Origin of the sequence: Bacillus sp. FSL E2-8868, assembly GCF_038005505.1 — a bacterium.
Taxonomy (GTDB): Bacteria; Bacillota; Bacilli; order Bacillales; family Bacillaceae_G; genus Bacillus_A; species Bacillus_A mycoides.
Map to the genome: position 1 here is coordinate 633,485 of NZ_JBBOTI010000003.1, position 57,671 is coordinate 691,155.

Genomic DNA, 57,671 nt, shown 5'->3' on the forward strand with positions numbered 1-57,671 from the left:
CTCCATATATGGGTTACTTGGAGTTTGGAGATTTTCAAATTGTTAGTGCTTCGCCTGAATTGCTAATTAAAAAGCAAGGAAAAGAAGTGAGTACAAGACCGATTGCTGGTACGCGCTCTCGAGGAGCAAGTGAGCAAGAGGATGAAGAATTAGCGAAAGAATTAATTGAAAATGAAAAGGAAAGAGCAGAGCATGTAATGCTTGTGGATTTAGAACGAAATGACTTGGGCCGGGTTTGTAAATATGGCACTGTTGAAGTAGATGAATTTATGGTAATTGAAAAATACTCACACGTTATGCATATTGTTTCTAATGTGCGTGGTGAGGTGGAAGCAGATAAAGATGCTTTCGATTTGGTGAAGGCTGTATTTCCTGGTGGGACAATTACCGGTGCCCCGAAAATACGTACGATGGAAATCATTGAGGAATTAGAACCTGTTCGCCGAGGAATTTATACGGGTTCAATTGGTTGGATTGGTTATTCTGGAGATACGGAATTGAATATTGTAATCCGAACACTACTTGCTAAAGATGGACAAGCGCATGTGCAAGCTGGAGCGGGTATTGTAATTGATTCAAATCCAAAAGATGAATATAAAGAGTCGTTAAAAAAAGCAATCGCTTTATGGCGTGCAAAAGAAAGTAGCGAAGAAACGGTTAGGTGAGAGAAATGATATTAATGATTGATAATTATGATTCTTTTACATTTAATTTAGTGCAATTTCTTGGAGAACTTGGACAAGAGCTTGTTGTTAAGCGTAATGATGAAGTGACTATTTCGGATATTGAGAATATGAAACCAGATTTTTTAATGATTTCGCCAGGTCCATGTAGTCCTAATGAGGCGGGAATCAGTATGGATGTTATTAAATATTTTGCAGGTAAGCTTCCGATTTTTGGGGTCTGTCTTGGACATCAATCAATTGCGCAAGTATTTGGAGGGGATGTTGTCAGGGCAGAGCGTTTGATGCATGGAAAAACATCTTTAATGCATCATGATGGGCAGACGATTTTTTCTGATATCCCAAATCCATTTACCGCGACACGTTATCACTCTCTTATCGTTAAAAAAGAGACGTTACCGAATTGTTTAGAGATAACATCTTGGACTGAAGAAGGTGAAATTATGGCGCTTCGTCATAAAACGTTGCCGATTGAAGGGGTACAATTCCATCCGGAATCTATTATGACTTCTCACGGGAAAGAATTGCTACAGAATTTCATTCGCAAATATAGCCCAAGTGTGACATCGTGTTAATTTACGTAAATGGCGCGTATGTAGAAGCGAGTGAAGCGAAAATTTCTCCTTATGACCACGGTTACCTATATGGACTTGGGGTTTTTGAGACATTTCGTATTTATAATGGTCATCTCTTTTTATTGGATGATCATTATGAACGCTTAATGGATGCGCTCGATATATTGCAAATCAAATGGACAATGACAAAAGATGAAGTGATGCTTATTTTAAAGAATCTACTTGTTAAGAATGGGTTAAAGCATGCATATGTGCGCTTAAATGTATCGGCGGGTATAGATGAAATAGGATTACAAACGGAAGTATATGAAGAACCGTCTGTTATTGTTTTTATAAAACCTTTAGCAGCTCCAGGGAATGTAGTGGAAAAAGAAGGAGTTATTTTAAAGCAAGTGAGAAATACACCAGAGGGTGCATTTCGCTTGAAGTCCCATCATTATTTAAATAATATTTTAGGGAAACGCGAAATTGGAAATGTTGTGAATAAGGAAGGTATTTTTCTTACCGAAACAGGTTATGTTGCAGAGGGTATTGTTTCGAATCTCTTTTTTGTTAAAGGAGATATTTTATATACTCCTTCATTAGAAACAGGGATTTTAAACGGAATCACTCGTGCGTTTATTATAAAGGCTGCTGAAGAGCTAGATATAGAAGTAAAGGAAGGTTTCTTTACAAAAGATGAATTGCTTTCAGCGGATGAAGTGTTCGTAACGAACTCTATTCAAGAGATTGTCCCCCTTTATCGTATAGAGGAGAAAGATTTCCCGGGTAAAGTGGGAGTGGTTACAAAAAGACTTATGGATCTTTATGGAGTGCAGAGAGAGAAATCGTGGAGCAGAAATGAATTGCGAAGAGGAGATGTGTAGTTTGAAGTGGGATTATGATTTGCGCTGCGGCGAATATACATTGAACTTAAATGAAAAGACATTAATTATGGGGATTTTAAATGTAACGCCAGATTCATTTTCTGATGGTGGGAGTTACAACGAAGTAGATGCTGCGGTGCGACATGCGAAAGAAATGAAAAGTGAAGGTGTCCATATTATTGATATTGGCGGCGAATCTACCCGTCCGGGTTTTGCTAAAGTTTCAGTAGAAGAGGAAATAAAGCGAGTTGTTCCAATGATTCAGGCAGTGTCAAAAGAAGTAAAGCTACCTATTTCTATTGATACGTATAAAGCTGAGGTTGCGAAACAAGCGATTGAAGCTGGTGCTCATATTATTAATGATATTTGGGGAGCGAAGGCGGAACCGAGGATTGCTGAAGTTGCAGCCTATTATGATGTGCCTATTATCTTAATGCATAACCGAGATAATATGAATTACCGCAATTTAATGGCCGATATGATTGCTGATTTGTATGAAAGTATTAAAATTGCTAAAGATGCTGGTGTGCGAGATGAGAATATTATTTTAGACCCAGGTATCGGTTTTGCGAAAACACCTGAGCAAAATTTAGAAGCGATGCGCAATTTAGAACAGTTAAATGTACTGGGTTACCCAGTTCTCTTAGGTACTTCAAGAAAGTCCTTTATTGGCCATGTGTTAGATTTACCAGTGGAGGAACGTCTTGAAGGAACGGGAGCTACCGTTTGTCTTGGTATTGAAAAGGGCTGTGAGTTTATCCGTGTTCATGATGTGAAAGAAATGGCGCGTATGGCTAAGATGATGGACGCGATGATTGGTAAGGGGGTAAAGTAATTGGATAAAATTTATATCCATGATATGGAGTTTTACGGTTATCATGGTGTATTCCCAGAAGAGAATAAATTAGGTCAGAGATTTAAAGTAGATTTAACGGTGGAGTTGGATTTAAAACGCGCAGGAGAAAGTGACGACTTAGAGCATTCTGTCAATTACGGGGAACTTTTTGAGCTGTGTAGAAAAGTTGTTGAAGATAGAACGTATAAGCTTGTAGAGAGTATCGCTGAAAATATCGCTACAGATATATTGAAACAATATGAGAGTATTTCACGGTGTACAATTAAGGTAATTAAACCGGATCCGCCGATACCAGGACATTATCGTGCTGTAGCGGTAGAAATTACGAGAGAGCGTCCATGAATAATATAGCGTACATTGCATTAGGTTCCAATATTGGGGAGCGTTATACTTATTTAACTGAAGCAATTCAGTTTTTAAATAAAAACCAGCATATCCAAGTTGATGATGTTTCGTCTGTATATGAAACTGATCCGGTTGGCTATACTGACCAAAATTGCTTTTTAAATTTAGTTATAAAAATTTCTACCAATTTATCACCGCAAGAATTATTGAAAGTAACACAAAGGGTAGAGAATGACCTAGGAAGAAAAAGGGAAATTAGATGGGGCCCGAGGACCATCGACCTTGACATTTTACTATATAATCAAGAAAATATTGAAGCAGAGAATCTTATTGTTCCGCATCCGCGGATGTTCGAAAGAGCTTTTGTTATCGTTCCGTTGTTAGAAATCAATCAAGATATAAAACAAGACATTTCACGTTCACAAGTAGAAGAAATGAAAAGGCGAGAGGGAGTAACGGTATGGAAGCAGAAAAATGGGGAAGACGCATTCGTGCTTTTCGAAAGCTAAAAGGCTATACGCAAGAAGGTTTTGCGAAAGAATTAGGGGTATCTGTATCGGTTTTAGGTGAAGTTGAGAGGGGCAATAGATCACCTTCCCAAGATTTTGTAGTAGAAGTCGCTAAAACATTAAACGTTTCAATAGACGAATTGATGCCAAAGTGACCGTAAAGGAAGGAGTAAGTCGGGTGTTAAAGATTGCAAATATTGAGATGAAAAATCCAGTTGTACTAGCACCGATGGCGGGAGTGTGTAACTCTGCATTCCGTTTGACGGTAAAAGAATTTGGTGCAGGTTTAGTTTGTGCTGAAATGGTAAGTGATAAGGCAATATTACTTAATAACAAAAGAACATTAGATATGTTATATATCGATGAGAGAGAAAAGCCATTAAGTTTACAAATTTTTGGTGGAGAGAAAGAAACTCTTGTAGATGCTGCGAAATACGTAGATAAATATACGACAGCAGACATTATTGATATTAATATGGGGTGCCCAGTACCGAAAATCACTAAGTGTGATGCAGGAGCAAAGTGGCTTTTAGACCCAAATAAAATATATGAGATGGTAGCGGCGGTTGTAGATGCTGTTGAAAAGCCAGTTACAGTTAAAATGCGTATTGGTTGGGATGAAGAACATATTTTCGCAATAGAAAATGCTAGAGCTGTTGAGCGTGCTGGTGGACAAGCGATAGCTGTTCATGGGCGTACACGAGTGCAAATGTATGAAGGTAAAGCGGATTGGAATATTATTAAACAAGTAAAGCAGGCTGTAAATATTCCGGTTATCGGAAATGGTGATGTCGAAACACCACAAGATGCAAAGCGTATGCTTGATGAAATTGGTGTAGATGGTGTTATGATTGGTCGCGCTGCTCTTGGAGATCCGTGGATGATTTATCGTACGGTAAAGTATTTAGAGACAGGTGAGTTAATGCCGGAACCAACAGTGCGTGAGAAAATTGATGTATGTATGTTGCATCTAGATCGTCTTATCGATTTAAAGAACGAAAATGTTGCCGTAAGAGAGATGAGAAAGCATGCAGCTTGGTATTTAAAAGGTGTTCGTGGTAATGCGAGTGTGCGTAATGGTATCAATACTTGCGACACACGTGAAGACCTTGCGAATGTATTAGGTGCATTTGTAGAAGAAGTAGAAGCGAAACAACAAACAATTTATGTTGGTTAATAAGGGGGCATAGGAGATTGACATTCTTCTATACACTTCCTATAATTACGTGAAAGAAAGAAGAACTGCCAGTTAGTTGCTGGCAGTTTTTCTAGTTGAGTAGAAAATGCTATACTGTATATATTGTAAAAATTAATAGAGCTGGAGTGATATTAATATCATGGATAACATGAACCACGAAGAATTAAACGACCAATTGCTTGTTCGTCGTGAAAAGCTACATAATTTACGTGAGCAAGGAATCGATCCGTTCGGTAAACGATTTGAACGCACAAATTCAACAACTGACTTAGTAAGTCTATATGGAGAATTCTCTAAAGAGGAATTAGAAGAGAAAGAAATCACTGTTTCTATCGCTGGTCGTATTATGACAAAACGCGGTAAAGGAAAAGCGGGATTTGCGCATATTCAAGATTTACAGGGGCAAGTTCAAATTTATGTTCGTAAAGATACTGTTGGAGATGAAGAGTACGAGTTATTTACGACAGCAGATTTAGGTGACTTAGTAGGTATTGAAGGTAAAGTGTTCAAAACAAACGTTGGAGAACTTTCAGTAAAAGCAATAGGATTTACACTTTTAACGAAATCCCTTCGTCCATTACCGGATAAATACCATGGATTAAAAGATGTTGAACAACGCTATCGTCAACGTTACTTGGACTTAATTACAAGTATGGAAAGCCGTGAAACGTTCGTTACCCGTAGTAAAATCATTCGTGAAATGAGAAGATATTTAGATGACAACGGTTATCTTGAAGTGGAAACGCCTATGATGCACGCGATTGCAGGTGGAGCGTCTGCTCGTCCTTTCACTACACACCATAATGCGTTAGATATGGAATTATATATGCGTATCGCAATTGAACTTCATTTAAAACGTCTTATTGTGGGTGGATTAGAAAAGGTTTATGAGATCGGCCGTGTATTCCGTAATGAGGGTGTATCAACTCGTCATAACCCTGAGTTTACGATGATTGAATTATATGAAGCGTACGCTGATTATAATGATATTATGAAACTAACAGAAAATATGGTTGCTCATATCGCGAAAAAAGTATTGGGTACAACAACAATCCAATATGGTGATTATGAAATTAATCTAGAGCCAGAATGGACACGTCTTCATATGGTAGATGCAATTAAGCAACACTCTGGAGCAGATTTCTGGAATCCAATGAGTGTAGAAGAAGCGCGTGAACTTGCAAAAGAACATAATGTGGAAATTAAGAATACAATGGAAGTTGGTCATATTATTAATGAGTTCTTCGAACAAAAAGTAGAAGATAAATTAATCCAACCAACATTTATTTACGGTCATCCGGTAGAAATTTCGCCACTTGCGAAAAAGAATGACGAAGATCCACGATTCACAGATCGTTTCGAGTTATTTATCGTTGCGCGTGAACATGCAAATGCATTCACTGAGTTAAATGATCCAATCGATCAAAAAGAACGTTTTGAAGCTCAACTAAAAGAGCGCGAGCAAGGTAATGACGAAGCTCACATGATGGATGATGATTATATCGAAGCTCTTGAGTACGGTATGCCTCCTACGGGTGGGTTAGGAATCGGTATTGATCGTCTTGTTATGTTATTAACAAACGCACCATCTATTCGTGACGTACTATTATTCCCAGCTATGCGCCATAAACAAGACTAAGCTTTGGAGATTTCTCCAAAGCTTTTTTTATTTCTTTATTTGAGGGGAGAGAAACCTTCTATTAAAAGGAAAGCGAGATTATTGCTCGTTAAGTGGATGCAAGATTAAAAAACTATACTTATATAGAAGAAAGTTGCTGTTTTTATGCTTTTTTACTAAGTTAAAAATTTTATTAGAAAAACTATTGCATTTCATTTTTCTACATGATATATTAATAACCGTCGCTGATGCGGAAACGCAGAAAACGAAAAAAAAGAAATTGAAAAACTTAGTTGACATCGAAAAATGAAGATGTTAACATAAGGAAGTCGCAAATGAGCGACTAAGTAGTTCTTTGAAAACTGAACGAAACAAACAACGTAAACGTGTCAATTTTTATTTTTAGATGCTAGACAAACTAACTTTATTGGAGAGTTTGATCCTGGCTCAGATGAATGCTGGCGGCGTGCCTAATACATGCAAGTCGAGCGAATGGATTAAGAGCTTGCTCTTATGAAGCTAGCGGCGGACGGGTGAGTAACACGTGGGTAACCTACCCATAAGACTGGGATAACTCGGGGAAACCGGGGCTAATACCGGATAATATTTGGAACTGCATAGTTCGAAATTGAAAGGCGGCTTCGGCTGTCACTTATGGATGGACTCATGTCGCATTAGCTAGTTGGTGAGGTAACGGCTCAAGGCGACGATGTGTAGCCGACCTGGAGAGGGTGGATTTCCACACACTGACTGAGACACTTACCAGACTCCTACGGAGGCAGCAGTAGGGAATCTTCCGCAATGGACGCGAAAGTCTGACGGAGCAACGCCGCGTGAGTGATGAAGGCTTTCGGGGTCGTAAAACTCGTTGTTAGGGAAGAACAAGTGCTAGTTGAATGTTGGCACCTGACGGTACCTAACCAGAAAGCCACGGCTAACCACGTGCCAGCAGCCGCGGTAATACGTAGGTGGCAAGCGTTATCCGGAAATTATTGGGCGTAAAGCGCGCGCAGGTGGTTTCAAGTCCGATGTGAAAGCCCACGGCTCAACCGTGGAGGGTCATTGGAAACTGGGAGACTTGAGTGCAGAAGAGGAAAGTGGAATTCCTGGGCGTAGCGGTGAAATGCGTAGAGATATGGAGGAACACCAGTGGCGAAGGCGACTTTCTGGTCTGTAACTGACACTGAGGCGCGAAAGCGTGGGGAGCAAACAGGATTAGATACTCCTGGTAGTCCACGCCGTAAACGATGAGTGCTAAGTGTTAGAGGGCTCGCCCCTAGTGCTGAAGTTAACGCATTAAGCACTGCCTGGGGAGTACGGCCGCAAGGCTGAAACTCAAAGGAATTGACGGGGGCCCGCACAAGCGTGGAGCATGTGGTTTAATTCGAAGCAACGCGAAGAACCTTACCAGGTCTTGACATCCTCTGAAAACTCTAGAGATAGAGCTTCTCCTTCGGGAGCAGAGGACAGGTGGTGCATGGTTGTCGTCAGCTCGTGTCGTGAGATGTTGGGTTAAGTCCCGCAACGAGCGCAACCCTTGATCTTAGTTGCCATCATTAAGTTGGGCACTCTAAGGTGACTGCCGGGTGACAAACCGGAGGAAGGTGGGGATGACGTCAAATCATCATGCCCCTTATGACCTGGGCTACTAATGTGCTACAATGGACGGTACAAAGAGCTGCAAGACCGCGAGGTGGAGCTAATCTCATAAAACCGTTCTCAGTTCGGATTGTAGGCTGCAACTCGCCTACATGAAGCTGGAATCGCTAGTAATCGCGGATCAGCATGCCGCGGTGAATACGTTCCCGGCCTTGTACACACCGCCCGTCACACCACGAGAGTTTGTAACACCTGAAGTCGGTGGGCAACTCTTTATGGAGCCAGCCAACCTAAGGTGGGACAGATGATTGGGGTGAAGTCGTAACAAGGTAGCCGTATCGGAAGGTGCGGGAAGCGATCACCTCCTTTGTTGAGAATTGATGAACGCAGTTCATCAATAAACGTTGACTTGTTTTGTTTCGTTCAGTTTTGAGAGAACTATCTCTCAAGTTTAAATGTATGTTCTTGAAAACTAGATAACAGTGTAGCTCTATTTTTTTAATTTTAGTTTGGTTAAGTTAGAAAGGGCGCACGGTGGATGCCTTGACACTAGGAGTCGATGAAGGACGGGACTAACGCCGATATGCTTCGGGGAGCCGTAAGCAAGCTTGATCCGAAGATTTCCGAATGGGGAAACCCACTATACGTAATGGTATGGTATCCTTACTCGAATACATAGGGTATGGAAGACAGACCCAGGGAACTGAAACATCTAAGTACCTGGAGGAAGAGAAAGCAAATGCGATTTCCTGAGAAGCGGCGAGCGAAACGGAATCTAGCCCAAACCAAGAGGCTTGCCTCTTGGGGTTGTAGACATTCTATACGGAGTTACAAAGGAACGAGGTAGACGAAGCGACCTTGAAAGGTCCGTCACAGAGGGTAATAACCCCCGTGTAGTCGAAACTTCGTTCTCTCTTGAATGTATCCTGAGTACGGCGGAACACGCGAAATTCCGTCGGAATCTGGGAGGACCATCTCCCAAGGCTAAATACTCCCTAGTGATCGATAGTGAACCAGTACCGTGAGGGAAAGGTGAAAAGCACCCCGGAAGGAGTGAAAGAGATCCTGAAACCGTGTGCCTACAAATAGTCAGAGCCCGTTAATGGGTGATGGCGTGCCTTTGTAGAATGAACCGGCGAGTTACGATCCCGTGCGAGGTTAAGCTGAAGAGGCGTGAGCCGCAGCGAAAGCGAGTCTGAATAGGGCGTTTAGGTACGTGGTCGTAGACCTGAAACCAGGTGATCTACCCATGTCCAGGGTGAAGTTCAGGTAACACTGAATGGAGTACGAACCCACGCACGTTGAAAAGTGCGGGGATGAGGTGTGGGTAGCGGAGAAATTCCAATCGAACCTGGAGATAGCTGGTTCTCCCCGAAATAGCTTGTGGGGCTAGCCTTAAGTGTAAGAGTCTTGAGGTAGAGCACTGATTGAACTAGGGGTCCTCATCGGATTACTGAATTCAGTCAAACTCCGAATGCCAATGACTTATCCTTAGAGCCAGACTGCGAGTGATAAGATCCTAGAAGAAGAGGGAAACAGCCCAGATCGCCAGCTAAGGTCCCAAAGTGTGTATTAAGTGGAAAAGGATGCGGAGTTGCTTAGACAACTAGGATGCTGGCTCAGAAGCAGCCACCATTTAAAGAGTGCGTAATAGCTCTCACTAGTCGAGTGACTTCGCGCCGAAAATGTACCGGGGCTAAATACACCACCGAAGTTGCGAATTGATACCAATGGTATCAGTGGTAGGGGAGCGTTCTATGGCAGTGAAGTCAGACCGGAAGGACTGGTGGAGCGCTTAGAAGTGAGAATGCCGGTATGAGTAGCGAAAGACGGGTGAGAATCCCGTCCACCGAATGCCTAAGGTTTCCGAGGAAGGCTCGTCCGCTCAGGGTTAGTCAGGACCTAAGCCGATACGACAGGCGTAGGCGATGGACAACAGGTTGATATTCCTGTACCACCTCTTTATCGTTTGAGCAATGGAGGGACGCAGAAGGATAGAAGAAGCGTGCGATTGGTTGTGCACGTCCAAGCAGTTAGGCCGCTGATAAGTAGGCAAATCCGCTTATCGTGAAGGCTGAGTTTGTGATGGGGGAAGTTCCTTATGGAGCGAAGTCTTTGATTCCCCGCTGCCAAGAAAAGCTTCTTAGCGAGATAAAGTGTGCCTGTACCGCAAACCGACACAGGTAGGCGAGGAGAGAATCCTAAGGTGTGCGAGAGAACTCTGGTTAAGGAACTCGGCAAAATGACCCCGTAACTTCGGGGAGAAGGGGTGCTTTCTTAACGGAAAGCCGCGAATAGCCTAAGCGACTGTTTAGCAAAAACACAGGCTCCTGCGAAGCCGTGGCGCGAAGTATAGCTGACACCTGCCCGGTGCTGGAAGGTTAAGGAGAGGGGTTAGCGTAAGCGAAGCTCTGAACTGAAGCCCCAGTAAACGGCGGCCGTAACTATAACGGTCCTAAGGTAGCGAAATTGTCGGGTAAGTTCCGACCCGCACGAAAGGTGTAACGATTTGGGTACTGTCTCAACCAGAGACTCGGTGAAATTATAGTACCTGTGAAGATGCAGGTTACCCGCGACAGGACGGAAAGACCCCGTGGAGCTTTACTGTAGCCTGATATTGAATTTTGCACAGTTTGCGTTATGATAGGCGGGAGCTATTGAAACCGGAGCGCTAGCTTCGGTGGAGGCGCTGGTGGGATACCGCCCTGACTGTATTGAAATTCCTAACCTACGGGTCTTATCGACCCGGGAGACAGTGTCAGGTGGGCAGTTTGACTGCGGTCGCCTCCTAAAGTGTAACGGAGGCGCCCAAAGGTTCCCTCAGAATGGTTGAAATCATTCGTAGAGTGCAAAGGCATAAGGGAGCTTGACTGCGAGACCTACAAGTCGAGTAGACGAAAGTCGGGCTTAGTGATCCGGTGGTTCCGCATGGAAGTGGCCCATCGCTCAACGGATAAAAGCTACCCCGGGGATAACAGGCTTATCTCCCCCAAGAGTCCACATCGACGGGGAGGTCGGCACCTCGATGTCGGCTCATCGCATCCTGGGGCTTACAGTCGGTCCCAAGGGCCGGGCTGTTCGCCCATTAAAGCGGTACGCGAGCTGGGTTCAGAACGTCGTGAGACAGTTCGGTCCCTATCCGTCGTGGGCGCAGGAAATTTGAGAGGAGCTGTCCTTGCGTACGAGGACCGGGATGGACGCACCGCTGGTGTACCAGTTGTTCTGCCAAGGGCATAGCTGGGCAGCTATGCGGAAGGGATAAGTGCTGAAAGCATCTAAGCATGAAGCCCCCCTCAAGATGAGATTTTGCCAGCGTAAGCTAGCAAGATCCCTGAAAGATGATCAGGTTGATAGGTTCGAGGTGGAAGCATGGTGACATGTGGAGCTGACGAATACTAATAGATCGAGGACTTAACCATATAATATGAAGCGCTGTTATCTAGTTTTGAAAGAATATAAAAAACTTATTGACTTTCAAAAGTAAATAAGTTATAATAATTCTTGTCTTAAATGAATACAGTCTGGTAATGATGGCAGAGATACCACACCTGTTCCCATACCGAACACGGAAGTTAAGCCTTTCAGCGCCGATGGTAGTTGGGACCTTGTCCCTGTGAGAGTAGGACGTTGCCAGGCAATTCGGAGGATTAGCTCAGTTGGGAGAGCACCTGCCTTACAAGCCAGGGGTCGGCGCGGTTCGATCCCGTTATCCTCCACTCATTTAGCCGACTTAGCTCAATTGGTAGAGCAACTGACTTGCAATCAGTAGGTTGGGGGGTTCAAGTCCTCTAGTCGGCACCAGTTTTTATTGCAAGAGCCATTAGCTCAGTTGGTAGAGCATCTGACTTTTAATCAGAGGGTCGAAGGTTCGAATCCTTCATGGCTCACCATTTTAATGAAATATGTGTGGCGGAATTGGCAGACGCACTAGACTTAGGATCTAGCGCCTTTGGCGTGGGGGTTCGATCCCCTCTCACCCGCACTTTTAATAAAATAACTCAAACATGTCTTGCGGAAGTAGTTCGGTAGAATACAACCTGCCAAGGTTGGGGTCGCGGGTTCGAATCCCGTCTTCCGCTCCAATTTTTAGTATGACATGCCGGGGTGGCGGAACAGGCAGACGCACAGGACTTAAAATCCTGCGGTGGGTGACCACCGTGCGTCTGACCCCCGCTCGGCACCATATGCGCCCGTAGCTCAATTGGATAGAGCGTTTGACTACGGATCAAGAGGTTAGGGGTCTGACTCCTCTCGGGCGCGTTTTCGGGAAGTGGCTCAGCTTGGTAGAGCACCTGGTTTGGGGACCAGGGGGTCGCAGGTTCAAATCCTGTCTTCCTTGATACTTGTTTGCATTTTTAGCTCAGCTGGGAGAGCGCCTGCCTTGCACGCAGGAGGTCAGCGGTTCGATCCCGCTAGGCTCCACCAAAAAAGTTCTTTGAAACTGAACGAAACAAACAACGTAAACGTCAATTTTTATTTTTAGATGCTAGACAAACTAACTTTATTGGAGAGTTTGATCCTGGCTCAGGATGAACGCTGGCGGCGTGCCTAATACATGCAAGTCGAGCGAATGGATTAAGAGCTTGCTCTATGAAGTTAGCGGCGGACGGGTAAGTGAGTAACACGGGTAACCTACCCATAAGACTGGGATAACTCCGGGAAACCGGGGCTAATACCGGATAATATTTTGAACTGCATAGTTCGAAATTGAAAGGCGGTGTTTCATTGCTACTGGCGGATGGGACCCGCGTCGCATTAGCCAGTTGGTGAGGTAACGGCTCACCAAGGCGACGATGCGTAGCCGACCTGAGAGGGTGATCGGCCACACTGGGACTGGAGCAGATACCACTTGTGACTTTACGGGAGGCAGCAGTAGGGAATCTTCCGCAATGGACGAAAGTCTGACGGAGCAACGCCGCGTGAGTGATGAAGGCTTTCGGGTCGTAAAACCTGTTGTTAGGGAAGAACAAGTGCTAGTTGAATAAGCTGGCACCTTGACGGTACTCAACCAGAAAGCCACGGCTAACTACGCCAGCAGCCGCGGTAATACGTAGGTGGCAAGCGTTATCCGGAATTATTGGGCGTAAAGCGCGCGCAGGTGGTTTCTTAAGTCTGATGTGAAAGCCTGACGGCTCAACCGTGGAGGGTCATTGAAACGGGAGACTTGAGTGCAGAAGAGGAAAGTGGAATCTCCATGTGTAGCGGTGAAATGCGTAGAGATATGGAGGAACACCAGTGGCGAAGGCGACTTTCTGGTCTGTAACTGACACTGAGGCGCGAAAGCGTGGGGAGCAAACAGGATTAGATACCCTGGTAGTCCACGCCGTAAACGATGAGTGCTAAGTGTTAGAGGGTTTCCGCCTTAGTGCTGAAGTTAACGCATTAAGCACTCCGCCTGGGGAGTACTTACCGCAAGGCCGAAACTCAAAGGAATTGACGGGTGGCCCGCACAAGCGGTGGAGCATGTGGTTTAATTCGAAGCAACGCGAAGAACTCACCAGGTCTTGACATCCTCTGAAAACTCTAGAGATAGAGCTCCTTCGGGAGCAGAGTGACAGGTGGTGCATGGTTGTCGTCAGCTCGTGTCGTGAGATGTTGGGTTAAGTCCCGCAACGAGCGCAACCCTTGATCTTAGTTGCCATCATTAAGTTGGGCACTCTAAGGTGACTGCCGGTGACAAACCGGAGGAAGGTGGGGATGACGTCAAATCATCATGCCCCTTATGACCTGGGCTACACACGTGCTACAATGGACGGTACAAAGAGCTGCAAGACCGCGAGGTGGAGCTAATCTCATAAAACCGTTCTCAGTTGCCCGGATTGCAGGCTGTAACTCGCCTACATGAAGCTGGAATCGCCAGTAATCGCGGATCAGCATGCCGCGGTGAATACGTTCCTTACTCTGTACACACCGCCCGTCACACCAATGAGTTTGTAACACCCGAAGTCGGTGGGGTAACTCTTATGGAGCCAGCCGCCTAAGGTGGGACAGATGATTGGGGTGAAGTCGTAACAAGGTAGCCGTATCGAAGGTGCGGCTGGATCACCTCCTTTCTATGGAGAATTGATGAACGCAGTTCATCAATAAACGTTGACTTGTTTTGTTTCGTCTAGTTTTGAGAGAACTATCTCTCAAGTTTAAATGTATGTTCTTTGAAAAACTAGATAACAGTGTAGCTCATATTTTTTTAATTTTAGTTTGGTTAAGTTAGAAAGGGCGCACGGTGGATGCCTTGACACTAGGAGTCGATGAAGACGGGACTAACGCCGATATGCTCGTGAGCCGTAAGCAAGCTTTGATCCGAAGATTTCCGAATGGGGAAACCCACTATACGTAATGGTATGGTATCCTTACCTGAATACATAGGGTATGGAAGACAGACCCAGGAACTGAAACATCTAAGTACTTGGAGGAAGAGAAAGCAAATGCGATTTCTATAGCGGCGAGCGAAACGGAATCTAGCTCAAACCAAGAGGCAACTTGCCTCTTGGGGTTGTAGGACATTCTATACGGAGTTACAAAGGAACGAGGTAGACGAAGCGACCTGGAAAGGTCCGTCACAGAGGGTAATAACTCCGTAGTCGAAACTTCGTTCTCTCTTGAATGTATCCTGAGTACGGCGGAACACGTGAAATTCCGTCGGAATCTGGGAGGGACTATCACCCAAGGCTAAATACTCCCTAGTGATCGATAGTGAATCAGTACTGTGAGGGAAAGGTGAAAAGCACCCCGGAAGGGGAGGAAAGAGATCCTGAAACCGTGCCTACAAATAGTCAGAGCCCGTTAATGGGTGATGGCGTGCCTTTGCAGAGAATGAACCGGCGAGTTACGATCCCGTGCGAGGTTAAGCTGAAGAGGCGGAGCTGCAGCGAAAGCGAGTCTGAATAGGGCGTTTAGTACGTGGTCGTAGACCCGAAACCAGGTGATCTACCCATGTCCAGGGTGAAGTTCAGGTAACACTGAATGGAGGCTGAACCCACGCACGTTGAAAAGTGCGGGGATGAGGTGTAGTGAGAAATTCCAATCGAACCTGAGATAGCTGGTTCTCCCCTGAAATAGCTTTAGGGCTAGCCTTAAGTGTAAGAGTCTTGGAGGTGTAGAGCACTGATTGAACTAGGGGTCCTCATCGGATTACTGAATTCAGTCAAACTCCGAATGCCAATGACTTATCCTTAGAGCTTCGGGGATCATGAGTGATAAGATCCGTAGTCAAGAGGGAAACAGCCCAGATCGCCAGCTAAGGTCCCAAAGTGTGTATTAAGTGGGAAAGGATGTGGAGTTGCTTAGACAACTAGGATGTTGGCTCAGAAGCAGCCACCATTTAAAGAGTGCGTAATAGCTCACTAGTCGAGTGACTTCATGCCGAAAATGTACCGGGGCTAAATACACCACCGAAGCTGCGAATTGATACCACCGGTATCAGTGGTAGGGGAGCGTTCTAAGTGCAGTGAAGTCAGACCGGAAGGACTGGTGGAGCGCTTAGAAGTGAGAATGCCGGTATGAGTAGCGAAAGACGGGCAGGAATCCCGTCCACCGAATGCCTAAGGTTTCCTGAGGAAGGCTCGTCCGCTCAGGGTTAGTCAGACCCAAGCCGAGCGCTCGACAGGCGTAGGCGATGGACAACAGGTTGATATTCCTGCATCAATTCTTTATCGTTTGAGCAATGGAGGGACGCAGAAGGATAGAAGAAGCGTGCGAGATGGTTGTGCACGTCCAAGCAGTTAGGCTGATAAGTAGGCAAATCCGCTTATCGTGAAGGCTGAGCTGTGATGGGGAAGCTCCTTATGGAGCGAAGCCTTTTGATTCCCCGCTGCCAAGAAAAGCTTCTAGCGAGATAAAAGGTGCCTGTACCGCAAACCGACACAGGTAGGCGAGGAGAGAATCCTAAGGTGTGCGAGAGAACCGCATAAGGAACTCGGCAAAATGAATCTCGTAACTTCGGGAGAAGGGGTGCTTTCTTAACGGAAAGCCGCAGCGAATAAGGGCCTCAAGCGACTGTTTAGCAAAAACACAGGTCTTCATGAAGCCGTAAGGCGAAGTATAGGGGCCTGACACCTGCCCAGTGCTGGAAGGTTAAGGAGAGGGGGTTAGCGTAAGCGAAGCTCTGAACTGAAGCCCCAGTAAACGGTTACCGTAACTATAACGGTCCTAAGGTAGCGAAATTCCTTGTCGGGTAAGTTCCGACCCGCAAATGAAAGGTGTAACGATTTGGGTAATTCGTCTCAACCAGAGACTCGGTGAAATTATAGTACCTGTGAAGATGCAGGTTACCCGCGACAGGACGGAAAAGACCCTCGCATTTTTACTGTAGCCTGATATTGAATTTTGGTACAGTTTGTACAGGATAGGCGGGAGCCATTGAAACCGGAGCGCTAGCTTCGGTGGAGGCGCTGGTGGGATACCGCCCCGACTGTATTGAAATTCTAACCTACGGGCGTCTTATCGACCCGGAGACAGTGTCAGGTGGGCAGTTTGACTGGGGCGGTCGCCTCCTTAAAGTGTAACGGAGGCGCCCAAAGGTTCCCTCAGAATGGTTGGAAATCATTCGTAGAGTGCAAAGGCATAAGGGAGCTTGACTGCGGACCTACAAGTCGAGCATAGGACGAAAGTCGGGCTTAGTGATCCGGTGGTTCCGCATGGAAGGTACCATCGCTCAACGGATAAAAGCTACCCCGGGGATAACAGGCTTATCTCCCCCAAGAGTCCACATCGACGGGGAGGTTTGGCACCTCGATGTCGGCTCATCGCATCCTGGGGCTGTAGTCGGTCCCAAGGGTTGGGCTGTTCGCCCATTAAAGCGGTACGCGAGCTGGGTTCAGAACGTCGTGAGACAGTTCGGTCCCTATCCGTCGGGCGCAGGAATTGAGAGGAGCTGTCCTTTAGTACGAGAGGACCGGATGGACGCACCGCTGGTACCACAGTTGTTCTGCCAAGGGCATAGCTGGGTAGCTATGTGCGGAAGGGATAAGTGCTGAAAGCATCTAAGCATGAAGCCCCTCAAGATGAGATTTTAAGAAGCGCAAGCTAGCAAGATCCCTGAAAGATGATCAGGTTGATAGGTTCGAGGTGGAAGCATGGTGACATGGAGCTGACGAATACTAATAGATCGAGGACTTAACCATATAATATGAAGCAATGTTATCTAGTTTTGAAGGAATATACCTTCATCAGTTTGGTGATGATGGCAGAGAGGTCACACCCGTTCCCATACCGAACACGGAAGTTAAGCTCTCTAGCGCCGATGGTAGTTGGGACCTTGTCCCTGTGAGAGTAGGACGTCGCCAAGCAAAATAAAAACACAAGTCTTTTGACTTGTGTTTTTTCGTGTTTCTTTTTACAATTCATAGTAATTTAAAAAATCTTTACTTAAAGAATCGTCCTTTTGATTAAAGACAGGGAAATGTGGCTAGGATAGTGAATAAGCAAAAGAGTTGCAAATTTTTTTAATACGTATATAATTAAAGTCAAAGATAGTCAAAGTCAATAAAGGTGGCGGATAAATGAGAAATATATCTGATATCATTGAGAAATATCTAAAGCAAGTTATTGACTTAAGCAATAATAATGCGATTGAAATCAAGAGGAATGAGGTCGCTGATCGATTCGATTGTGTGCCGTCTCAAATCAACTATGTAATCAATACCCGTTTTACGTTAGAAAGAGGATTCGTAGTAGAAAGTAAACGAGGTGGAGGAGGTTACATTCGCATTATAAAAGTCAAACTGCATGATGATATAGACATTATTGATCAAATGCTTCATATGATTGATCATAGCGTTGCACAAGGAAATGCAGAAAGCATGATTATACGTTTAATAGAAGAGGGTATTATAACAAATCGTGAAGCTAAACTTATGTTAAGCGTACTAGATCGTTCTGTATTATTAATGGATGTTCCTTCTCGAGATGAACTTAGGGCTCGAATATTATGCGCAATGTTAAGAACACTGAAATATAAATAAATATAACTTTTGTTAAGAATGATAGCTAAGATAATGCAGTTTAATATTGTAGGGATTTTGAAAGATGACATGTGCTTTTACTAAATGGATTAAGGAAAGAGAACAATCTAGTAATGTATGAAAAGTATCATGAGATAGATCGTTCCTGTTGTAAAGGTGGGGGATAGCGATGACTTGTCAAAACTGTAATATAAGACCAGCAACTTTACATTATACAAAAGTAATCAACGGAAAAAAGGCGGAAGTTCATCTTTGCGAGCAATGTGCAGAACAAAGTGGCTATACGTCTTTCTTTCAATCACCGCAGTCTAATTTTTCATTCCATGACCTATTAGCCGGATTATTGCATAGTGAACCGGCAATGTTTGAAGAAGGGCAAGATGCATTTTCAAATACAAATATATCAAGATGTCCGAATTGTAAGATGACATATGAACAATTTACAAAAGTGGGACGCTTTGGATGTGCTTCTTGTTACGATACATTTAAGGGGCACTTAAAACCATTGTTAAAACGTCTTCACGGTGGGCATACGGATCATTGTGGAAAAATTCCTGAACGTATAGAAGGAAATATCTACTTAAAGAAAGAATTAGATGAACTAAAACTCAATCTGAAACAATATGTACAGAAAGAGGAATTTGAGAAAGCGGCTGAAGTACGAGATAAAATTCGAGGTCTTGTAAATCAGCTTAGTGAGCATAGAGAGGGGGAATAGTTCTATGTCACTGGACAGAATCATGAATGAAGCGATTAGTCCATGGATGAAGGGAGATGGCCCTGATTCTGATATTGTTTTAAGTAGTCGAATTCGTTTGGCTCGTAATTTTAAAAAATATCAATTCTCTACTATGCAAAACGAGGAAGAAGCTAAGCAGATTCATGAGTTATTTAAGAAGAAGTTTATAAAAAAACCTGTAGAACCTTTTGGGGAGTTTGAACTATTAAAAATGAATGAATTAAATCCTCTTCAAAGGAGAGTTTTAGTTGAGAAGCATTTAATTAGTCCAAATCTTGCAGGAACAGAATACGGAGCATGCCTACTATCAGAAAGTGAACATATAAGTATCATGCTTAATGAAGAGGATCATGTTAGGATTCAGTGCCTATTTTCAGGTTTACAGTTATCAGAGGCGCTTCAAAGTGCCAATCAAATAGATAATTGGATCGAGGAGCAGGTTGAATATGCTTTTGATGAATCGCTTGGATATATTACGAGTTGCCCCACTAACGTCGGTACAGGATTAAGGGCTTCGGTAATGATTCATTTGCCGGGACTGGTTTTAACGAAAAGAATTAACCGTATTATACAAGTAATTCAAAAATTAGGGTTAGTAGTAAGAGGAATATACGGTGAAGGTAGCGAAGCGTTAGGTAATATATTTCAAGTGTCAAATCAAATGACACTAGGGAAATCAGAAGAAGATATTATTGCAGATTTAAAGAGTGTCATTCAACAAATCATCCATCAAGAAAAAACGGCTAGAGAATTAATTGTACAAAATTCAAGCATTGAGCTTGAAGATAAAGTATATCGTTCTTACGGAATACTAGCTAACAGTCGTTTAATTCAATCTGCAGAAGCAGCCACTTGCTTATCAGATGTACGGCTTGGTATTGACTTAGGATATATACAAGGTATATCGAGAAATATTTTAACTGAGTTAATGGTTCTTACTCAGCCAGGCATTTTGCAACAATATGCAGGAGGACCTTTAGGACCAGAAGAAAGAGATTATCGAAGAGCAACCTTAATCCGTGAGCGATTACGAATTGAACAAAATTAAGCGCAAGTAGGAGGCGATTTCTATGATGTTTGGAAGATTTACAGAACGAGCACAGAAAGTATTAGCTTTATCTCAAGAGGAAGCAATTCGCATTGGGCATAATAATATTGGAACAGAACATATTTTACTTGGGCTTGTACGCGAAGGTGAAGGAATTGCAGCAAAAGCGTTAATTGCTCTTGGATTAAGTCCAGAGAAAGTTCAAAAAGAGGTAGAAGCATTAATTGGACGTGGAACAGAAGCTTCTCAAACAGTACATTACACACCTCGTGCTAAAAAAGTTATTGAGTTGTCTATGGACGAAGCTCGTAAGCTAGGCCATTCCTACGTTGGAACAGAACATATTTTACTTGGTTTAATCCGTGAAGGTGAAGGTGTAGCAGCACGCGTTTTAAATAATTTAGGTGTAAGCCTAAATAAAGCAAGACAACAAGTGTTGCAACTCCTTGGAAGTAATGAAGCTAGTTCAGGTCACCAGGGTGGTTCATCAACAAATGCGAATACACCTACACTTGACAGTCTAGCACGTGATTTAACAGTTGTTGCACGTGAAAATCGTTTAGATCCTGTTATTGGACGTAGTAAAGAAATTCAACGTGTAATTGAAGTGTTAAGCCGTAGAACAAAAAACAATCCAGTATTAATTGGAGAACCTGGTGTAGGTAAGACAGCAATTGCGGAAGGATTAGCACAGCAAATTGTAAATAATGAAGTTCCTGAAACTTTAAGAGATAAGCGTGTTATGACATTAGATATGGGTACAGTTGTTGCTGGAACAAAATATCGTGGTGAATTTGAGGATCGTTTAAAGAAAGTGATGGATGAGATTCGCCAAGCTGGTAACATCATTCTATTTATTGATGAGCTTCATACGTTAATTGGTGCAGGCGGGGCGGAAGGTGCAATTGATGCATCGAATATTTTAAAACCATCTTTAGCACGTGGTGAATTACAATGTATTGGTGCAACAACTTTAGACGAATATCGTAAATATATTGAAAAGGATGCGGCATTAGAAAGACGTTTCCAACCAATTCATGTTGATGAACCAAACTTAGAAGAATCAGTTCAAATTTTAAAAGGTTTACGTGACCGTTATGAGGCGCATCACCGCGTATCTATTACAGATGATGCAATCGATGCGGCTGTAAAACTTTCAGATCGTTACATTACAGACCGTTTTTTACCTGATAAAGCAATCGATTTAATTGATGAGGCTGCATCAAAAGTGCGCTTACGTTCTTATACAACACCGCCAAACTTAAAAGAGCTTGAAGTGAAGCTTGAGGAAATTAGAAAAGAAAAAGATGCAGCTGTACAAAGCCAAGAATTTGAAAAAGCTGCTTCCTTACGTGATATGGAACAACGTTTACGTGAAAAGTTAGAAGATACAAAGCGTCAGTGGAAAGAGAAACAAGGACAAGAAAACTCAGAAGTAACAGTAGAAGATATTGCAAATGTCGTTTCCACATGGACACGTATTCCAGTTTCTAAACTTGCACAAACAGAGACAGATAAATTATTAAACTTGGAATCAATTTTACATGATCGTTTAATTGGGCAGGATGAAGCAGTTGTAGCTGTGGCAAAAGCTGTTCGTCGTGCGAGAGCGGGATTAAAAGATCCGAAACGTCCAATTGGCTCATTTATTTTCCTAGGACCTACTGGTGTAGGTAAAACAGAACTAGCAAGGGCATTAGCAGAATCTATGTTCGGTGATGAGGATGCAATGATCCGCATCGATATGTCTGAGTACATGGAAAAGCATTCTACTTCTCGTTTAGTTGGATCTCCTCCAGGATATGTTGGATATGAAGAAGGTGGACAATTAACAGAGAAAGTTCGTCGTAAGCCATATTCAGTTGTCTTATTAGATGAAGTAGAGAAAGCTCATCCTGATGTGTTTAATATTTTACTACAAGTATTAGAAGATGGCCGTTTAACAGATTCTAAAGGACGTACAGTTGATTTCCGTAATACAATTGTTATTATGACGTCTAATGTTGGTGCAGACGCATTAAAACGTAATAAACATCTTGGATTTAACGTACAAGATGAGAGCCGCGATTATTCAGATATGAAAGGTAAAGTAATGGATGAATTGAAAAAAGCATTTCGTCCAGAATTCTTAAACCGTATTGATGAAATTATCGTGTTCCATATGCTTGAGAAAAAACATATTCAAGAAATTGTAACTCTTATGGTGAATCAGTTAGTGAAACGCTTAAAAGAACAAGAGATTGAATTGCACTTAACAGAAGGAGCAATTTCAGCAATTGCTGATAAAGGATTTGATCGAGAGTACGGTGCTCGTCCGCTTCGTAGAGCAATTCAAAAACATGTAGAAGATAGACTATCAGAAGAACTGTTAAAAGGTGCTATTGAGAAAGGACAAAAAGTTATCTTTGATATAGAAGGAGAATCATTTGTCATTCATAGTGCGGAAAAGGTAAAATAAGTATAGACAAACAAAGAGGGCTACGCGATAGCCCTCTTTCTTGTACGAGAAGGATAAACGTTTGTAGATGAAAGTGAAGTGAACTATAAAAGATATGGCTAAAAAGAAAACAAAATTTACATGTCAAGAATGTGGTTATCAGTCGCCAAAATATATGGGGAAATGTCCTGGATGTGGTCAATGGAATACGCTTGTTGAAGAGATGGAACCAGTTGTATCATCAAGACGCCTTAATTATGCCAATGCAATTCAATCAGAAGTAACAAAACCAAGACGCTTAACAGAGGTAGAAACAAAGTCTGAGGCGCGTATTGAAACGAAATTTCAAGAGTTTAACCGTGTACTTGGTGGCGGGATTGTAGATGGATCTTTAGTACTTATTGGTGGAGACCCTGGGATTGGGAAATCAACATTGTTATTACAAATTTCATCGCAATTAGCAGATTCTTTATATGATGTACTATACATATCAGGTGAGGAGTCAGCAAAGCAGATCAAACTTCGTGCAGATCGTTTGCATGTAAAGGGTAGTAATCTATTTGTTGTAGCAGAGACTGATTTACAGAGAATTGCAGCGCACATTGAAGAGATGAATCCAGCTTTTGTTGTTATTGACTCCATCCAGACGATACATTTACCTGAAGTGACGTCAGCCCCAGGGAGTGTAACACAAGTACGTGAATGTACAGCGGAATTAATGAAACTTGCAAAGACGAAAGGGATTCCTATTTTTATCGTCGGACATGTGACAAAAGAAGGGGCAATTGCAGGACCACGTATGCTAGAACATATGGTTGATGCAGTTCTTTACTTTGAAGGAGATCGTCACCATACATATCGTATTTTGCGAGCTGTGAAGAACCGTTTTGGTTCCACAAATGAAATGGGTATCTTTGAAATGAAGGAACTAGGCCTTGCAGAAGTACTAAATCCTTCTGAAATTTTCCTTGAGGAACGTCCAGTTGGAGTTGCAGGATCCACAGTGGTTGCTTCAATGGAAGGAACAAGACCGGTTTTAGTAGAAATACAAGCATTAATCTCCCCTACTAGTTTTGGAAATCCTCGAAGAATGGCGACGGGAATTGATCATAACCGCGTTTCACTTATTATGGCAGTGCTAGAAAAAAGAACAGGTTTATTGTTGCAAAATCAAGACGCATATTTAAAAGTTGCGGGTGGCTTGAAATTAGATGAACCAGCAATCGATTTAGCTGTCGCCTTAAGTATTGCTTCAAGTTTCAGAGATAAAGCTACTGCACCAGCCGATGCGGTAATAGGAGAAGTAGGCCTAACTGGAGAAATAAGAAGAGTATCAAGAATTGAACAACGTGTACAAGAAGCAGCGAAATTAGGATTTCAACGTGCTATTATTCCTAGAAAAAATTTGGGAGGATGGACAATTCCAGATGGGATTGAGGTAGTAGGTGTTTCTAATTTAGGAGAAGCGCTTCGTTTGACATTAGGAGGCTAGGCTATGGAGGAAAACAAGCAACGTGTCAAAAGTATGATTAATATTCTACAGCTTGTTGCCCCAGGAACACCACTACGCGAAGGGATAGATAACGTACTTCGTGCGCAAACTGGAGGGCTAATTGTTCTTGGGTATAATGAGCAGATTAAAAGTATTGTTGATGGAGGATTTCACATTAATTGTGCATTCTCACCGGCTAGTTTATATGAATTAGCAAAAATGGATGGGGCACTTATTTTAAATGAAACTGGGAGCAAAATTTTAATTGCAAATGCACAATTAGTTCCAGATCCATCCATTGATTCTATTGAAACAGGTATGCGTCACCGAACGGCAGAGCGTGTAGCAAAGCAGACGGCTAGCCTTGTTGTGGCTATTTCACAAAGACGTAACGTAATTACACTATATCAAGGGAACTTACGTTATACACTAAAAGATATAGGTGTAATTTTAACAAAGGCAAACCAAGCTATTCAAACGTTAGAAAAATATAAAGCTGTATGGAATGATGGGATTACGAATTTGGGCATTCTAGAATTTGAAGAGGTCGTTACAATGTCCGAGGTAGTTCACGTTTTACATAGTGTTGAAATGGTACTGCGTATTAAAAATGAAATAGTGAGCTACATTCATGAGTTAGGAACGGAAGGAAGGTTAATTCGTTTACAACTTACAGAATTACTAGCCGACTTAGAAGCAGAGGCAGCGTTATTAATTAAGGATTATTATCAAGAAAAAACGCAGGATCACCATCAAATTTTGAAAAAGTTACAAGATCTTGCAAATACACAGCTTTTAGAGGATAGCGATTTAGTTAAATTGCTCGGCTATCCAGGGCAAATGAGCTTAGAAGAAAGTGTGACACCGAGGGGATACCGAATCGCAAGCAAAATTTCTCGTGTTCCACCACTTATCATTGAAAATTTAATTAATCGATTTAAAACATTGCAAGGTGTTTGTCGTGCAACTATTAATGAATTGGATGATGTGGAAGGAATTGGGGAAGTTAGGGCGAAGAAAATACGAGAGGGCCTAAAAAGAATTCAAGAGCATCTCTATATGAGTAGACACAATTAAGAATATTACATTGATTCCATAATATAACGACACTAGAACATTTTTGTTATATGATATGGTATATTGGTAAATAAAACTATTTACAAAAAAACACGTCCGCTTTTGCATTCGGCGTTTTGATTAGCAAAACAATGGTTAATAATGAGTAGGAGGTGGTTGGATGTTAAAAAGGATCGTACAGCTCTTCTTTTTAGTGATCGGGGGAGCGTTAGGGATTTTTCTAATCCCAAAAGTTATTAATGTATTGGACGTTGGTGCTGTTCCTTTGCTTGAGGGATCGTACGTTCGTGCAATTATTGGTGCAATTATTTTATTTTTAACAACATTTTGGCTTGTGGATTATATTGTTCAACTTATTAAACATATCGAAGAAGCCCTTGTAAAGGCACCGGTAGCGGATGTTTTATTTGGTACATTAGGGTTGATCTCTGGTCTTATTGTTGCATATTTAATTTTGATACCAATTCGTGAATTCACGATTCCAGTCATTAGTACAGTATTACAAGTGTTCTTTACTCTTTTACTTGGTTATTTAGGATTCCAAGTAGGATTTAAAAAGAGAAATGAATTGCTAGGATTATTTACATTACCCCAGCGTGGAGGTAAGAAGAAAAACAATAGCGAGAACGAAGAGGTAGAGGTAGAAAAATCTACAACTCATTGGAAAATTCTCGATACAAGTGTAATTATTGATGGACGTATTGCGGATATTTGCCAAACGAAGTTTTTAGAAGGAACAATTGTGATTCCACAATTCGTATTAGAAGAGCTTCAGCATATTGCCGATTCTTCTGATGCTTTAAAGCGTAATCGTGGTCGCAGAGGATTAGACATTTTAAATCGTATTCAAAAAGAGCTACCAATTCCGGTGGAAATTTATGAAGGCGATTTTGAGGATATCCAAGAGGTGGATAGCAAGCTTGTAAAGTTAGCTAAAATCACTGGTGGAACTGTTGTAACAAATGATTTCAACTTAAACAAAGTTTCTGAATTACAAGGAGTAACAGTATTAAACATTAACGATTTAGCAAATGCAATTAAACCAGTCGTACTCCCTGGCGAAGAATTAAGTGTTTATGTTGTGAAAGATGGTAAAGAACAAAATCAAGGTGTGGCATATTTAGATGATGGCACGATGATTGTAGTAGAAGACGGTAGAGAATATGTCGGTTCGCAACTTAATGTACTAGTTACAAGTGTGTTGCAAACATCGGCTGGTCGTATGATTTTCGCAAAACGTAAATTATTAGAAAAAGCATTATAAGTAGAGGATTATTAATATGTATACGTTAATTATTCCAGCAGCGGGTCAAGGGAAACGGATGGGTGCTGGCAAAAACAAGTTGTTCTTACTTATAAATGGAGTACCTATCATTGTGCATACATTACGTGCTTTTGAAAAAGATAAAGCATGTAAACGTATTATCATGGCAATTAACGAAGAGGAACGCCCTTATTTTGAGGAGTTAATGCAGAAGTACCCGGTTGAAAAGCAGGTGCAATTTATTCAAGGCGGGGCCGAAAGACAAGATAGTGTGTATAATGCGCTTCAGTATGTGAGTGGTGTTGAATATGTTCTCGTACACGATGGTGCGCGCCCGTTCGTAACGAATAAGATGATGCAAGATGTATTAACTGCAGCAGAGAAATATGGTGCTTCCATTTGTGCGGTGCCAGTGAAGGATACCATTAAGAAAGTAGAACAGGGTGTTGTTGTTGAAACGGTAGAACGTTCTCAGCTTAAAGCGGTTCAAACACCGCAAGGATTTTCTGTTCCTCTTTTATTAGAAGCTCATAGAAGTGCAAAGCAAAGTTGTTTTCTTGGTACAGATGACGCAAGTCTCGTAGAACGTGTAGGGAAGAGAGTAGGCGTAGTAGAGGGGAGTTACTATAATATTAAAGTGACGACTCCAGAGGATTTACTAATTGCTGAAAGTTTCCTTCATGTTCAGAAGAAATAGAAGTGATGGTATTATAGTAAAGAAAAGCTCGGCAGTTGCCGGGCTTTTCTTTATAGAGATAGCAATATAATATAGAATTCATAAAGTAGTTTAGATTGAGGAGGATGTAAAGAATGTTTCGAATTGGACAAGGTTTTGATGTACATGAATTTGCGGAAGGTAGACCGTTAATTATCGGTGGAATTACAATTCCTCATGAAAAAGGATTAATCGGTCACTCGGATGCAGATGTATTGTTACATACGATTGCTGACGCATGTCTAGGAGCAATTGCAGCAGGAGATATTGGAAAACATTTTCCCGATACAGATCCTGCCTTCAAAGATGTTGATTCAGCTGTATTGTTACAAAAGGTTTGGGGATTTGTGCGTGAACAAGGTTATGAGCTAGGGAACCTAGATTGTACAATTATTGCCCAAAAGCCAAAAATGGCACCGCATATTGAAAGCATGCGTAAACGCATTAGTGAACTATTAGAAACGTCTATTGATAATATTAATGTAAAGGCAACAACAACAGAAAAATTAGGATTTACAGGTAGAGAAGAAGGGATTGCTTCTCAAGCGGTTGTTTTATTACAGAAAAAATAGTGGTTTTTAATTCGTAAGATGGATAATCACGTTTTTTTGGTGTACAATTATAGAATGTGTTGACATTAAGATTGGAAGGTGTACCAACTATGGAAAAGCAAGTGAGAGTGCGCTATGCGCCAAGTCCAACAGGACACTTACATATCGGAAATGCGCGTACGGCATTATTTAATTATTTATTTGCTCGTCATCAAGATGGTAAGTTTATTATTCGTATTGAAGATACTGATGTGAAACGTAATGTTGCTGGTGGAGAAGAAAGCCAATTAAAATACTTGAAATGGCTCGGTATGGACTGGGATGAAGGTGTTGATGTTGGTGGTGAATTTGGACCATATCGTCAAACAGAGCGTTTAGATATTTATAAAAAATTATATAAAGATTTATTAGAGCGTGATTTAGCTTACAAATGTTATATGACAGAAGAAGAGCTAGAAGCAGAGCGTGAAGGTCAAATCGCTCGTGGTGAAACACCGCGTTATGCAGGAAACCACCGTGATTTAACTGAGGAGCAAATTAAAGGATTTGAGGCTGAAGGCCGTATTCCAAGTATTCGCTTCCGTGTGCCGGCTGATAGCGACTACACGTTTAAAGATCTCGTAAAAGATGAAGTTGCATTCCATTCAAATGATTTTGGTGATTTCGTTATCGTGAAAAAAGATGGAATTCCAACTTATAACTTTGCGGTAGCGGTAGATGATCACTTAATGGAGATTACACACGTACTTCGTGGTGATGATCATATTTCAAACACGCCAAAACAAATGATGATTTATGAAGCTTTCGGTTGGGATATCCCGAAGTTCGGTCATATGACTTTAATTGTAAACGAAAGCCGTAAAAAGCTAAGTAAGCGTGACGAATCTATTATTCAATTTATTGAGCAATATAAAGAGCTTGGATATCTTCCAGAAGCAATCTTTAACTTTATTGCATTACTAGGTTGGTCACCAGTAGGTGAAGAAGAAGTCTTCTCTCAAGATGAGTTTATCAAAATGTTTGATGCAGCTCGTTTATCAAAATCACCTGCATTATTTGATTCTCAAAAACTAAAATGGATGAACAACCAATATATGAAAAAACAAGATTTAGATACGGTTGTTGAACTAAGCTTACCGCATTTAGTGAAAGCGGGTCGCGTAGGTGAAAACTTAAGCGAACAAGAACAAGCGTGGGTTCGTGATGTAATTGCTTTATATCATGACCAAATGAGCTTTGGAGCTGAAATTGTAGAGCTTTCTGAAATGTTCTTTAAAGATCATGTTGATCATGAAGAAGAGGGACAAGAAGTATTGAAAGGTGAACAAGTACCTGAAGTACTTCGTGCATTTGCCGATCAATTAGAAGCTTTAGAAGCAATGGAGCCAGCGGCAGTTAAGGCGGCTATTAAAGCAGTTCAAAAAGAAACAGGACATAAAGGTAAAAACCTATTTATGCCAATCCGTGTTGCTACTACTGGACAAACACATGGTCCAGAGCTTCCTAACGCTATTGCTCTTCTTGGAAAAGAAAAAGTTTTAAATCGTATTCAAAAAGTAATTGGTTAACATTTTCTAGGTTTAGCAATATAATAAGTATATCTAAAATCTAATAAGGAAAAGCGACGAGAAGGAGAAGTAGAAAATCAGGCTTTTTACAGAGAGAACCACCCTTAGGCTGGAAGTGGTTTATAAGCGGATTTTTGAAATGCCCCTTCGAGTCTTCTGTTGAACAGCGAAGTATTTCGCGGAACGTCTTAGGGCGCAAAGTAAACAGAAGCGGTGTAAACCGTTATCATGGATGAGTTTGAGGCTTCTTTAGCCTAAACAGAGTGGAACCGCGCTTAAAAGGCGTCTCTGTCTATATGACAGAGGCGTCTTTTTTTTATACCATGTAAATGGTGTGAGTATAAGTTTTATCCCCTTGTATAAAGATTTAGGGGGAAGTGGGGAGTTAGTTCACTCGAAAAAAGCAGCCCATAAAGGGGAGGGAACATCGATGTTTAAGAGGCTTCGGGAAGATATTGAAGTCGTTTTTGAACAGGATCCAGCGGCAAGAAGTTATTTCGAAGTCATTTTAACTTACTCTGGATTACATGCAGTTTGGGCCCATCGAATTGCACATGCTTTTTATAAAAGGAATTTTTTCTTTATGGCACGTTGGATTTCGCAAGTTAGTCGTTTTTTTACTGGCATTGAGATTCATCCAGGAGCAACTATTGGTCGTCGTTTTTTCATTGATCATGGAATGGGGGTTGTGATTGGAGAAACGTGTGAAATTGGCGAAAACGTAACAATTTATCAAGGTGTCACATTAGGTGGTACAGGTAAAGAAAAAGGAAAGAGGCACCCTACAATTCAGGATAATGTATTAATTGCAACAGGTGCTAAAGTACTAGGTTCTATTACTATTGGAGAGAATTCTAAAATTGGAGCAGGATCTGTCGTGTTAAAGGAAGTTCCTGCGCATTCTACAGTTGTAGGTATACCTGGCCGAGTCGTTATTCAAAATGGAGTAAAAATTGGTCAAGAATTAAACCATTCTGATCTTCCGGATCCGATTTTTGATAAATTAAAGGTTATGGAAGTAGAACTTGATAAATTGAGAAAGCAACTCGAAGTAAAGGTAGGAAGGAAGGATAAAAATGACTATTCACATTTATAATACGTTAACGCGTCAAAAAGAAGAGTTTATGCCATTAGAAGAAAATAAGGTGAAGATGTATGTGTGCGGACCTACAGTGTATAACTACATTCACATTGGGAATGCAAGACCACCTATGGTGTTTGATACAGTACGCCGTTACTTAGAATATAAAGGATATGATGTGCAGTATGTATCTAACTTTACTGACGTGGATGATAAATTAATTAAGGCGGCAAACGAATTAGGTGAAGATGTGCCAACAATTGCAGATCGTTTTGTTGAAGCTTACTTTGAAGATGTAACGGCACTAGGTTGCAAACATGCAACGGTTCATCCACGTGTAACGGAAAATATGGATATCATTATTGAATTTATTCAAGAACTTGTGAATAAAGGGTATGCATATGAATCAGAAGGTGATGTGTACTTTAAAACGAAAGAATTCGAAGGTTACGGTAAATTATCACATCAACCGATTGCAGACTTACGTCACGGTGCACGTATTGAAGTAGGAGAAAAGAAACAAGACCCTCTTGATTTTGCTTTATGGAAAGCTGCGAAAGAAGGAGAAATCTTCTGGGAAAGCCCTTGGGGGAAAGGACGCCCAGGGTGGCATATTGAATGTTCAGCAATGGCGCGTAAATATTTAGGGGATACAATTGATATTCATGCTGGTGGTCAAGATTTAGCATTTCCTCATCATGAAAATGAAATTGCGCAGTCTGAGGCGTTGACAGGAAAAACATTTGCACGTTATTGGATGCATAACGGATATATTAATATTAATAACGAGAAGATGTCTAAGTCGCTTGGAAACTTCATTTTAGTTCACGATATCATTAAACAATATGATCCACAGTTAATCAGGTTCTTTATGCTATCGGTACATTACCGTCACCCAATTAACTTTAGCGAGGATTTATTGCAAAGTACTAATAATGGACTAGAAAGAATTAAAACAGCTTACGGTAACTTAAAGCATCGTATGGAAAGTAGTACAGATTTAACGGACCATAATGAAAAATGGTTAGCTGAAATGGAAAAGTTCCAGGTTGCATTCGAAGAAGCGATGGATGATGATTTCAATACGGCTAATGCGATTACTGAATTATATAACGTAGCAAATCACGCAAATCAATATTTGTTAGAAGAACATACTTCTAAAGTTGTAATTGAAGCGTATGTAAAACAACTTGAAACATTATTTAGTATTTTAGGATTAGAATTAGCACAAGAAGAGTTGCTTGATGAAGAAATTGAAGCACTAATCCAAAAGCGTATTGAAGCTCGTCAAAATCGTGACTTCGCACTATCTGATCAAATTCGCGATGATTTAAAAGGACGTAATATTATTTTAGAAGATACCGCTCAAGGTACAAGATGGAAAAGAGGATAAGAATGATTGATGCAAAGCAATTGAACAGCTTAGCTTTAGCATATATGGGTGATGCGGTATATGAGCAATATATCCGCTATCACCTCCTTCAAAAGGGGACAGTTCGCCCTAATCAATTACATCGCTTAGGGACGGGCTTTGTTTCGGCAAAAGCACAGGCGAAAGTTGTTTATCATTTATTAGAAACGGCATTTTTGACAGAAGAGGAAGAGGCGGTATTAAGAAGAGGGCGTAATGCGAATTCGGGTACTGTTCCAAAAAATACAGATGTACAAACATATCGACACAGTACAGCCTTTGAAGCGCTAATCGGTTATCATCACTTGTTGAATAATCGTGAAAGATTGGACGAGATTGTATATAAGGCGATTGACGTTTTGGAAGAAAAGGAAGGGAGCACATCATCATGAGTAGTGAATATATTATCGGACGTAACCCTGTAATTGAAGCTTTAAGAGCGGGGAGAGATATTAATAAAATTTTGGTAGCGGAAGGTGCTGCCAAAGGACAAGTGCAAATTGTACTAGCATTAGCAAAAGAGAATAAGGTTATTTTGCAACACGCACCAAAGAAGAAATTAGATCAATTGGTTGAGGGTAATCATCAAGGTGTAATTGCTCAAGTAGCTGCATATCAATATGCTGAGTTAGAGGATTTGTTTAAATTAGCAGAAAAACGCAATGAAGATCCGTTCTTCTTAATTTTAGATGAAATTGAAGACCCACATAACTTAGGCTCTATTATGCGTACTGCGGATGCAACAGGGGCTCATGGGGTTATTATTCCAAAAAGAAGAGCGGTGGGGCTTACAGCGTCAGTTGCGAAAGCGTCGACTGGGGCAATTGAATATATTCCTGTTGCACGTGTAACAAATTTATCGCGTACAATTGATGAATTAAAAGAACGTGGACTTTGGATTGCTGGTACAGATGCCAAAGGGAAAACAGATTACCGTAATTTAGATGGTAATATGCCAATCGGACTAGTAATTGGTAGTGAAGGAAAAGGTATGAGTCGTATTATTGGTGAAAAGTGTGATTTCCTAATTACTTTACCGATGGTCGGTAAAGTTACATCCTTAAATGCTTCAGTAGCCGCAAGTTTGTTAATGTATGAGGTATATCGTAAACGTCACGAAATTGGTAAATAAAAAATGAACGATATTTTAATCGTTGACGGTTACAACATTATCGGGGCTTGGGGAGACTTGAAGAAACTGCGGGATGTAGATTTACAGTCATCAAGAGACGCACTTATTGATAAGATGGCGGATTATCAAGGCTATACAGGCACAAAGGTAATGATTGTCTTTGATGCCTATACAGTCTATGGTATTGAAAAAAAGATGAAACAATCACGGGTGGAAGTAATATTCACGAGAAAAAATCAAACTGCAGATGAAAAGATAGAACAACTTGCGATTGAGCTTAGAAATATAAATACACAAATATACGTTGCAACTTCGGATTATACGGAGCAATGGATTATATTTGCGCAAGGTGCACTTCGAAAATCTGCGCGTGAATTAGAGTTAGAAGTGCAAGCGATGGAACGACAAGTAAGAAGGTGTACAAAAGACACGAAAGAAAAGCAACCCGCCATGCGAAAGATATTTAGTGAAGATATTACAGAAAAATTAGAAAAATTAAGAAGAGGAGAGCGTTGAAGCATTGACGCTCTTTATCTTTTTACTGTATAATATTGCTAAATATATAGCGGTCGGAGGGATCAGGGTGGAAGCAGGCTTCGTAAGTGTAGGCGACGTTACATTTCGTGATTTAGAGGATGAGGCAATCGTTGAGTTAGTTCGAAAAGGTAATACTGACGCTCTAGAATATTTAATTCACAAATATAAGAACTTTGTTCGCGCGAAATCAAGATCTTATTTCTTGGTGGGTGCCGATCGAGAAGATATTGTTCAAGAAGGCATGATTGGATTGTTTAAAGCTATTCGTGATTATAAAGGGGACAAGCTGTCTTCGTTCAAAGCATTTGCTGAACTGTGTATCACTCGACAAATTATTACCGCTATTAAAACAGCAACAAGGCAAAAACATATTCCGTTAAATTCGTATGTGTCTTTAGATAAGCCAATTTACGATGAGGAATCTGATCGAACATTATTAGATGTTATTTCGGAATCGAAAGTAACTGATCCAGAAGAGATGATTATAAGTCAGGAAGAATATACAGACATAGAGTCTAAAATATCTGAATTATTAAGCGATTTAGAAAGAAAAGTGCTCTCTTTATACTTAGATGGTCGTTCCTATCAAGAAATTTCAGAACAGTTAAACAGGCACGTGAAATCTATTGATAACGCATTGCAGCGTGTAAAAAGGAAATTAGAAAGATATATGGAGATGAGAGAGAGCACAACTTTAAATTCATAGCAAGTGCCGCAGGTGTAAAATAATTCACCTGTTTTCTTTTTGTTAAGAGAGTGAAAGTCATGACATTGACATTGTCTTTTGTTGTATGATACATTTTTAGGGACAATGTTACAAGGTTGGTGTAACTAATGAGGAAAAAAGTTGTACTCTCATGTGAAGAGTGTAAAAATCGAAACTACTCTACGATGAAAGATACGAGCTCAGTAGAGCGACTTGAGATAAAGAAGTTTTGTAAAACATGCAATAAGCATACAGTTCACAAAGAAACAAAATAAATAATTGAAATAATAAACTGGAGGTCCCGTAGATGCGTTTAACGAACTTTTTCGGCGATGTAGGTCGCGAAATGAAAAAAGTAAGTTGGCCTAAAAAAGATGAATTACTCCGATCAACAACGACTGTTATCGCGACAGTTGTGTTCTTTGCGATTTTCTTCGCAGTGGTTGATATGGGCATTTCTTCTTTAATTCGGTTAATTCTTGGTTAATTCTTGAATAAGAAGCACTTATCCATGATATAATGTTATTTATAAGAACTGTGTAAAAGCCCGGTGAACGGGTTTTTTCATTTGCGCAAAAAAATGTACGTCAGGGAGGGAAGGACGCTCGTCCTAAATGAATGGAAAAAAGTTGGTATGTTGTCCATACTTATTCTGGATATGAAAATAAAGTAAAAGCAAACCTAGAGAAACGTGTAGAATCAATGGGTATGCAAGATAAAATTTTCCGTGTTGTTGTCCCGGAAGAAGTAGAAGTAGAAATGAAAAATGGTAAAGAAAAAATAACGAAAAGAAAAGTGTTCCCAGGTTACGTATTAGTAGAACTAATCATGACTGATGATTCTTGGTATGTTGTTCGTAATACGCCAGGTGTAACAGGCTTTGTCGGTTCTTCTGGTTCAGGATCTAAACCATCGCCTCTATTAGAAGAGGAAGTTGTTACCATCATGAAGCATATGGGAATGGACAATGAAGTGGTTGATTTCGAATTTGAACTTCATGAAACAGTGCGTGTAAATGAGGGGCCATTCGCGGATTATACAGGTGCGATTGAAGAAATTGATGTGGAAAAGAAAAAAGTTAGCGTGCTTGTAGACATGTTCGGTCGCGAGACTCCGGTTGAACTTGATTTCCATCAAATTGAAAAATTATAAAATGAAACTTGAAATGAATTGTAAAAAGTGATAATATCTTTTAAGTCAGTACGTCTTCGGTAACGGAGACGTTTTTTGAAAAAGATTTTATCATTATGATAAAATATGAAGTGGGAGGGCAAATCACTGCCCAATTGACCACATCACGGACTTAAGGAGGTGTGTCTCGTGGCTAAAAAGGTAATTAAAATGGTAAAACTTCAGATTCCTGCAGGTAAAGCTAATCCAGCTCCGCCGGTTGGTCCAGCATTAGGACAAGCAGGTGTTAACATCATGGGCTTCTGTAAAGAGTTTAACGCTCGTACAGCTGATCAAGCTGGTCTTATCATCCCTGTTGAAATTACGGTATTTGAGGACCGTTCATTCACTTTCATTACTAAAACTCCTCCTGCTGCTGTTCTTCTTAAGAAAGTAGCTGGTATTGAGTCTGGTTCTGGTGAACCAAACCGTAATAAAGTGGCAACTGTTAAGCGTGATAAAGTACGCGAAATCGCTGAAACTAAAATGCCTGACCTAAACGCTGCTAGCGTAGAAGCTGCAATGCGTATGGTTGAAGGTACTGCGCGCAGTATGGGCATCGTTATCGAAGACTAATTCGATTTGTTTTTTGTAAAAAAGGTTGCGGGTCTGGAATTCCAATTCGCAACCTTTATTATCGTAAATGATCATCATTTTTAAATAAATGGATGGGCGCACATCCTCGGGGGTTCCCGGAATGAAGGCGTAAACGTGGGAGGTTATTCCGCTAAAACCACATTCAAGGAGGAAACAAACATGGCTAAAAGAGGTAAAAAGTACGTTGAAGCTGCGAAGCTTGTTGATCGTGCATCTGCTTACTCTGCAACAGAAGCAGTAGAATTAGTAAAGAAAACAAACACAGCTAAATTTGATGCAACTGTAGAAGCTGCATTCCGTTTAGGTGTTGACCCTAAGAAAGCTGACCAACAAATTCGTGGTGCAGTTGTTCTTCCACACGGTACTGGTAAAGTACAACGTGTATTAGTATTCGCTAAAGGCGAAAAAGCAAAAGAAGCTGAAGCTGCTGGCGCTGAATTCGTAGGCGATGCTGATTACATCGGTAAAATCCAAAAAGGTTGGTTTGATTTCGATGTAGTAGTAGCAACTCCTGACATGATGGGTGAAGTTGGTAAACTTGGTCGTGTATTAGGACCTAAAGGTTTAATGCCAAACCCTAAAACTGGAACAGTTACTTTCGATGTAACTAAAGCTGTTAACGAAATCAAAGCTGGTAAAGTTGAATACCGCGTTGATAAAGCTGGTAACATCCACGTTCCAATCGGTAAAGTATCTTTCGAAGATGCTAAATTAGTAGAAAACTTCAAAACAATTGCTGACACGCTACAAAAAGCTAAGCCAGCTGCTGCAAAAGGTACTTACATGAAGAACGCAACTGTTGCTTCTACAATGGGACCTGGCGTACGCGTAGACGTTTCTACACTTGCGTAAAAATTGGAAGTTGACTTCATAAAGAAGTTTTAATATAATCATTTATGTTGTGAATTTTAATAGTGTACCGTAGACAGTAGGAGTCGATTCGACTTAATTTCCTACCTAGGTGTTAATATACGAAGCGGAATCTTTTTTCTGTGACTATATGCCTCCATGTCTACAAGTTGGGCATGGAGGTTTTTAGTGCACTTTCGGTACATCTTCTATATAATCTACAGGAGGTGTAATAACATGAGCAAAGTAATCGAAACTAAACAACAAGTTGTAACTGAAATCGCTGAAAAACTTCGCGCGAGTAAATCTACAATTGTTGTTGACTACCGTGGTTTAACAGTTTCTGAAGCAACAGAATTACGTAAAAACTTACGTGAAGCTGGCGTTGAGTTCAAAGTTTACAAAAACTCTTTAACTCGTCGTGCTGCAGAGTCTGCTGAAATGGCTGAGTTAAACGAATTCTTAACAGGACCAAACGCAATCGCGTTCAGTAACGAGGATGTAGTTGCTCCTGCGAAAGTATTAAACGACTTCGCTAAAAATCATGAAGCTTTAGAAATTAAAGCGGGCGTAATCGAAGGTAAACTTGTAACACTTGATGAGGTTAAAGCTATCGCTACTCTTCCATCACGTGAAGGCTTACTTTCTATGCTTCTTAGCGTTCTTCAAGCTCCAATCCGTAACCTTGCACTTGCTACTAAAGCAGTTGCAGATCAAAAGGAAGAGCAAGGCGCTTAATTTTTTAAAAGATAATTACTTGTTATCTATAAAACAATACAAACCTATTTAAGGGAGGATATTTACAATGACTAAAGAACAAATCATTGAAGCAGTTAAATCTATGACTGTATTAGAACTTAACGACTTAGTAAAAGCTATCGAGGAAGAATTCGGCGTAACTGCTGCTGCTCCTGTAGCTGTAGCTGGTGGCGCTGGTGAAGCTGCTGCTGAGCAAACTGAATTTGACGTAGTACTTGCAAGTGCTGGCGCTCAAAAAATCAAAGTTATCAAAGCTGTACGTGAAATCACTGGTCTTGGCTTAAAAGAAGCTAAAGAATTAGTTGACAACACTCCAAAAGCAATCAAAGAAGGCGTTACTAAAGAGGAAGCTGAAGAAATGAAAGCTAAACTTGAAGAAGTTGGCGCTGCTGTAGAAGTTAAGTAATTAACTTTTGGTGCTTTAAAAAAAGCTCGCTCTTATGCGAGCTTTTTTTTTAACTGTAAAGAAAAGAGGTGGCCATATGGCAGACCATTATTTTTCTAACGACCCTTCTAGTAAAAGTGATCGTAAACGATGGGAAGTTACACTTCGTGAATCTCGATTTACTTTTTTATCTGACCATGGGGTGTTCTCGAAAAACGAAGTGGACTTTGGTTCTCGTCTTTTAATTGAAGCGTTTCAAATGCCAGATGTTAAAGGTAATGTGTTAGACGTAGGATGTGGGTACGGTCCAATCGGTTTGTCGTTAGCGAAAGAGTTTCAAAATCGTGAAATTCACATGGTGGATGTGAATGAAAGGGCCTTGGGACTTGCAAAAGAAAATGCCGCTAATAACAGAATTGAAAATATACGTATTTTGCAAAGTAGTGTCTATGAAAATGTAGATGGCAAGTATGCTGTTATTCTATCTAATCCTCCAATTCGTGCTGGTAAAGATATCGTGCATGAGATTTTAGAAAAGGCTGTGGAGTATTTAGTTTCAGGTGGAGAATTGTGGATTGTTATTCAAAAGAAACAAGGTGCGCCATCTGCGATGAAAAAACTAGAAGAAGTATTTTCTGAAGTTGAAGTTGTAGAAAAGAAAAAAGGATATTATATCATAAAATCAAAAAAGCGTTGACGGTTATTTTTGGCTATGTTAACATTATACAATGCCAATATATGATTTTCTGCGTTGAGAAAGATGTATATTTTTGCTTCTCTTGGAAAAGATAGTAAAATCAGCGGATTATGAAACAGAATGATGGTTTTCTTATAGAAGCCATTTTTCTTTTTTGAGCAGGTAGAAAGACTCAACGTATCTATCTTTAAGAGAAAAAAACTACGCTAATAGCAGTAGTTGTATTTATTTGTGATTTTGCACAAATTTTTTTGTGCATTTATAATACTCATGATTTGAGGGGTGAAGCAGTTGACAGGTCAACTAGTTCAATACGGACGCCACCGCCAACGAAGAAGTTATGCCCGTATTAGTGAAGTATTAGAGTTACCAAATCTTATCGAAATTCAAACCTCTTCTTATCAGTGGTTTCTTGATGAGGGTTTGCGAGAAATGTTCCAAGACATTTCTCCGATCGAAGACTTTACGGGAAATCTATCGCTTGAATTTATCGACTACAGCTTGGGTGAACCTAAATACTCTGTAGAAGAATGCAAAGAGCGTGATGTGACGTATGCAGCACCACTTCGTGTAAAAGTGCGTCTAATCAACAAGGAAACTGGTGAAGTAAAAGAACAAGATGTGTTCATGGGAGATTTCCCACTCATGACAGAGACTGGAACATTCGTAATTAACGGTGCAGAACGTGTTATCGTTTCCCAGTTAGTTCGCTCTCCAAGCGTATACTATAGTGGCAAAGTGGATAAAAACGGAAAACGTGGTTTTACTGCTACTGTAATTCCAAACCGCGGAGCTTGGTTAGAGTATGAAACAGATGCTAAGGATGTTGTATATGTGCGTATTGACCGTACGCGTAAACTTCCTGTAACTGTTTTGTTACGCGCATTAGGGTTTGGCTCTGATCAAGAAATCACCGAGCTTTTAGGTGATAACGAATACTTAAGCAATACGTTAGAAAAAGACAACACAGATAGCACAGAGAAAGCATTGCTTGAAATTTATGAGCGTCTACGCCCTGGTGAACCACCAACAGTAGAAAATGCAAAGAGCTTACTTGTGTCTCGTTTCTTTGATCCGAAGCGCTACGATTTAGCAAATGTAGGTCGCTATAAGATCAACAAAAAGCTACACATTAAAAACAGATTGTTTAACCAACGTTTAGCTGAAACACTGGTGGATCCAGAAACTGGTGAAATTTTAGCGGCAGAAGGAACAGTCTTAGATCGTCGTACACTGGATCGCATTCTACCTTACTTAGAGAAAAACATTGGATTCAAAACAGCGAAACCAATGGGTGGAGTGGTAGCAGGCGATGTTGAGCTGCAATCTATTAAGATTTATGCTCCAGAATCAGAAGGCGAACGATCTATAAACGTAATTGGGAATGCAAATATTACTCGTGATATAAAACACATCACACCAGGTGATATTCTTGCTTCTATTAGCTACTTCTTTAACTTGCTATATAAAGTAGGGGATACAGATGATATTGACCACTTAGGAAATCGTCGTCTGCGTTCTGTAGGAGAGTTACTACAAAACCAATTCCGTATCGGTCTTTCTCGTATGGAACGTGTTGTTCGTGAGAGAATGTCGATTCAAGATACAAATGCAATTACACCACAAGCGTTAATTAACATTCGCCCGGTTATTGCATCTATTAAAGAGTTCTTCGGAAGTTCTCAGTTATCTCAGTTCATGGATCAAACAAACCCATTAGCAGAGTTAACTCACAAACGAAGACTATCTGCATTAGGACCCGGTGGTTTAACGCGTGAGCGCGCAGGCTTTGAAGTACGTGACGTTCACTACTCTCACTATGGTCGTATGTGTCCAATTGAAACGCCAGAGGGACCAAACATCGGTTTGATTAACTCATTATCTTCGTTTGCGAAAGTAAATGAGTTTGGTTTCATTGAAACGCCATACCGTCGTGTTGACCCAGAAACTGGTCTTGTAACAGGGCAGGTTGATTATTTAACAGCAGATGAAGAAGATAACTATGTTGTAGCCCAAGCGAATATGAAATTATCTGAAGTAGGGGAATTCCTTGATGAAGATATCGTAGCTCGTTTCCGTGGTGAAAACATTGTCACAAATAAAGAACGCATCGACTACATGGATGTATCTCCAAAACAAGTAGTGTCGGCAGCGACAGCTTGTATTCCGTTCTTAGAAAACGATGACTCTAACCGCGCACTTATGGGAGCGAACATGCAACGTCAGGCGGTTCCGTTAATAAATCCGGAATCTCCGATTGTAGGTACAGGTATGGAGTACGTATCAGCAAAAGACTCAGGTGCTGCAGTAATCTGTAAACAGCCTGGTGTTGTTGAGCGCGTAGAAGCACGTGAAGTTTGGGTACGTCGCTATGTAGACGTTGACGGTCAAACAGTAAAAGGCGACTTAGATCGCTACAAAATGCAAAAATTCATTCGTTCTAACCAAGGAACTTGCTACAACCAACGTCCAATCGTAAGTGTTGGAGACCAAGTTGTAAAAGGTGAAATCCTTGCGGATGGTCCTTCTATGGAACTAGGTGAACTGGCGCTTGGACGTAACGTGCTTGTTGGCTTTATGACATGGGACGGTTATAACTATGAGGATGCGATCATCATGAGTGAGCGCCTTGTAAAAGATGATGTGTACACTTCTATCCATATTGAAGAATATGAATCAGAAGCTCGTGATACGAAGCTTGGACCAGAAGAAATTACACGTGATATCCCGAATGTTGGAGAAGATGCACTTCGTAATCTTGACGAGCGCGGTATTATTCGCGTCGGTGCTGAAGTAAAAGATGGAGATCTACTTGTTGGTAAAGTAACGCCAAAAGGTGTAACAGAATTAACGGCAGAAGAACGTCTATTACATGCAATCTTCGGTGAAAAAGCACGTGAAGTACGTGATACATCACTACGTGTACCACACGGTGGTGGCGGTATTATCTTAGACGTAAAAGTGTTTAACCGTGAAGATGGCGATGAATTGCCACCAGGCGTGAATCAACTTGTACGTGCATATATCGTTCAAAAGCGTAAAATTTCTGAAGGTGACAAAATGGCCGGTCGTCATGGTAACAAAGGTGTTATCTCCCGTATTTTACCGGAAGAAGATATGCCGTACTTACCAGATGGTACGCCAATCGATATCATGTTAAACCCATTAGGGGTACCATCTCGTATGAATATCGGTCAGGTATTAGAGCTTCATCTTGGTATGGCAGCAAGATACCTTGGTATTCACATTGCAACACCGGTATTCGATGGTGCTCGTGAGGAAGATGTATGGGGCACAATTGAAGAAGCTGGTATGGCAAATGACGCGAAAACAATCCTGTATGACGGACGTACTGGTGAGCCATTCGATAACCGTGTATCTGTTGGTGTCATGTATATGATCAAACTTGCGCACATGGTTGACGATAAACTTCATGCTCGTTCTACTGGACCATACTCACTTGTAACGCAGCAACCTCTTGGAGGTAAAGCTCAGTTCGGTGGACAGCGTTTCGGTGAGATGGAGGTTTGGGCACTTGAAGCTTATGGTGCTGCTTATACTCTTCAAGAAATCTTAACAGTGAAGTCTGATGATGTTATTGGACGTGTTAAGACGTATGAAGCAATTGTTAAAGGTGAAAATGTTCCAGAACCAGGCGTTCCTGAATCATTCAAAGTATTGATTAAAGAACTGCAAAGTTTAGGTATGGACGTTAAAATGATGTCTATCAACGATACAGAAATTGAAATGCGTGATACGGAAGATGACGATGATCATCAATCAGCAGATAAATTGAATGTTGAAGTTGAGACAACTAAGGAATAATTGGGATAACCTGTAGACTAAAAGGGAGGTAGGCCCCTTGATAGATGTAAATAACTTTGAATATATGAAGATTGGACTTGCTTCACCTGACAAGATTCGTTCTTGGTCATACGGTGAAGTTAAGAAACCAGAAACAATTAACTATCGTACGTTAAAGCCTGAAAAAGATGGCTTGTTCTGTGAGCGTATTTTCGGACCACAAAAGGACTGGGAATGTCATTGCGGGAAATATAAACGTGTACGTTATAAAGGTGTAGTTTGTGATCGATGTGGCGTTGAAGTAACGCGTGCAAAAGTTCGTCGTGAACGTATGGGTCATATCGAATTAGCTGCTCCTGTATCTCATATTTGGTATTTCAAAGGTATCCCGAGCCGCATGGGACTTGTCTTAGACATGTCCCCTCGCGCGCTTGAAGAAGTAATTTATTTCGCTTCTTATGTTGTAACAGAAAGTGGAGATACACCACTTGATAAGAAGCAATTACTTTCTGAAAAAGAATACCGTGCATATCGTGATCGATATGGCAGTACATTCCATGCTGCTATGGGTGCAGAAGCGATTAAAAAATTACTGCAAGACATCGATTTAGATAAAGAAGTAGACTTCTTAAAAGAAGAATTAAAAACAGCACAAGGACAACGCCGTACTCGTGCTATTAAACGTCTAGAGGTATTAGAAGCATTCCGTAACTCTGGAAATCACCCATCTTGGATGATCTTAGAGGTTCTTCCAGTTATCCCACCAGAACTACGCCCAATGGTACAGTTAGATGGTGGACGTTTTGCTACTTCTGACTTAAACGACTTATATCGTCGTGTAATTAACCGTAACAACCGTTTAAAACGTCTATTGGACTTAGGTGCACCAAGCATCATCGTTCAAAACGAAAAACGTATGTTACAAGAAGCTGTAGACGCATTAATCGATAATGGTCGCCGTGGCCGTCCAGTTACTGGACCAGGTAACCGTCCATTAAAATCACTATCTCACATGCTTAAAGGTAAACAAGGACGTTTCCGTCAAAACTTATTAGGTAAACGTGTTGACTACTCTGGCCGTTCTGTAATCGTCGTAGGACCGAACTTAAAGATGTACCAATGTGGATTGCCGAAAGAAATGGCACTTGAATTGTTTAAACCTTTCGTTATGAAAGAGTTAGTTGGAAAAGGATTAGCACACAACATTAAGAGTGCTAAACGTAAAATCGAGCGTGTACACCCTGAAGTTTGGGACGTTTTAGAATCTGTGATCAAAGAGCATCCAGTACTTCTAAACCGCGCACCAACACTTCACCGTCTTGGTATCCAGGCGTTTGAACCTACACTAGTAGAAGGTCGTGCAATCCGTCTTCACCCACTTGTATGTACTGCATACAACGCGGACTTTGACGGTGACCAAATGGCGGTTCACGTTCCGTTATCATCAGAGGCACAAGCAGAAGCTCGTATTCTTATGTTAGCGGCACAAAACATCTTGAATCCAAAAGACGGAAAACCAGTTGTTACTCCATCTCAGGATATGGTATTAGGTAACTATTACTTAACACTTGAGCGTGAGGGTGCAATCGGTGAAGGTATGGTCTTCAAAGATGCAAACGAAGCAATACTTGCATACCAAAATGGATATGTACATCTGCACACACGTGTTGCAGTTGCTGCGAGTTCGGTAAATAATGTAACATTTACTGAAGAGCAAAAGAGTAAGCTTCTATTAACAACAGTTGGTAAATTAATATTTAACGAAATCTTACCAGAGTCGTTCCCTTATATTAATGAACCAACAAACTCAAACCTTGAAAAAGAAACACCAGCGGAATATTTCGTTGAAAAAGGTGCGAACATTAAAGAAATTATTGCTAGTCGCGAAGAAGTGGCGCCATTTAGCAAGAAAATCCTTGGTAATATTATTGCGGAAGTATTCAAGCGTTTCCAAATTACGGAAACATCTCGCATGCTTGACCGTATGAAAAACTTAGGATTTAAATACTCTACAAAAGCTGGTATTACAGTTGGGGTATCAGACATTCTTGTATTAGGCGAAAAAAATGAAATTCTCCATGAAGCACAAGCAAAAGTAGATAATGTAATTAAACAATTCCGTCGCGGTTTAATCACGGAAGAAGAACGTTACGATCGCGTTATCTCTATTTGGAGTAATGCAAAAGATGTTATCCAAGGAAAACTGATGAAATCCTTGAATAAACGCAATCCAATCTTCATGATGAGTGATTCCGGTGCCCGTGGTAACGCATCGAACTTTACTCAGCTTGCTGGTATGCGTGGTCTGATGGCCAATCCATCTGGTCGTATCATTGAGCTTCCGATCAAATCAAGTTTCCGTGAAGGTTTAACAGTACTTGAGTACTTCATCTCTACGCATGGTGCGCGTAAAGGTCTTGCCGATACAGCACTTAAAACTGCCGATTCTGGTTACTTAACACGTCGTCTTGTAGACGTTGCACAAGATGTAATTGTTCGTCAAGATGATTGTGGAACAGATCGTGGTTTACTAATTGGTGCGATTAAAGAGGGTAATGAAGTTATTGAGTCACTATATGATCGTCTTGTTGGACGTTTTGCGAGAAAAACTGTAAAACATCCTGAAACAGGTGAAGTATTAATTGCTGAAAATCAATTAATTACTGAAGACATTGCTCATATCGTTGAAAAGTCGGGTGTTGAAACTGTAAACATTCGTTCAGCGTTTACGTGTAATACTCGCCATGGTGTATGTAAGAAGTGTTACGGTCGTAACTTAGCAACTGGTACAGACGTAGAAGTAGGAGAAGCGGTAGGTATTATCGCAGCTCAATCTATCGGTGAGCCAGGTACACAGTTAACGATGCGTACGTTCCATACAGGTGGGGTTGCCGGAGATGACATCACACAAGGTTTACCTCGTATCCAAGAGATCTTCGAAGCTCGTAATCCGAAGGGTCAGGCAGTTATCAGTGAAATTGACGGTGTTATCGCAGCGATCAACGATGTTAAAGATCGCCAAGAAGTAGTTGTACAGGGTGAAGTTGAAGCTCGTACGTATGCTATTCCTTACGGTGCTCGTCTGAAAGTAACTCTAGGACAGCCAATTAGCCACGGTAAAGAGTTAACAGAAGGTTCTATTGATCCGAAGGAATTACTAAAAGTAACGGACATTACAGCAGTTCAAGAATACTTATTACGTGAAGTTCAAAAAGTATACCGTATGCAAGGGGTAGAAATTGGTGACAAACACGTAGAAGTAATGGTACGTCAAATGCTACGTAAAGTTCGTGTGAGTGATGCGGGTGAAACAGATGTATTACCAGGAACATTACTAGATATCCATCAGTTTACTGATGCGAATGCGAAGGTGTTACTGAAAGGTAAACAACCAGCAACGGCTAGACCGGTTCTACTTGGTATTACAAAAGCTTCACTTGAGACAGATTCGTTCTTATCTGCGGCGTCATTCCAAGAAACAACTCGTGTTCTAACAGATGCAGCAATTAAGGGTAAACGCGATGAGCTTCTAGGATTGAAAGAGAATGTTATTATCGGTAAGCTTGTTCCTGCTGGAACAGGTATGAATCGTTATCGCAAAGTGGATCTTGTAAAAACAACACAAGATAACATGAATGTAGAAAACGATGAAGTTTATGTGGAACAGTAAAATTTTCCGTCGTAAATTTTGTATAAAAACAGCTAATCCTAGTTGACATTGTATGAGACAAAATGTTACTATAATCAAGGTTGCTCCTGAATGATGCTTTGGAGGATATTTATATGTCTTATCAAAAAGTGTCAAACGCTGAAAATGTAGTCGTTGGTCATAAACGAACATTGGAAGCAATCAAAAATGGTATAGTTAAAGAAGTTGTTATTGCCGAAGATGCTGATGTGCGGTTAACCCATGTTATCATTCATACTGCCTTACAACATAACATACCCATAACCAAAGTTGAATCAGTTCGTAAGCTTGGAAAAGTTTCGGGGATTCAAGTGGGAGCTTCAGCAATAGGAATAATAAGTTAAAACTGTTTTTGTGAGGAGAGAGCATTTGCTCTTCCTTGCAAAAACTTTGTTTTCAACTAATAATGAACCACCTGGATATGTGGTCATACAAACATGCGAAGGGAGGATAATCAAATGCCTACTATTAACCAATTAGTGAGAAATGGTCGTACTGATAAAGTATGGAAGTCTAAATCACCTGCGTTAAACAAAGGTTTTAATTCTTTAAAGAAAAAATCAACTGATATCTCTGCACCTCAAAAACGTGGTGTGTGTACTCGTGTTGGTACAATGACTCCGAAGAAACCTAACTCAGCGTTACGTAAATACGCTCGTGTACGTTTAACAAATGGTATTGAAGTTACAGCTTACATCCCAGGTATCGGTCATAACCTACAAGAGCATAGCGTAGTATTAATTCGCGGTGGTCGAGTAAAGGATTTACCAGGGGTACGTTACCACATCGTTCGTGGTGCGCTTGATACAGCTGGTGTTGACAAACGTATGCAAGGACGTTCTAAATATGGTACTAAGCGACCAAAACCTGCTAAAAAATAATAAATTTATAATGAAAGGAGGAACTCAATATGCCTCGTAAAGGACCTGTTGCGAAACGTGACGTGTTACCAGATCCAATGTACAATTCTAAGCTTGTAACACGCCTAATCAACAAAATGATGGTTGACGGTAAAAAAGGTAAATCTCAAACAATTCTTTATAACGCTTTCGAGATCGTTCGTGAACGTTCAGATAAAGAACCAATGGAAGTATTCGAGCAAGCTCTTAAGAACATCATGCCTGTTCTTGAAGTACGCGCTCGTCGTGTTGGTGGTGCTAACTACCAAGTTCCAGTTGAGGTTCGTCCAGAACGCCGTACAACTTTAGGTCTTCGCTGGTTAGTAAACTATTCTCGTCTTCGTGGTGAAAAAACTATGGAAGAGCGTCTAGCTTACGAAATCTTAGATGCATCTAACAACGCTGGTGCAGCTGTTAAGAAACGTGAAGATACTCATAAAATGGCAGAAGCTAACAAAGCATTTGCTCATTACCGTTGGTAGGATTCAACGTAAAATAAATGTAAGCATAAACCGCTTTATTTGTCGCTTATGGAAGTGTGGAGAGGGAGAATGCCTCTCCCTTTCGTTGGGCGCTCGTTTTACATAATGAGGGTACTGGACACTGGCATATGTAACAATATAAAGTGGCTTTTTTGCTACTTAAAATAAAATAATCCAATCCATATATGGAAGGAGCAAGACACCAAATGACTAGAGAGTTCTCTTTAGAAAACACTCGTAATATTGGTATCATGGCTCACATCGATGCTGGTAAAACAACAGCAACTGAGCGTATTCTGTATTACACAGGACGTATTCATAAAATCGGTGAAACTCATGAAGGTGCATCTCAGATGGACTGGATGGAGCAAGAGCAAGAACGTGGTATCACAATTACTTCTGCTGCAACTACAGCACAATGGAAAGGTCACCGTGTAAATATCATTGACACTCCAGGACACGTAGATTTCACAGTAGAAGTAGAACGTTCTTTACGCGTACTTGATGGCGCAGTAGCAGTACTTGATGCACAATCTGGTGTAGAACCACAAACAGAAACTGTTTGGCGTCAGGCTACTACTTATGGTGTACCTCGTATCGTATTCGTTAACAAAATGGATAAGATTGGTGCAGATTTCTTATACTCTGTAGGAACAATCCACGATCGTTTACAAGCAAACGCACATCCAATTCAGTTACCAATCGGTGCTGAAGACGAGTTCAATGGTATTATTGACCTTGTTGAAGAGTGTGCTTACATGTACAGTAACGATTTAGGAACAGACATCGAGCGTGTTGAAATTCCTGAAGAGCACAAAGAATTAGCTGAAGAGTACCGTGGAAAACTTATTGAAGCGGTAGCTGAGCTTGATGAAGAAATGATGATGAAGTACCTAGAAGGTGAAGAAATCACTGTAGAAGAGCTTAAAGCTGGTATCCGTAAGGCTACAACTTCTGTTGAATTCTTCCCAGTAATCTGTGGTTCTGCATTCAAAAATAAAGGTGTTCAAATTCTGTTAGACGCAGTTATTGACTACCTACCATCTCCATTAGATGTACCCGCTATTAAAGGTACTCTTCCGGATACGGAGGAAGCTATCGAGCGTAAGTCTAGCGATGAAGAACCATTCGCAGCTCTAGCATTCAAAATCATGACTGACCCTTATGTTGGTAAGTTAACGTTCTTCCGTGTATATTCTGGTGTGTTAAACTCTGGATCATACGTGAAAAACTCAACTAAAGGTAAGCGTGAGCGTGTAGGTCGTATCCTACAAATGCACGCTAACAGCCGTGAAGAGATTTCAACAGTTTACGCTGGTGATATCGCTGCTGCTGTAGGTTTAAAAGATACTACTACTGGTGATACTCTTTGTGATGAGAAGAGTCTTGTTATCCTTGAGTCTATGGAATTCCCAGAACCAGTTATCTCTGTAGCTATCGAACCAAAATCTAAAGCTGACCAAGATAAAATGGGTACAGCATTATCTAAGCTTTCTGAAGAAGATCCAACATTCCGTGCTCACACTGACCAAGAAACTGGCCAAACAATCATCGCTGGTATGGGTGAACTTCACCTTGATATCATCGTTGACCGTATGCGCCGTGAATTCAAAGTGGAAGCAAACGTTGGTGCTCCTCAGGTAGCATACCGTGAGACTTTCCGCGCTGCTGCGAAAGTTGAAGGTAAGTTCGCTCGTCAATCTGGTGGTCGTGGACAATTCGGTCACGTTTGGATTGAGTTTGAACCTAATGAAGAAGGTAAAGGATTCGAATTCCAAAACAAGGTTGTCGGTGGTGTAGTTCCACGTGAATACATCCCAGCTGTTGGAGCGGGTCTTGAAGACGCACTTAAAAATGGTGTACTAGCTGGTTATCCACTAGTTGATATTAAAGCTGCGTTAGTTGACGGATCTTACCATGATGTCGATTCATCTGAGATGGCGTTCAAAATCGCTGCATCTATGGCGCTTAAAGCTGCGGTTTCTAAATGTAGCCCAGTAATTCTTGAGCCAATGATGAAAGTTGAAGTTGTAATTCCTGAAGAGTACATGGGTGACATTATGGGCGACGTAACATCTCGTCGTGGACGTGTAGAAGGTATGGAAGCTCGCGGTAACGCACAAGTTGTTCGCGCTATGGTTCCACTTTCTGAAATGTTCGGTTATGCAACAGCATTACGTTCTAACACTCAAGGACGCGGAACATTCTCAATGACATTTGATCATTATGAAGAAGTACCGAAGTCTGTTTCTGAAGAAATTATTAAAAAAAATAAAGGTGAATAATTGATTTTTATCGATTGTTCAAGTATAACTACTTATGTAAGCTTAGAAAGTGAGACGCAAGTTTCACTTTCTAGTCTAAATATAAAATAACCCATATAAACTAAGGAGGAATTTAGAATGGCTAAAGCTAAATTCGAACGTTCTAAACCCCATGTTAACATCGGTACAATCGGCCACGTTGACCATGGTAAAACTACATTAACTGCTGCGATCACTACAGTTCTTGCAAAAGCTGGTGGTGCTGAAGCACGCGGATACGATCAAATCGACGCTGCTCCAGAAGAAAGAGAGCGCGGAATCACAATCTCAACTGCACACGTTGAGTACGAAACTGAAACTCGTCACTATGCACACGTTGACTGCCCAGGTCATGCTGACTATGTTAAAAACATGATCACTGGTGCTGCTCAAATGGACGGCGGTATCTTAGTAGTATCTGCTGCTGATGGTCCAATGCCTCAAACACGTGAGCACATCCTTCTTTCTCGTCAAGTAGGTGTTCCTTACATCGTTGTATTCTTAAACAAATGCGACATGGTAGATGACGAAGAATTATTAGAATTAGTAGAAATGGAAGTTCGCGACCTATTATCTGAATACGGATTCCCAGGCGACGATATTCCTGTAATTAAAGGTTCTGCTCTTAAAGCTCTTCAAGGAGAAGCTGAGTGGGAAGAAAAAATCATCGAATTAATGACTGAAGTTGATGCTTACATCCCAACTCCAGAACGTGAAACTGACAAACCATTCTTAATGCCTATCGAGGATGTATTCTCTATCACAGGTCGTGGTACAGTTGCAACTGGTCGTGTTGAGCGTGGAATCGTTAAAGTTGGTGACGTAGTAGAAATCATCGGTCTTGCTGAAGAGAATGCTACTACAACTGTAACTGGTGTAGAAATGTTCCGTAAGCTTCTTGACCAAGCTCAAGCTGGAGACAACATCGGTGCTCTACTTCGTGGGGTTGCTCGTGAAGACATCCAACGTGGACAAGTTCTTGCTAAAACTGGCTCTGTAAAAGCACACGCTAAATTCAAAGCTGAGGTTTTCGTATTATCTAAAGAAGAAGGTGGACGTCATACTCCATTCTTCGCTAACTACCGTCCGCAGTTCTACTTCCGTACAACTGACGTAACTGGAATCATCCAATTACCAGAAGGTACTGAAATGGTAATGCCTGGTGACAACATCGAAATGACTATCGAACTTATCGCTCCAATCGCTATCGAAGAGGGAACTAAATTCTCTATTCGTGAAGGTGGACGTACAGTAGGTTACGGTGTAGTTGCTACAATCGTTGCTGAGTAGTCTTTAATTAGATTATTAAAAACTCAAGGGATTCTCCCTTGAGTTTTTTTATTGCTTATTACTATAGAAGAAAGAGGTGTATTTTCTATTTTTGGATGAGTTTCTTCTATAGTATATAAAACGAAAATAACACCCAAAAACTGTAAGTTGAATAAGAGTAGATGAAAACTTGATATTCTTTAAAGTGCCATGTATAATAGCAAAAGTAGAGAAAAGCAGATGCGAACAAAAAGATGCTTGCATCTAGACGAATAACATTGTATAATAGACAATGTTGGTCTTTGACTGCGATGAAGTGGAAGGTTGCTGACACACCCGGCCGCTTTGCCATGGCATGGTGTGGGGAAATTTCCATGGAGAAGGTCTATTTTAGAAATAGGCGAACGAAGGAGGGAAAATAATGGCAAAAGAAAAAATTCGTATCCGTTTAAAAGCTTATGATCACCGTATTCTTGATCAATCAGCTGAGAAAATTGTAGAAACAGCTAAGCGTTCTGGGGCAACAGTTTCTGGTCCGATCCCATTACCAACTGAGAAGACTATTTACACAATTCTTCGTGCTGTTCATAAGTACAAAGATTCTCGTGAACAATTCGAAATGCGCACACACAAACGTCTAATCGACATCGTGAGTCCTACTCCGCAAACAGTAGATTCATTAATGCGTTTAGATTTACCATCTGGTGTAGATATCGAAATCAAACTATAATTCATATAACTTAAAAATGTAGGAGGTGTAACTCATGACCAAAGGAATCTTAGGAAGAAAGATCGGTATGACTCAAGTATTTGCTGAGAACGGTGAGTTAATCCCAGTAACGGTAATCGCTGCTAATCCAAACGTTGTTCTTCAAAAGAAAACAACTGAAACTGATGGCTACAACGCAATTCAGTTAGGATTTGAAGATAAACGTGAAAAGTTAACTAACAAACCTGAACAAGGCCACACTGCTAAAGCATCTACAACTCCTAAGCGCTTCATTCGCGAAATCCGCGATGCAGACGTGGACGGATTAGAGGTTGGTCAAGAGGTAAAAGTTGAAGTTTTCGCTGCAGGTGAAATCGTTGACGTAACAGGAATTTCTAAAGGTAAAGGTTTCCAAGGTGTTATTAAACGCCACGGACAATCTCGCGGACCTATGTCTCATGGTTCTCGCTATCACCGTCGTCCAGGTTCAATGGGGCCAGTTGCTCCGAACCGTGTATTCAAAGGCAAAAAACTTGCTGGACGTATGGGTGGAGACCAAGTTACTATCCAAAACTTAGAAATCGTTCAAGTTGACACTGAGCGCAACTTATTACTAGTAAAAGGTAACGTTCCAGGTGCTAAGAAATCTCTTGTAGTTGTTCAAGGCGCTGTGAAGGTTAGCAAATAATTCACAATAGGAAGGAGGAATTCCAATGCCAAAAGTTACTGTATATAACCAAACTGGTTCACAGGTTGGTGAAATCGAATTAGCTGAAGCTATTTTCGGTATCGAACCAAATGAAGCTGTACTATTTGAAGCTGTAATGATGCAACGTGCATCTTTACGTCAAGGTACACACAAAGTAAAAACTCGCTCTGAAGTTCGCGGTGGTGGTCGTAAACCATGGCGTCAAAAAGGAACTGGACGTGCTCGTCAAGGTTCTATCCGCTCTCCTCAATGGCGTGGTGGTGGTACGGTATTCGGACCTACACCAAGAAGCTATGCGTACAAACTTCCTAAGAAAGTTCGTCGTTTAGCAATCAAATCTGCATTAGCTACTAAAGTAGTTGAGAACAACATTGTAGTTCTTGAGGACCTAGTGTTAAATGCACCAAAAACAAAAGACATGGTAGCAGTACTTAAAGGATTAACTGTTGAGAAGAAAGCTCTTATCGTAACTGCTGATGCAAACGAATCTGTAGAGTTATCTGCTCGCAATATCCCTGGAGTAACAGTAATCACTGCTGATGGCGTAAACGTGCTAGATGTGCTTCATCATGATAAGCTAATCATGACAAAAGCGGCAGTGGAAAAAGTAGAGGAGGTGCTTGCATAATGAGAGATCCTCGTGATATCATTAAGCGCCCAGTTATCACTGAACGTTCTATGGAAATGATGGCTGAAAAAAAATACACGTTCGACGTGGACGTTAAATCTAATAAAACAGAGGTTAAAGACGCTATAGAAGCGATCTTTGGTGTTAATGTAGACAAAGTAAATATCATGAACTACAAGCCGAAAGCAAAACGTGTTGGTCGTCACGCTGGTTTTACTAGCCGTCGTCGTAAAGCAATCGTTAAGCTAACTGCTGACAGCAAAGAAATCGAAATCTTCCAAGGCGTTTAATTCTTACTAAAGAAGGAGGGAAATTGAGATGGGAATTAAAAAGTATAATCCAACTACTAACGGTCGTCGTAACATGACTACGAATGATTTCGCTGAAATCACGACCGACAGACCGGAAAAGTCTTTACTTGCTCCTTTAAGCAAAAAGGCTGGTCGTAATAACCAAGGTAAAATTACTGTACGTCATCAAGGTGGCGGACATAAGCGTCAATACCGTATCATCGACTTTAAGCGTAACAAAGATGGAATTCCAGGACGCGTTGCTACGATCGAATACGATCCAAACCGCTCTGCGAATATCGCATTAATTAACTACGTTGACGGTGAAAAACGTTACATTCTTGCTCCTAAAACTTTAGAAGTAGGTATGGAAGTTATGTCTGGTCCTGAATCTGACATTAAAATCGGTAACGCATTACCATTAATCAACATTCCAGTAGGTACTGTTGTTCATAACATCGAGCTTAAGCCTGGTCGTGGCGGACAATTAGTTCGTTCTGCTGGTACATCTGCTCAAGTACTTGGTAAAGAAGGAAAATACGTACTTGTACGTTTAACTTCTGGTGAAGTACGTTTAGTATTATCTGCTTGTCGCGCTTCAATCGGTCAAGTTGGTAACGAACAACACGAACTTATCAAAATCGGTAAAGCAGGTCGCTCTCGCTGGTTAGGTAAGCGCCCAACAGTTCGTGGTTCTGTAATGAACCCGGTTGATCACCCACACGGTGGTGGTGAAGGTCGCTCTCCAATCGGACGTAAGTCTCCGATGTCTCCATGGGGTAAACCAACTCTTGGATTCAAGACTCGTAAGAAAAACAAAGCGTCTGATAAATTTATCGTTCGTCGTCGTAAAAAATAATGGGATTGTAGTACGGTTCATTTCAAGAACCGTACGCCAATCACGAAGGGAGGCACCAAAATGGCTCGTAGCTTAAAAAAAGGACCATTTGTCGATGATCACTTGATGAACAAAATGGAAAAATTAGTTGCATCTGAGCAAAAACAAGTTGTTAAAACTTGGTCTCGCCGTTCAACAATCTTCCCTCAGTTCATCGGACATACAATTGCTGTATATGATGGTCGTAAACACGTACCTGTGTACATCACTGAGGATATGGTTGGCCATAAGTTAGGTGAATTCGCACCAACTCGTACGTATAAAGGTCACCTTGCTGACGATAAGAAAACTAGAAGATAATGAGAGGAGGCACTTCAATGCAAGCTAAAGCAGTAGTGAGAACAGTTCGTATTGCTCCTCGTAAGGTTCGTTTAGTAGTAGACTTAATCCGAGGTAAGCAAGTGGGTGAAGCGATTGCTATCCTTAACCACACACCAAAAACTGCTTCTCCAGTTGTAGAAAAAGTTTTAAAATCTGCAATCGCAAATGCAGAGCACAATTATGAGATGGATATTAACAACCTAGTTGTTGAAAAAGTCTTCGTTGACGAAGGTCCAACGTTGAAACGTTTCCGTCCACGTGCAATGGGTCGTGCAAGCCAAATTAACAAACGCACAAGCCACATCACAGTTGTGGTATCAGAAAAGAAGGAGGGATAATCGATGGGTCAGAAGGTTAATCCAATTGGTCTTCGTGTCGGTATTATCCGCGACTGGGAATCTCGTTGGTTCGCTGAGAAAGATTATGCTACGTTATTACATGAAGACATCAAAATCCGTGAGTACATTACTGTACGCTTAAAAGATTCTGCTGTTGCTAAAGTAGAAATCGAACGTGCAGCAAATCGTGTAAATGTTACAATTCACACTGCAAAACCTGGTATGGTAATTGGTAAAGGTGGTACTGAAGTTGAAGCACTTCGTAAAGCTCTTAACCAATTAACAGGCAAGCGTGTACACATTAACATTTTAGAAGTTAAGAGAGCTGATCTTAACGCTAAATTAGTAGGCGAAAACATCGCTCGTCAATTAGAAAACCGTGTATCATTCCGTCGTGCACAAAAGCAAGTTATTCAACGTGCTATGCGTGCAGGAGCAAAAGGTATTAAAACACAGGTTTCTGGTCGTCTTGGCGGAGCTGATATCGCTCGTGCAGAATCTTACAGTGAAGGAACTGTTCCACTTCATACACTTCGCGCTGATATTGACTATGCAGCAGTTGAAGCTGATACAACATACGGTAAATTAGGCGTAAAAGTATGGATCTACCGTGGAGAAGTCCTTCCTACAAAAAAGAAAGCTTCTGAGGAAGGAGGAAAATAATATGTTAATGCCTAAACGCGTAAAATATCGTAGAGAGCATCGTGGTAAAATGCGTGGTCGTGCAAAAGGTGGAACTGAAATCGCTTTTGGTGAATTCGGTTTACAAGCACTAGCTGCTTCATGGATTACAAACCGTCAAATCGAAGCTGCTCGTCGTGCAATGACTCGTCACATGAAACGTGGCGGTAAAGTATGGATTAAAATTTTCCCTTCTAAACCTTACACTGCAAAACCTCTAGAAGTACGTATGGGTTCCGGTAAAGGGGCACCAGAAGGCTGGGTAGCAGTAGTAAAACCTGGGAAAATTATGTTTGAAATTGCGGGTGTATCTGAAGAGGTAGCACGCGAAGCATTACGTCTTGCAGCTCACAAGTTACCTGTGAAATGTAAATTCGTAAAACGTGAAGAAAATGGTGGTGAATCTAATGAAAACTAATGATATTCGTGAATTAACCACTGCCGAAATCGAAACAAAAGTTAAAGCTTTAAAGGAAGAGTTGTTTAATCTTCGCTTCCAACTTGCTACAGGACAATTAGAGAACCCAACTCGCATCCGTGAAGTACGTAAAGCGATTGCTCGTATGAAAACTGTAGTTTGTGAAAGAGAGATCGGAATTAATCGATAAATTGAGGGGAGGTTTGCATAGTGAGCGAACGTAACCAACGCAAAGTTTATACTGGTCGTGTTGTTTCTGACAAAATGGACAAAACGATTACAGTTTTAGTTGAAACTTACAAAACTCATTCCTTATACGGAAAACGTGTTAAGTATTCTAAAAAGTATAAAGCCCATGATGAGCAAAACCAAGCGAAACTTGGCGATATCGTTAAAATCATGGAAACTCGCCCGCTTTCTGCTACTAAGCGTTTCCGTTTAGTTGAAATCGTTGAAGAAGCGGTTGTTATCTAAATAGACGAATCGGAATTTTTAGTCCGAAGGGAGGTTTCATAACATGATCCAACAAGAATCTCGTTTGAAAGTTGCTGACAACTCTGGTGCCCGCGAACTTTTAACAATTAAAGTATTAGGCGGCTCTGGTCGTAAATATGCTTATATTGGTGATATTATCGTTGCTACGGTAAAACAAGCAACACCAGGTGGCGTTGTTAAAAAAGGTGACGTTGTTAAGGCAGTAGTGGTACGTACGAAGAGCGGAGCTCGTCGTCCGGACGGTTCTTACATTAAATTTGATGAAAACGCAGCGGTTATCATCAAAGACGATAAGAGCCCACGTGGTACTCGTATCTTCGGACCAGTAGCTCGTGAATTACGTGATAGCAACTTCATGAAGATCGTTTCTTTAGCTCCAGAAGTTCTATAAATTAAGGTATTGCCTTGCTAAGGAGGTGCAGAATTAAGATGCATGTAAAAAAAGGTGATAAAGTTCAGGTAATCACTGGTAAAGACAAAGGAAAACAAGGTGTTATCCTTGTGGCTTTCCCAAAGCAAAACCGTGTTATCGTTGAGGGTGTTAACATCGTTAAAAAACACTCTAAGCCATCTCAATTAAATCCACAAGGTGGAATTATTACGAAAGAAGCACCTATTCACGTTTCTAATGTTATGGTATTAGATCCGAAAACAGGCGAACCTACTCGCGTAGGCTTCAAAGTAGAAGATGGTAAAAAAGTGCGTATTGCAAAAAAATCTGGTGAATTATTAGATAAATAATTTTCTTAAGAAAGGAGGTCACTTCATTGAATCGCCTTAAAGAGAAGTTCCAAAAGGAAATTACTCCTGCTCTAATGAGCAAGTTTAACTATAAATCTGTGATGGAAGTACCGAAAATCGAAAAGATCGTAATCAACACTGGTGTTGGTGACGCGGTATCTAACTCAAAAGCTTTAGACAATGCAGTAGAAGAATTAACTCAAATCGCAGGTCAAAAACCTGTTGTAACTCGCGCTAAAAAATCAATCGCTGGTTTCCGTCTTCGTGAAGGTATGCCAATCGGTGCGAAAGTAACTTTACGCGGTCAGCAAATGTATGAGTTCTTCGACAAATTAGTATCAGTTTCTTTACCACGTGTACGTGATTTCCGTGGTGTTTCTAAGAAATCATTCGATGGTCGTGGGAACTACACATTAGGTGTTAAAGAGCAACTAATTTTCCCTGAGATTGATTATGATAAAGTAAGTAAAGTCCGAGGTATGGACATCGTAATCGTTACTACAGCGAAAACTGATGAAGAAGCTCGTGAACTTTTAACACAATTCGGTATGCCATTCCAAAAATAATGGAAG

General features: G+C 41.0%; 54 protein-coding genes, 7 tRNA genes, 6 rRNA genes and 2 other annotated features (1 of these 69 cut by a window edge). All 67 genes read left to right on the forward strand.

Features of this window, described 5'->3' with window-relative positions:
• Positions 1-665 carry the 3' end of an anthranilate synthase component I gene (gene trpE, locus NSS74_RS24285; RefSeq protein ID WP_061689483.1) on the forward strand. Its footprint begins 733 nt before the window's first position, so only the last 665 of its 1,398 coding nucleotides appear in the window; its start codon lies beyond the left edge, outside the window; its stop codon occupies positions 663-665.
• A gap of 5 nt (positions 666-670) precedes the next feature.
• The gene (pabA, locus tag NSS74_RS24290; protein ID WP_002113273.1) at positions 671-1,258 is read left to right on the forward strand and encodes an aminodeoxychorismate/anthranilate synthase component II; all 588 of its coding nucleotides are present in this window, start codon (positions 671-673) and stop codon (positions 1,256-1,258) included.
• Positions 1,252-2,124: an aminodeoxychorismate lyase gene (gene pabC / locus NSS74_RS24295; protein WP_061689484.1), complete on the forward strand. Its 873-nt coding sequence runs from the start codon at positions 1,252-1,254 to the stop codon at positions 2,122-2,124. The genes pabA and pabC overlap by 7 nt, the downstream gene beginning before the upstream one ends.
• Positions 2,099-2,959: a dihydropteroate synthase gene (folP, locus tag NSS74_RS24300; RefSeq protein ID WP_061689485.1), complete on the forward strand. Its 861-nt coding sequence runs from the start codon at positions 2,099-2,101 to the stop codon at positions 2,957-2,959. The genes pabC and folP overlap by 26 nt, the downstream gene beginning before the upstream one ends.
• Positions 2,960-3,322, forward strand: coding sequence for a dihydroneopterin aldolase (gene folB, locus NSS74_RS24305; RefSeq protein WP_000358063.1), 363 nt, complete (start codon positions 2,960-2,962; stop codon positions 3,320-3,322).
• Positions 3,319-3,834 (forward strand): 2-amino-4-hydroxy-6-hydroxymethyldihydropteridine diphosphokinase, encoded by a 516-nt coding sequence (gene folK, locus NSS74_RS24310; RefSeq protein WP_002138868.1) that lies wholly within the window; start codon positions 3,319-3,321, stop codon positions 3,832-3,834. Before folB ends, folK begins: the two co-directional genes overlap by 4 nt.
• Positions 3,786-3,989 (forward strand): helix-turn-helix domain-containing protein, encoded by a 204-nt coding sequence (locus tag NSS74_RS24315; protein ID WP_002009706.1) that lies wholly within the window; start codon positions 3,786-3,788, stop codon positions 3,987-3,989. Before folK ends, NSS74_RS24315 begins: the two co-directional genes overlap by 49 nt.
• 23 nt (positions 3,990-4,012) lie before the next feature.
• Positions 4,013-5,011, forward strand: a complete 999-nt coding sequence (gene dusB, locus NSS74_RS24320; RefSeq protein WP_002009708.1) for a tRNA dihydrouridine synthase DusB — start codon at positions 4,013-4,015, stop codon at positions 5,009-5,011.
• Between the two features lie 160 nt (positions 5,012-5,171).
• The gene (lysS, locus tag NSS74_RS24325) at positions 5,172-6,671 is read left to right on the forward strand and encodes a lysine--tRNA ligase (RefSeq protein WP_002009709.1); all 1,500 of its coding nucleotides are present in this window, start codon (positions 5,172-5,174) and stop codon (positions 6,669-6,671) included.
• A gap of 403 nt (positions 6,672-7,074) precedes the next feature.
• Positions 7,075-8,618: ribosomal RNA gene (locus NSS74_RS24330) — 16S ribosomal RNA — on the forward strand.
• Positions 8,619-8,760: 142 nt separating this feature from the next.
• Positions 8,761-11,668: ribosomal RNA gene (locus tag NSS74_RS24335) — 23S ribosomal RNA — on the forward strand.
• A gap of 101 nt (positions 11,669-11,769) precedes the next feature.
• Positions 11,770-11,885: ribosomal RNA gene (gene rrf / locus NSS74_RS24340) — 5S ribosomal RNA — on the forward strand.
• Between the two features lie 5 nt (positions 11,886-11,890).
• Positions 11,891-11,965, forward strand: a tRNA-Val gene (locus tag NSS74_RS24345).
• Positions 11,966-11,973: 8 nt separating this feature from the next.
• Positions 11,974-12,050 (forward strand) — tRNA-Ala (locus NSS74_RS24350).
• A gap of 13 nt (positions 12,051-12,063) precedes the next feature.
• Positions 12,064-12,139, forward strand: a tRNA-Lys gene (locus NSS74_RS24355).
• A 121-nt stretch (positions 12,140-12,260) separates the two neighbouring features.
• Positions 12,261-12,331, forward strand: a tRNA-OTHER gene (locus NSS74_RS24360).
• A 16-nt stretch (positions 12,332-12,347) separates the two neighbouring features.
• Positions 12,348-12,432, forward strand: a tRNA-Leu gene (locus tag NSS74_RS24365).
• Positions 12,433-12,435: 3 nt separating this feature from the next.
• A tRNA-Arg gene (locus tag NSS74_RS24370) sits at positions 12,436-12,509 on the forward strand.
• Positions 12,510-12,513: 4 nt separating this feature from the next.
• Positions 12,514-12,588: transfer RNA gene (locus tag NSS74_RS24375), tRNA-Pro, on the forward strand.
• Between the two features lie 162 nt (positions 12,589-12,750).
• A 16S ribosomal RNA gene (locus tag NSS74_RS24380) occupies positions 12,751-14,302 on the forward strand.
• A gap of 147 nt (positions 14,303-14,449) precedes the next feature.
• Positions 14,450-17,371, forward strand: a 23S ribosomal RNA gene (locus NSS74_RS24385).
• A 49-nt stretch (positions 17,372-17,420) separates the two neighbouring features.
• Positions 17,421-17,536, forward strand: a 5S ribosomal RNA gene (gene rrf / locus NSS74_RS24390).
• The 16S, 23S and 5S rRNA genes sit together here with 7 tRNA genes alongside, the layout of an rRNA operon.
• A 213-nt stretch (positions 17,537-17,749) precedes the next feature.
• The gene (gene ctsR / locus NSS74_RS24395) at positions 17,750-18,211 is read left to right on the forward strand and encodes a transcriptional regulator CtsR (RefSeq protein ID WP_002029353.1); all 462 of its coding nucleotides are present in this window, start codon (positions 17,750-17,752) and stop codon (positions 18,209-18,211) included.
• 169 nt (positions 18,212-18,380) lie between these two features.
• On the forward strand, positions 18,381-18,929 hold the full coding sequence (locus NSS74_RS24400; RefSeq protein ID WP_002009823.1) for a UvrB/UvrC motif-containing protein: 549 nt from the start codon (positions 18,381-18,383) through the stop codon (positions 18,927-18,929).
• 4 nt (positions 18,930-18,933) lie between these two features.
• Entirely contained in the window at positions 18,934-19,998 is a 1,065-nt protein-coding gene (locus tag NSS74_RS24405) for a protein arginine kinase (protein ID WP_002169332.1), read from the forward strand.
• 22 nt (positions 19,999-20,020) lie between these two features.
• A complete protein-coding gene (gene clpC, locus NSS74_RS24410) occupies positions 20,021-22,456 on the forward strand; it encodes an ATP-dependent protease ATP-binding subunit ClpC (RefSeq protein WP_002009819.1) in 2,436 nt (811 codons plus the stop codon).
• Positions 22,457-22,550: 94 nt separating this feature from the next.
• A complete protein-coding gene (gene radA, locus NSS74_RS24415; protein ID WP_002169331.1) occupies positions 22,551-23,927 on the forward strand; it encodes a DNA repair protein RadA in 1,377 nt (458 codons plus the stop codon).
• A 3-nt stretch (positions 23,928-23,930) separates the two neighbouring features.
• Complete coding sequence (disA, locus tag NSS74_RS24420) at positions 23,931-25,004, forward strand: DNA integrity scanning diadenylate cyclase DisA (RefSeq protein ID WP_000392162.1); 1,074 nt, start codon at positions 23,931-23,933, stop codon at positions 25,002-25,004.
• Positions 25,005-25,164: 160 nt separating this feature from the next.
• Positions 25,165-26,268, forward strand: a complete 1,104-nt coding sequence (locus tag NSS74_RS24425; protein WP_002063406.1) for a PIN/TRAM domain-containing protein — start codon at positions 25,165-25,167, stop codon at positions 26,266-26,268.
• 16 nt (positions 26,269-26,284) lie between these two features.
• Entirely contained in the window at positions 26,285-26,965 is a 681-nt protein-coding gene (ispD, locus tag NSS74_RS24430; protein WP_061689411.1) for a 2-C-methyl-D-erythritol 4-phosphate cytidylyltransferase, read from the forward strand.
• 113 nt (positions 26,966-27,078) lie between these two features.
• The gene (gene ispF, locus NSS74_RS24435) at positions 27,079-27,555 is read left to right on the forward strand and encodes a 2-C-methyl-D-erythritol 2,4-cyclodiphosphate synthase (RefSeq protein ID WP_061689410.1); all 477 of its coding nucleotides are present in this window, start codon (positions 27,079-27,081) and stop codon (positions 27,553-27,555) included.
• A gap of 89 nt (positions 27,556-27,644) precedes the next feature.
• A complete protein-coding gene (gltX, locus tag NSS74_RS24440) occupies positions 27,645-29,102 on the forward strand; it encodes a glutamate--tRNA ligase (protein WP_002091496.1) in 1,458 nt (485 codons plus the stop codon).
• Positions 29,103-29,149: 47 nt separating this feature from the next.
• Positions 29,150-29,395: a binding site (T-box leader), on the forward strand.
• Between the two features lie 137 nt (positions 29,396-29,532).
• Entirely contained in the window at positions 29,533-30,198 is a 666-nt protein-coding gene (gene cysE / locus NSS74_RS24445; RefSeq protein ID WP_002091498.1) for a serine O-acetyltransferase, read from the forward strand.
• Positions 30,179-31,576 (forward strand): cysteine--tRNA ligase, encoded by a 1,398-nt coding sequence (gene cysS, locus NSS74_RS24450; RefSeq protein ID WP_002091500.1) that lies wholly within the window; start codon positions 30,179-30,181, stop codon positions 31,574-31,576. The genes cysE and cysS overlap by 20 nt, the downstream gene beginning before the upstream one ends.
• Positions 31,577-31,578: 2 nt before the next feature.
• On the forward strand, positions 31,579-31,986 hold the full coding sequence (locus tag NSS74_RS24455) for a Mini-ribonuclease 3 (RefSeq protein WP_002009804.1): 408 nt from the start codon (positions 31,579-31,581) through the stop codon (positions 31,984-31,986).
• Complete coding sequence (rlmB, locus tag NSS74_RS24460; RefSeq protein ID WP_002091503.1) at positions 31,983-32,726, forward strand: 23S rRNA (guanosine(2251)-2'-O)-methyltransferase RlmB; 744 nt, start codon at positions 31,983-31,985, stop codon at positions 32,724-32,726. Before NSS74_RS24455 ends, rlmB begins: the two co-directional genes overlap by 4 nt.
• A gap of 3 nt (positions 32,727-32,729) precedes the next feature.
• Entirely contained in the window at positions 32,730-33,242 is a 513-nt protein-coding gene (locus tag NSS74_RS24465) for an NYN domain-containing protein (RefSeq protein WP_061689409.1), read from the forward strand.
• Between the two features lie 67 nt (positions 33,243-33,309).
• Positions 33,310-33,969: an RNA polymerase sporulation sigma factor SigH gene (locus tag NSS74_RS24470; RefSeq protein ID WP_002009799.1), complete on the forward strand. Its 660-nt coding sequence runs from the start codon at positions 33,310-33,312 to the stop codon at positions 33,967-33,969.
• A 128-nt stretch (positions 33,970-34,097) separates the two neighbouring features.
• Positions 34,098-34,244 (forward strand): 50S ribosomal protein L33, encoded by a 147-nt coding sequence (rpmG, locus tag NSS74_RS24475; RefSeq protein WP_012260172.1) that lies wholly within the window; start codon positions 34,098-34,100, stop codon positions 34,242-34,244.
• Between the two features lie 32 nt (positions 34,245-34,276).
• Positions 34,277-34,456 carry a preprotein translocase subunit SecE gene (gene secE, locus NSS74_RS24480; RefSeq protein ID WP_002009797.1) on the forward strand — a complete coding sequence of 60 codons (180 nt, stop codon included), beginning with the start codon at positions 34,277-34,279 and terminating at the stop codon, positions 34,454-34,456.
• Positions 34,457-34,587: 131 nt separating this feature from the next.
• Positions 34,588-35,121: a transcription termination/antitermination protein NusG gene (gene nusG / locus NSS74_RS24485; protein ID WP_002009795.1), complete on the forward strand. Its 534-nt coding sequence runs from the start codon at positions 34,588-34,590 to the stop codon at positions 35,119-35,121.
• Between the two features lie 168 nt (positions 35,122-35,289).
• Positions 35,290-35,715, forward strand: coding sequence for a 50S ribosomal protein L11 (rplK, locus tag NSS74_RS24490; protein ID WP_001085872.1), 426 nt, complete (start codon positions 35,290-35,292; stop codon positions 35,713-35,715).
• A 180-nt stretch (positions 35,716-35,895) separates the two neighbouring features.
• Positions 35,896-36,588 carry a 50S ribosomal protein L1 gene (rplA, locus tag NSS74_RS24495; RefSeq protein WP_002009792.1) on the forward strand — a complete coding sequence of 231 codons (693 nt, stop codon included), beginning with the start codon at positions 35,896-35,898 and terminating at the stop codon, positions 36,586-36,588.
• A gap of 49 nt (positions 36,589-36,637) precedes the next feature.
• Positions 36,638-36,783: a sequence feature (ribosomal protein L10 leader region), on the forward strand.
• A gap of 39 nt (positions 36,784-36,822) precedes the next feature.
• Complete coding sequence (rplJ, locus tag NSS74_RS24500; RefSeq protein WP_002009790.1) at positions 36,823-37,323, forward strand: 50S ribosomal protein L10; 501 nt, start codon at positions 36,823-36,825, stop codon at positions 37,321-37,323.
• Positions 37,324-37,390: 67 nt separating this feature from the next.
• The gene (gene rplL, locus NSS74_RS24505; protein WP_002009788.1) at positions 37,391-37,750 is read left to right on the forward strand and encodes a 50S ribosomal protein L7/L12; all 360 of its coding nucleotides are present in this window, start codon (positions 37,391-37,393) and stop codon (positions 37,748-37,750) included.
• A 76-nt stretch (positions 37,751-37,826) separates the two neighbouring features.
• Positions 37,827-38,426 (forward strand): class I SAM-dependent methyltransferase, encoded by a 600-nt coding sequence (locus NSS74_RS24510; protein WP_002124684.1) that lies wholly within the window; start codon positions 37,827-37,829, stop codon positions 38,424-38,426.
• Positions 38,427-38,717: 291 nt separating this feature from the next.
• Complete coding sequence (gene rpoB / locus NSS74_RS24515) at positions 38,718-42,251, forward strand: DNA-directed RNA polymerase subunit beta (RefSeq protein WP_002113316.1); 3,534 nt, start codon at positions 38,718-38,720, stop codon at positions 42,249-42,251.
• A gap of 37 nt (positions 42,252-42,288) precedes the next feature.
• A complete protein-coding gene (gene rpoC / locus NSS74_RS24520; RefSeq protein ID WP_002063415.1) occupies positions 42,289-45,900 on the forward strand; it encodes a DNA-directed RNA polymerase subunit beta' in 3,612 nt (1,203 codons plus the stop codon).
• 113 nt (positions 45,901-46,013) lie between these two features.
• On the forward strand, positions 46,014-46,262 hold the full coding sequence (locus NSS74_RS24525; RefSeq protein ID WP_061689408.1) for a ribosomal L7Ae/L30e/S12e/Gadd45 family protein: 249 nt from the start codon (positions 46,014-46,016) through the stop codon (positions 46,260-46,262).
• Positions 46,263-46,376: 114 nt separating this feature from the next.
• Positions 46,377-46,799, forward strand: a complete 423-nt coding sequence (rpsL, locus tag NSS74_RS24530; protein WP_001142341.1) for a 30S ribosomal protein S12 — start codon at positions 46,377-46,379, stop codon at positions 46,797-46,799.
• A gap of 29 nt (positions 46,800-46,828) precedes the next feature.
• A complete protein-coding gene (gene rpsG / locus NSS74_RS24535) occupies positions 46,829-47,299 on the forward strand; it encodes a 30S ribosomal protein S7 (RefSeq protein ID WP_002139944.1) in 471 nt (156 codons plus the stop codon).
• Positions 47,300-47,505: 206 nt separating this feature from the next.
• Entirely contained in the window at positions 47,506-49,584 is a 2,079-nt protein-coding gene (gene fusA, locus NSS74_RS24540) for an elongation factor G (protein WP_002139943.1), read from the forward strand.
• Positions 49,585-49,701: 117 nt separating this feature from the next.
• Positions 49,702-50,892: an elongation factor Tu gene (tuf, locus tag NSS74_RS24545; protein ID WP_002009778.1), complete on the forward strand. Its 1,191-nt coding sequence runs from the start codon at positions 49,702-49,704 to the stop codon at positions 50,890-50,892.
• A 400-nt stretch (positions 50,893-51,292) separates the two neighbouring features.
• Positions 51,293-51,601 (forward strand): 30S ribosomal protein S10, encoded by a 309-nt coding sequence (gene rpsJ / locus NSS74_RS24550; protein ID WP_001040595.1) that lies wholly within the window; start codon positions 51,293-51,295, stop codon positions 51,599-51,601.
• A gap of 34 nt (positions 51,602-51,635) precedes the next feature.
• On the forward strand, positions 51,636-52,268 hold the full coding sequence (rplC, locus tag NSS74_RS24555; RefSeq protein WP_000160209.1) for a 50S ribosomal protein L3: 633 nt from the start codon (positions 51,636-51,638) through the stop codon (positions 52,266-52,268).
• A 25-nt stretch (positions 52,269-52,293) separates the two neighbouring features.
• The gene (gene rplD, locus NSS74_RS24560) at positions 52,294-52,917 is read left to right on the forward strand and encodes a 50S ribosomal protein L4 (protein WP_001127261.1); all 624 of its coding nucleotides are present in this window, start codon (positions 52,294-52,296) and stop codon (positions 52,915-52,917) included.
• Positions 52,917-53,207, forward strand: coding sequence for a 50S ribosomal protein L23 (gene rplW / locus NSS74_RS24565; RefSeq protein WP_001205557.1), 291 nt, complete (start codon positions 52,917-52,919; stop codon positions 53,205-53,207). The genes rplD and rplW overlap by 1 nt, the downstream gene beginning before the upstream one ends.
• Positions 53,208-53,235: 28 nt before the next feature.
• Positions 53,236-54,066 carry a 50S ribosomal protein L2 gene (gene rplB, locus NSS74_RS24570; protein WP_002063418.1) on the forward strand — a complete coding sequence of 277 codons (831 nt, stop codon included), beginning with the start codon at positions 53,236-53,238 and terminating at the stop codon, positions 54,064-54,066.
• Positions 54,067-54,126: 60 nt separating this feature from the next.
• Positions 54,127-54,405, forward strand: a complete 279-nt coding sequence (gene rpsS / locus NSS74_RS24575) for a 30S ribosomal protein S19 (protein ID WP_000124452.1) — start codon at positions 54,127-54,129, stop codon at positions 54,403-54,405.
• Between the two features lie 17 nt (positions 54,406-54,422).
• Positions 54,423-54,764, forward strand: a complete 342-nt coding sequence (rplV, locus tag NSS74_RS24580) for a 50S ribosomal protein L22 (protein WP_002009773.1) — start codon at positions 54,423-54,425, stop codon at positions 54,762-54,764.
• Between the two features lie 3 nt (positions 54,765-54,767).
• Positions 54,768-55,427, forward strand: coding sequence for a 30S ribosomal protein S3 (rpsC, locus tag NSS74_RS24585; RefSeq protein ID WP_002009771.1), 660 nt, complete (start codon positions 54,768-54,770; stop codon positions 55,425-55,427).
• A gap of 1 nt (position 55,428) precedes the next feature.
• On the forward strand, positions 55,429-55,863 hold the full coding sequence (gene rplP / locus NSS74_RS24590; RefSeq protein WP_002063419.1) for a 50S ribosomal protein L16: 435 nt from the start codon (positions 55,429-55,431) through the stop codon (positions 55,861-55,863).
• Positions 55,853-56,053 (forward strand): 50S ribosomal protein L29, encoded by a 201-nt coding sequence (gene rpmC, locus NSS74_RS24595; RefSeq protein ID WP_002091523.1) that lies wholly within the window; start codon positions 55,853-55,855, stop codon positions 56,051-56,053. The genes rplP and rpmC overlap by 11 nt, the downstream gene beginning before the upstream one ends.
• A gap of 20 nt (positions 56,054-56,073) precedes the next feature.
• Entirely contained in the window at positions 56,074-56,337 is a 264-nt protein-coding gene (gene rpsQ, locus NSS74_RS24600) for a 30S ribosomal protein S17 (RefSeq protein ID WP_002091526.1), read from the forward strand.
• A 43-nt stretch (positions 56,338-56,380) separates the two neighbouring features.
• Positions 56,381-56,749 carry a 50S ribosomal protein L14 gene (gene rplN / locus NSS74_RS24605; protein ID WP_002063420.1) on the forward strand — a complete coding sequence of 123 codons (369 nt, stop codon included), beginning with the start codon at positions 56,381-56,383 and terminating at the stop codon, positions 56,747-56,749.
• 38 nt (positions 56,750-56,787) lie between these two features.
• On the forward strand, positions 56,788-57,099 hold the full coding sequence (rplX, locus tag NSS74_RS24610) for a 50S ribosomal protein L24 (RefSeq protein WP_000558201.1): 312 nt from the start codon (positions 56,788-56,790) through the stop codon (positions 57,097-57,099).
• A 26-nt stretch (positions 57,100-57,125) separates the two neighbouring features.
• Complete coding sequence (gene rplE / locus NSS74_RS24615) at positions 57,126-57,665, forward strand: 50S ribosomal protein L5 (RefSeq protein ID WP_002091528.1); 540 nt, start codon at positions 57,126-57,128, stop codon at positions 57,663-57,665.
• Positions 57,666-57,671: the final 6 nt, after the last annotated feature.

Bases quoted from the DNA above. Each gene is read 5' to 3' on its own strand.
- NSS74_RS24510 (WP_002124684.1), top strand. From the start codon at position 37,827: ATGGCAGACCATTATTTTTCTAACGACCCTTCTAGTAAAAGTGATCGT.
- rplV (WP_002009773.1), top strand. From the start codon at position 54,423: ATGCAAGCTAAAGCAGTAGTGAGAACAGTTCGTATTGCTCCTCGTAAG.
- rplW (WP_001205557.1), top strand. From the start codon at position 52,917: ATGAGAGATCCTCGTGATATCATTAAGCGCCCAGTTATCACTGAACGT.
- disA (WP_000392162.1), top strand. From the start codon at position 23,931: ATGGAGGAAAACAAGCAACGTGTCAAAAGTATGATTAATATTCTACAG.
- rpsS (WP_000124452.1), top strand. From the start codon at position 54,127: ATGGCTCGTAGCTTAAAAAAAGGACCATTTGTCGATGATCACTTGATG.
- radA (WP_002169331.1), top strand. From the start codon at position 22,551: ATGGCTAAAAAGAAAACAAAATTTACATGTCAAGAATGTGGTTATCAG.
- NSS74_RS24525 (WP_061689408.1), top strand. From the start codon at position 46,014: ATGTCTTATCAAAAAGTGTCAAACGCTGAAAATGTAGTCGTTGGTCAT.
- rplL (WP_002009788.1), top strand. From the start codon at position 37,391: ATGACTAAAGAACAAATCATTGAAGCAGTTAAATCTATGACTGTATTA.
- cysS (WP_002091500.1), top strand. From the start codon at position 30,179: ATGACTATTCACATTTATAATACGTTAACGCGTCAAAAAGAAGAGTTT.
- rpsG (WP_002139944.1), top strand. From the start codon at position 46,829: ATGCCTCGTAAAGGACCTGTTGCGAAACGTGACGTGTTACCAGATCCA.
- rplC (WP_000160209.1), top strand. From the start codon at position 51,636: ATGACCAAAGGAATCTTAGGAAGAAAGATCGGTATGACTCAAGTATTT.
- folP (WP_061689485.1), top strand. From the start codon at position 2,099: ATGAATTGCGAAGAGGAGATGTGTAGTTTGAAGTGGGATTATGATTTG.
- ispF (WP_061689410.1), top strand. From the start codon at position 27,079: ATGTTTCGAATTGGACAAGGTTTTGATGTACATGAATTTGCGGAAGGT.
- rplJ (WP_002009790.1), top strand. From the start codon at position 36,823: ATGAGCAAAGTAATCGAAACTAAACAACAAGTTGTAACTGAAATCGCT.
- rplB (WP_002063418.1), top strand. From the start codon at position 53,236: ATGGGAATTAAAAAGTATAATCCAACTACTAACGGTCGTCGTAACATG.
- cysE (WP_002091498.1), top strand. From the start codon at position 29,533: ATGTTTAAGAGGCTTCGGGAAGATATTGAAGTCGTTTTTGAACAGGAT.
- NSS74_RS24400 (WP_002009823.1), top strand. From the start codon at position 18,381: ATGACTTGTCAAAACTGTAATATAAGACCAGCAACTTTACATTATACA.
- NSS74_RS24465 (WP_061689409.1), top strand. From the start codon at position 32,730: ATGAACGATATTTTAATCGTTGACGGTTACAACATTATCGGGGCTTGG.
- fusA (WP_002139943.1), top strand. From the start codon at position 47,506: ATGACTAGAGAGTTCTCTTTAGAAAACACTCGTAATATTGGTATCATG.
- rplN (WP_002063420.1), top strand. From the start codon at position 56,381: ATGATCCAACAAGAATCTCGTTTGAAAGTTGCTGACAACTCTGGTGCC.
- ctsR (WP_002029353.1), top strand. From the start codon at position 17,750: ATGAGAAATATATCTGATATCATTGAGAAATATCTAAAGCAAGTTATT.
- rpmC (WP_002091523.1), top strand. From the start codon at position 55,853: ATGAAAACTAATGATATTCGTGAATTAACCACTGCCGAAATCGAAACA.
- clpC (WP_002009819.1), top strand. From the start codon at position 20,021: ATGATGTTTGGAAGATTTACAGAACGAGCACAGAAAGTATTAGCTTTA.
- rlmB (WP_002091503.1), top strand. From the start codon at position 31,983: ATGAGTAGTGAATATATTATCGGACGTAACCCTGTAATTGAAGCTTTA.
- rplP (WP_002063419.1), top strand. From the start codon at position 55,429: ATGTTAATGCCTAAACGCGTAAAATATCGTAGAGAGCATCGTGGTAAA.
- rpsC (WP_002009771.1), top strand. From the start codon at position 54,768: ATGGGTCAGAAGGTTAATCCAATTGGTCTTCGTGTCGGTATTATCCGC.
- gltX (WP_002091496.1), top strand. From the start codon at position 27,645: ATGGAAAAGCAAGTGAGAGTGCGCTATGCGCCAAGTCCAACAGGACAC.
- NSS74_RS24455 (WP_002009804.1), top strand. From the start codon at position 31,579: ATGATTGATGCAAAGCAATTGAACAGCTTAGCTTTAGCATATATGGGT.
- folK (WP_002138868.1), top strand. From the start codon at position 3,319: ATGAATAATATAGCGTACATTGCATTAGGTTCCAATATTGGGGAGCGT.
- nusG (WP_002009795.1), top strand. From the start codon at position 34,588: ATGGAAAAAAGTTGGTATGTTGTCCATACTTATTCTGGATATGAAAAT.
- NSS74_RS24425 (WP_002063406.1), top strand. From the start codon at position 25,165: ATGTTAAAAAGGATCGTACAGCTCTTCTTTTTAGTGATCGGGGGAGCG.
- pabA (WP_002113273.1), top strand. From the start codon at position 671: ATGATATTAATGATTGATAATTATGATTCTTTTACATTTAATTTAGTG.
- NSS74_RS24405 (WP_002169332.1), top strand. From the start codon at position 18,934: ATGTCACTGGACAGAATCATGAATGAAGCGATTAGTCCATGGATGAAG.
- rplA (WP_002009792.1), top strand. From the start codon at position 35,896: ATGGCTAAAAGAGGTAAAAAGTACGTTGAAGCTGCGAAGCTTGTTGAT.
- rpsJ (WP_001040595.1), top strand. From the start codon at position 51,293: ATGGCAAAAGAAAAAATTCGTATCCGTTTAAAAGCTTATGATCACCGT.
- tuf (WP_002009778.1), top strand. From the start codon at position 49,702: ATGGCTAAAGCTAAATTCGAACGTTCTAAACCCCATGTTAACATCGGT.
- ispD (WP_061689411.1), top strand. From the start codon at position 26,285: ATGTATACGTTAATTATTCCAGCAGCGGGTCAAGGGAAACGGATGGGT.
- NSS74_RS24315 (WP_002009706.1), top strand. From the start codon at position 3,786: ATGGAAGCAGAAAAATGGGGAAGACGCATTCGTGCTTTTCGAAAGCTA.
- secE (WP_002009797.1), top strand. From the start codon at position 34,277: ATGCGTTTAACGAACTTTTTCGGCGATGTAGGTCGCGAAATGAAAAAA.
- rplD (WP_001127261.1), top strand. From the start codon at position 52,294: ATGCCAAAAGTTACTGTATATAACCAAACTGGTTCACAGGTTGGTGAA.
- rpsL (WP_001142341.1), top strand. From the start codon at position 46,377: ATGCCTACTATTAACCAATTAGTGAGAAATGGTCGTACTGATAAAGTA.
- rpmG (WP_012260172.1), top strand. From the start codon at position 34,098: ATGAGGAAAAAAGTTGTACTCTCATGTGAAGAGTGTAAAAATCGAAAC.
- rplX (WP_000558201.1), top strand. From the start codon at position 56,788: ATGCATGTAAAAAAAGGTGATAAAGTTCAGGTAATCACTGGTAAAGAC.
- lysS (WP_002009709.1), top strand. From the start codon at position 5,172: ATGGATAACATGAACCACGAAGAATTAAACGACCAATTGCTTGTTCGT.